General features: G+C 31.0%; 57 protein-coding genes (2 of these 57 cut by a window edge). 35 read left to right on the top strand and 22 right to left on the bottom strand.

Annotated elements, in window-relative coordinates; all coding sequences use genetic code 11:
- The 4 genes in view from ACIQ06_RS07250 to ACIQ06_RS07235 are tightly spaced (at most 43 nt apart) and all read right to left on the bottom strand, a layout consistent with a single transcriptional unit that may run on beyond the window.
- Positions 1-593: the start of a hypothetical protein gene (locus tag ACIQ06_RS07250; RefSeq protein WP_396144951.1), read on the bottom strand. 811 nt of this gene lie to the left of the window's left edge; 593 of the gene's 1,404 nt are visible here — the first part of the coding sequence; it begins with the start codon at positions 591-593; its stop codon lies off the left edge, out of view.
- Positions 594-611: 18 nt separating this feature from the next.
- Entirely contained in the window at positions 612-1,187 is a 576-nt protein-coding gene (locus ACIQ06_RS07245; RefSeq protein ID WP_396144949.1) for a PhnA domain-containing protein, read from the bottom strand.
- A 9-nt stretch (positions 1,188-1,196) separates the two neighbouring features.
- Complete coding sequence (locus ACIQ06_RS07240) at positions 1,197-1,688, bottom strand: DUF6646 family protein (RefSeq protein ID WP_396144947.1); 492 nt, start codon at positions 1,686-1,688, stop codon at positions 1,197-1,199.
- 43 nt (positions 1,689-1,731) lie between these two features.
- Positions 1,732-2,460, bottom strand: coding sequence for a metallophosphoesterase (locus ACIQ06_RS07235; RefSeq protein ID WP_396144945.1), 729 nt, complete (start codon positions 2,458-2,460; stop codon positions 1,732-1,734).
- Between the two features lie 205 nt (positions 2,461-2,665).
- On the opposite strand from ACIQ06_RS07235, the gene ACIQ06_RS07230 reads away from it, so the two are divergent.
- The 7 genes from ACIQ06_RS07230 to ACIQ06_RS07200 all read left to right on the top strand — a co-directional run bounded on the left by ACIQ06_RS07230 (position 2,666) and on the right by ACIQ06_RS07200 (position 9,373).
- Positions 2,666-2,908, top strand: a complete 243-nt coding sequence (locus ACIQ06_RS07230; RefSeq protein WP_396144943.1) for a hypothetical protein — start codon at positions 2,666-2,668, stop codon at positions 2,906-2,908.
- A 60-nt stretch (positions 2,909-2,968) separates the two neighbouring features.
- Complete coding sequence (locus ACIQ06_RS07225) at positions 2,969-4,972, top strand: sensor histidine kinase (protein ID WP_396144941.1); 2,004 nt, start codon at positions 2,969-2,971, stop codon at positions 4,970-4,972.
- Positions 4,973-5,005: 33 nt separating this feature from the next.
- On the top strand, positions 5,006-5,668 hold the full coding sequence (locus ACIQ06_RS07220) for a response regulator (protein WP_396144939.1): 663 nt from the start codon (positions 5,006-5,008) through the stop codon (positions 5,666-5,668).
- A 295-nt stretch (positions 5,669-5,963) separates the two neighbouring features.
- Entirely contained in the window at positions 5,964-6,557 is a 594-nt protein-coding gene (locus tag ACIQ06_RS07215; protein ID WP_396144937.1) for a hypothetical protein, read from the top strand.
- Between the two features lie 378 nt (positions 6,558-6,935).
- Positions 6,936-7,388: a hypothetical protein gene (locus tag ACIQ06_RS07210; RefSeq protein ID WP_396144935.1), complete on the top strand. Its 453-nt coding sequence runs from the start codon at positions 6,936-6,938 to the stop codon at positions 7,386-7,388.
- A gap of 35 nt (positions 7,389-7,423) precedes the next feature.
- Positions 7,424-8,560: a hypothetical protein gene (locus ACIQ06_RS07205; RefSeq protein WP_396144933.1), complete on the top strand. Its 1,137-nt coding sequence runs from the start codon at positions 7,424-7,426 to the stop codon at positions 8,558-8,560.
- A 234-nt stretch (positions 8,561-8,794) separates the two neighbouring features.
- The gene (locus tag ACIQ06_RS07200) at positions 8,795-9,373 is read left to right on the top strand and encodes a hypothetical protein (RefSeq protein WP_396144931.1); all 579 of its coding nucleotides are present in this window, start codon (positions 8,795-8,797) and stop codon (positions 9,371-9,373) included.
- Between the two features lie 248 nt (positions 9,374-9,621).
- On the opposite strand, the gene ACIQ06_RS07195 is transcribed toward ACIQ06_RS07200, so the two are convergent.
- The 3 genes from ACIQ06_RS07195 to ACIQ06_RS07185 all read right to left on the bottom strand — a co-directional run bounded on the left by ACIQ06_RS07195 (position 9,622) and on the right by ACIQ06_RS07185 (position 12,091).
- Positions 9,622-10,764 (bottom strand): ATP-binding protein, encoded by a 1,143-nt coding sequence (locus tag ACIQ06_RS07195; protein WP_396144929.1) that lies wholly within the window; start codon positions 10,762-10,764, stop codon positions 9,622-9,624.
- Positions 10,765-10,844: 80 nt separating this feature from the next.
- Complete coding sequence (locus tag ACIQ06_RS07190) at positions 10,845-11,747, bottom strand: aldo/keto reductase family oxidoreductase (RefSeq protein WP_396144927.1); 903 nt, start codon at positions 11,745-11,747, stop codon at positions 10,845-10,847.
- A 5-nt stretch (positions 11,748-11,752) separates the two neighbouring features.
- Positions 11,753-12,091 carry a four helix bundle protein gene (locus ACIQ06_RS07185; protein WP_396144968.1) on the bottom strand — a complete coding sequence of 113 codons (339 nt, stop codon included), beginning with the start codon at positions 12,089-12,091 and terminating at the stop codon, positions 11,753-11,755.
- Between the two features lie 323 nt (positions 12,092-12,414).
- On the opposite strand from ACIQ06_RS07185, the gene ACIQ06_RS07180 reads away from it, so the two are divergent.
- The 9 genes from ACIQ06_RS07180 to ACIQ06_RS07140 all read left to right on the top strand — a co-directional run bounded on the left by ACIQ06_RS07180 (position 12,415) and on the right by ACIQ06_RS07140 (position 21,804).
- Positions 12,415-13,419, top strand: coding sequence for a MoxR family ATPase (locus ACIQ06_RS07180; protein WP_298397302.1), 1,005 nt, complete (start codon positions 12,415-12,417; stop codon positions 13,417-13,419).
- Positions 13,420-13,489: 70 nt separating this feature from the next.
- Positions 13,490-14,359, top strand: a complete 870-nt coding sequence (locus tag ACIQ06_RS07175; RefSeq protein WP_396144924.1) for a DUF58 domain-containing protein — start codon at positions 13,490-13,492, stop codon at positions 14,357-14,359.
- Positions 14,360-15,988, top strand: coding sequence for a BatD family protein (locus ACIQ06_RS07170; protein ID WP_396144922.1), 1,629 nt, complete (start codon positions 14,360-14,362; stop codon positions 15,986-15,988).
- A 2-nt stretch (positions 15,989-15,990) separates the two neighbouring features.
- Positions 15,991-16,995, top strand: a complete 1,005-nt coding sequence (locus ACIQ06_RS07165) for a VWA domain-containing protein (protein WP_396144920.1) — start codon at positions 15,991-15,993, stop codon at positions 16,993-16,995.
- 69 nt (positions 16,996-17,064) lie between these two features.
- Positions 17,065-18,105: a VWA domain-containing protein gene (locus ACIQ06_RS07160; protein WP_396144918.1), complete on the top strand. Its 1,041-nt coding sequence runs from the start codon at positions 17,065-17,067 to the stop codon at positions 18,103-18,105.
- A gap of 28 nt (positions 18,106-18,133) precedes the next feature.
- Positions 18,134-18,862, top strand: coding sequence for a tetratricopeptide repeat protein (locus tag ACIQ06_RS07155; RefSeq protein ID WP_396144916.1), 729 nt, complete (start codon positions 18,134-18,136; stop codon positions 18,860-18,862).
- Positions 18,863-18,887: 25 nt separating this feature from the next.
- Positions 18,888-20,654, top strand: a complete 1,767-nt coding sequence (locus tag ACIQ06_RS07150) for a BatD family protein (protein ID WP_396144915.1) — start codon at positions 18,888-18,890, stop codon at positions 20,652-20,654.
- Positions 20,655-20,659: 5 nt separating this feature from the next.
- On the top strand, positions 20,660-21,412 hold the full coding sequence (locus tag ACIQ06_RS07145; RefSeq protein ID WP_396144913.1) for a tetratricopeptide repeat protein: 753 nt from the start codon (positions 20,660-20,662) through the stop codon (positions 21,410-21,412).
- 116 nt (positions 21,413-21,528) lie between these two features.
- Complete coding sequence (locus ACIQ06_RS07140; RefSeq protein WP_396144911.1) at positions 21,529-21,804, top strand: hypothetical protein; 276 nt, start codon at positions 21,529-21,531, stop codon at positions 21,802-21,804.
- 8 nt (positions 21,805-21,812) lie between these two features.
- On the opposite strand, the gene ACIQ06_RS07135 is transcribed toward ACIQ06_RS07140, so the two are convergent.
- Positions 21,813-22,304 (bottom strand): CvpA family protein, encoded by a 492-nt coding sequence (locus ACIQ06_RS07135; protein WP_396144909.1) that lies wholly within the window; start codon positions 22,302-22,304, stop codon positions 21,813-21,815.
- A gap of 153 nt (positions 22,305-22,457) precedes the next feature.
- Between ACIQ06_RS07135 and ACIQ06_RS07130 the strand changes: the two genes are divergently transcribed.
- The 3 genes from ACIQ06_RS07130 to ACIQ06_RS07120 all read left to right on the top strand — a co-directional run bounded on the left by ACIQ06_RS07130 (position 22,458) and on the right by ACIQ06_RS07120 (position 24,456).
- Positions 22,458-22,814: a hypothetical protein gene (locus tag ACIQ06_RS07130; RefSeq protein ID WP_396144907.1), complete on the top strand. Its 357-nt coding sequence runs from the start codon at positions 22,458-22,460 to the stop codon at positions 22,812-22,814.
- Positions 22,815-22,945: 131 nt separating this feature from the next.
- Positions 22,946-23,965 (top strand): phenylalanine--tRNA ligase subunit alpha, encoded by a 1,020-nt coding sequence (pheS, locus tag ACIQ06_RS07125; protein WP_298303417.1) that lies wholly within the window; start codon positions 22,946-22,948, stop codon positions 23,963-23,965.
- A gap of 83 nt (positions 23,966-24,048) precedes the next feature.
- Positions 24,049-24,456 (top strand): hypothetical protein, encoded by a 408-nt coding sequence (locus ACIQ06_RS07120; protein WP_396144905.1) that lies wholly within the window; start codon positions 24,049-24,051, stop codon positions 24,454-24,456.
- On the opposite strand, the gene ACIQ06_RS07115 is transcribed toward ACIQ06_RS07120, so the two are convergent.
- The 11 genes from ACIQ06_RS07115 to ACIQ06_RS07065 form a co-directional block, all read right to left on the bottom strand.
- On the bottom strand, positions 24,457-25,113 hold the full coding sequence (locus ACIQ06_RS07115) for a DUF4844 domain-containing protein (RefSeq protein ID WP_396144902.1): 657 nt from the start codon (positions 25,111-25,113) through the stop codon (positions 24,457-24,459). It lies immediately after the preceding gene.
- Between the two features lie 5 nt (positions 25,114-25,118).
- Positions 25,119-25,343, bottom strand: coding sequence for a hypothetical protein (locus ACIQ06_RS07110; protein ID WP_396144900.1), 225 nt, complete (start codon positions 25,341-25,343; stop codon positions 25,119-25,121).
- A gap of 1 nt (position 25,344) precedes the next feature.
- Complete coding sequence (locus ACIQ06_RS07105; RefSeq protein WP_344815729.1) at positions 25,345-26,340, bottom strand: NAD(P)H-dependent glycerol-3-phosphate dehydrogenase; 996 nt, start codon at positions 26,338-26,340, stop codon at positions 25,345-25,347.
- A gap of 318 nt (positions 26,341-26,658) precedes the next feature.
- Positions 26,659-27,825, bottom strand: a complete 1,167-nt coding sequence (locus ACIQ06_RS07100; RefSeq protein ID WP_396144898.1) for an iron-containing alcohol dehydrogenase — start codon at positions 27,823-27,825, stop codon at positions 26,659-26,661.
- 3 nt (positions 27,826-27,828) lie between these two features.
- Positions 27,829-28,617 carry a type 1 glutamine amidotransferase domain-containing protein gene (locus tag ACIQ06_RS07095; RefSeq protein WP_396144897.1) on the bottom strand — a complete coding sequence of 263 codons (789 nt, stop codon included), beginning with the start codon at positions 28,615-28,617 and terminating at the stop codon, positions 27,829-27,831.
- Positions 28,618-28,698: 81 nt separating this feature from the next.
- A complete protein-coding gene (locus ACIQ06_RS07090) occupies positions 28,699-29,274 on the bottom strand; it encodes a Crp/Fnr family transcriptional regulator (protein ID WP_396144895.1) in 576 nt (191 codons plus the stop codon).
- Positions 29,275-29,856 (bottom strand): nicotinate (nicotinamide) nucleotide adenylyltransferase, encoded by a 582-nt coding sequence (nadD, locus tag ACIQ06_RS07085; protein ID WP_396144893.1) that lies wholly within the window; start codon positions 29,854-29,856, stop codon positions 29,275-29,277.
- Positions 29,857-29,946: 90 nt separating this feature from the next.
- Positions 29,947-30,522 (bottom strand): guanylate kinase, encoded by a 576-nt coding sequence (gmk, locus tag ACIQ06_RS07080; RefSeq protein ID WP_396144891.1) that lies wholly within the window; start codon positions 30,520-30,522, stop codon positions 29,947-29,949.
- 44 nt (positions 30,523-30,566) lie between these two features.
- On the bottom strand, positions 30,567-31,427 hold the full coding sequence (locus ACIQ06_RS07075) for a YicC/YloC family endoribonuclease (protein WP_396144889.1): 861 nt from the start codon (positions 31,425-31,427) through the stop codon (positions 30,567-30,569).
- A gap of 96 nt (positions 31,428-31,523) precedes the next feature.
- Positions 31,524-32,414 (bottom strand): DMT family transporter, encoded by an 891-nt coding sequence (locus ACIQ06_RS07070; RefSeq protein WP_396144887.1) that lies wholly within the window; start codon positions 32,412-32,414, stop codon positions 31,524-31,526.
- Positions 32,407-32,766 carry an arsenate reductase family protein gene (locus ACIQ06_RS07065; RefSeq protein WP_396144885.1) on the bottom strand — a complete coding sequence of 120 codons (360 nt, stop codon included), beginning with the start codon at positions 32,764-32,766 and terminating at the stop codon, positions 32,407-32,409. Before ACIQ06_RS07065 ends, ACIQ06_RS07070 begins: the two co-directional genes overlap by 8 nt.
- A gap of 71 nt (positions 32,767-32,837) precedes the next feature.
- On the opposite strand from ACIQ06_RS07065, the gene ACIQ06_RS07060 reads away from it, so the two are divergent.
- The 3 genes from ACIQ06_RS07060 to ACIQ06_RS07050 are packed head-to-tail and all read left to right on the top strand — an operon-like array spanning position 32,838 to position 34,911.
- Positions 32,838-33,275: an acyl-CoA thioesterase gene (locus ACIQ06_RS07060; protein WP_396144883.1), complete on the top strand. Its 438-nt coding sequence runs from the start codon at positions 32,838-32,840 to the stop codon at positions 33,273-33,275.
- Positions 33,276-33,284: 9 nt separating this feature from the next.
- Positions 33,285-33,737 (top strand): DinB family protein, encoded by a 453-nt coding sequence (locus ACIQ06_RS07055; RefSeq protein WP_396144881.1) that lies wholly within the window; start codon positions 33,285-33,287, stop codon positions 33,735-33,737.
- 31 nt (positions 33,738-33,768) lie between these two features.
- Positions 33,769-34,911 (top strand): cystathionine gamma-synthase, encoded by a 1,143-nt coding sequence (locus ACIQ06_RS07050; RefSeq protein ID WP_396144879.1) that lies wholly within the window; start codon positions 33,769-33,771, stop codon positions 34,909-34,911.
- Positions 34,912-34,969: 58 nt separating this feature from the next.
- Here ACIQ06_RS07050 and ACIQ06_RS07045 read toward each other — a convergent pair whose 3' ends face one another.
- Positions 34,970-35,758, bottom strand: coding sequence for a THC0290_0291 family protein (locus tag ACIQ06_RS07045; RefSeq protein WP_396144877.1), 789 nt, complete (start codon positions 35,756-35,758; stop codon positions 34,970-34,972).
- Between the two features lie 261 nt (positions 35,759-36,019).
- Between ACIQ06_RS07045 and gdhA the strand changes: the two genes are divergently transcribed.
- From gdhA to recO, 3 genes are all read left to right on the top strand, one after another.
- Positions 36,020-37,363 carry an NADP-specific glutamate dehydrogenase gene (gene gdhA, locus ACIQ06_RS07040; RefSeq protein ID WP_396144873.1) on the top strand — a complete coding sequence of 448 codons (1,344 nt, stop codon included), beginning with the start codon at positions 36,020-36,022 and terminating at the stop codon, positions 37,361-37,363.
- A 128-nt stretch (positions 37,364-37,491) separates the two neighbouring features.
- A complete protein-coding gene (locus ACIQ06_RS07035; protein WP_396144871.1) occupies positions 37,492-39,789 on the top strand; it encodes a T9SS type A sorting domain-containing protein in 2,298 nt (765 codons plus the stop codon).
- The gene (recO, locus tag ACIQ06_RS07030; protein ID WP_396144868.1) at positions 39,789-40,502 is read left to right on the top strand and encodes a DNA repair protein RecO; all 714 of its coding nucleotides are present in this window, start codon (positions 39,789-39,791) and stop codon (positions 40,500-40,502) included. The genes ACIQ06_RS07035 and recO overlap by 1 nt, the downstream gene beginning before the upstream one ends.
- Here the strand turns inward: recO and ACIQ06_RS07025 are convergent.
- Positions 40,482-41,573: an acyltransferase family protein gene (locus ACIQ06_RS07025; RefSeq protein WP_396144865.1), complete on the bottom strand. Its 1,092-nt coding sequence runs from the start codon at positions 41,571-41,573 to the stop codon at positions 40,482-40,484. The genes recO and ACIQ06_RS07025 overlap by 21 nt on opposite strands.
- Positions 41,574-41,802: 229 nt before the next feature.
- Here ACIQ06_RS07025 and ileS point away from each other — a divergent pair, with 229 nt between their 5' ends.
- The 3 genes from ileS to ACIQ06_RS07010 all read left to right on the top strand — a co-directional run bounded on the left by ileS (position 41,803) and on the right by ACIQ06_RS07010 (position 46,327).
- Entirely contained in the window at positions 41,803-45,204 is a 3,402-nt protein-coding gene (ileS, locus tag ACIQ06_RS07020) for an isoleucine--tRNA ligase (protein ID WP_396144863.1), read from the top strand.
- A gap of 7 nt (positions 45,205-45,211) precedes the next feature.
- Complete coding sequence (locus tag ACIQ06_RS07015) at positions 45,212-45,592, top strand: TraR/DksA C4-type zinc finger protein (protein WP_298303451.1); 381 nt, start codon at positions 45,212-45,214, stop codon at positions 45,590-45,592.
- An 84-nt stretch (positions 45,593-45,676) separates the two neighbouring features.
- Positions 45,677-46,327 (top strand): lipoprotein signal peptidase, encoded by a 651-nt coding sequence (locus ACIQ06_RS07010; RefSeq protein ID WP_396144861.1) that lies wholly within the window; start codon positions 45,677-45,679, stop codon positions 46,325-46,327.
- Here ACIQ06_RS07010 and ACIQ06_RS07005 read toward each other — a convergent pair.
- Complete coding sequence (locus ACIQ06_RS07005) at positions 46,324-46,887, bottom strand: 5-formyltetrahydrofolate cyclo-ligase (RefSeq protein ID WP_396144859.1); 564 nt, start codon at positions 46,885-46,887, stop codon at positions 46,324-46,326. The two genes, ACIQ06_RS07010 and ACIQ06_RS07005, sit on opposite strands and share 4 nt — an antisense overlap.
- Before the next feature lie 113 nt (positions 46,888-47,000).
- On the opposite strand from ACIQ06_RS07005, the gene uvrC reads away from it, so the two are divergent.
- From uvrC to ACIQ06_RS06970, 7 genes are all read left to right on the top strand, one after another.
- The gene (gene uvrC, locus ACIQ06_RS07000) at positions 47,001-48,794 is read left to right on the top strand and encodes an excinuclease ABC subunit UvrC (RefSeq protein ID WP_396144857.1); all 1,794 of its coding nucleotides are present in this window, start codon (positions 47,001-47,003) and stop codon (positions 48,792-48,794) included.
- A gap of 37 nt (positions 48,795-48,831) precedes the next feature.
- Positions 48,832-51,045 (top strand): patatin-like phospholipase family protein, encoded by a 2,214-nt coding sequence (locus ACIQ06_RS06995; protein WP_396144855.1) that lies wholly within the window; start codon positions 48,832-48,834, stop codon positions 51,043-51,045.
- A gap of 78 nt (positions 51,046-51,123) precedes the next feature.
- Positions 51,124-52,593, top strand: coding sequence for an APC family permease (locus tag ACIQ06_RS06990; RefSeq protein ID WP_396144853.1), 1,470 nt, complete (start codon positions 51,124-51,126; stop codon positions 52,591-52,593).
- Between the two features lie 184 nt (positions 52,594-52,777).
- A complete protein-coding gene (locus ACIQ06_RS06985) occupies positions 52,778-53,938 on the top strand; it encodes a homogentisate 1,2-dioxygenase (RefSeq protein WP_396144851.1) in 1,161 nt (386 codons plus the stop codon).
- 78 nt (positions 53,939-54,016) lie between these two features.
- Positions 54,017-55,177, top strand: a complete 1,161-nt coding sequence (gene hppD / locus ACIQ06_RS06980) for a 4-hydroxyphenylpyruvate dioxygenase (RefSeq protein ID WP_396144849.1) — start codon at positions 54,017-54,019, stop codon at positions 55,175-55,177.
- 55 nt (positions 55,178-55,232) lie between these two features.
- Complete coding sequence (locus ACIQ06_RS06975; RefSeq protein ID WP_396144847.1) at positions 55,233-56,513, top strand: M48 family metallopeptidase; 1,281 nt, start codon at positions 55,233-55,235, stop codon at positions 56,511-56,513.
- On the top strand, positions 56,510-57,671 hold the 5' portion of the coding sequence (locus ACIQ06_RS06970; RefSeq protein ID WP_396144843.1) for a DUF6770 family protein. It continues 353 nt past the right edge of the window; 1,162 of the gene's 1,515 nt are visible here — the first part of the coding sequence; the start codon lies at positions 56,510-56,512; its stop codon lies beyond the right edge, outside the window. Before ACIQ06_RS06975 ends, ACIQ06_RS06970 begins: the two co-directional genes overlap by 4 nt.

Raw genomic sequence — 57,671 nt, 5'->3', positions numbered from 1 at the left:
CCATTTTTAACAAACTCACTTTGATTGATGCCTTCTATTGGCAAAGTTGCGTTTTTAATATCTTTATAGTCCTTAAGTATAGATTCTGGAATATTAAAAACTTTCTTTTGAGTAGATTTTGAATTTGTAATTATTTGTACATAAACATCATTTTTACCAAGATTTACTAAAAACGATTTATTCTTTTCTTTAAAATATAAGTCAGGTTTAAAATCATTTAAATTTTCAGAAGTACTTTTTCCTGATATCATATTGAAGTCAATGATGGTCAACATTTTCTTTTTTTCATCATAATTAGAAATTGTTAGCAAATCGCCATTGGTATGACTTGTATAAAAATTTGGTTCTACATCAAGAACTAAATCATCAAGCTGTTTTATTTTTTTTTCAGATGATAATAAGATCGCCTTAACTATATATTTTTTAGACTCGGTATTTTTAATAAACAAAAAATGACATGTTTCTTTATCATTTACAACTATTGAAAAATTGCCTTCGAGTTTTTCATTCTCATTTAATTTATATGAAAATAATTCTACGGCATTACTTAGTTGAGTAAAAACAAATAATATTAAAAGGAAGATTTTTTTCATTTTTTTGTTTGAATTTTATTACTTAGTCTTCTTTACATATTGTGTCAATATAAATATACTTTGGTTTTCAACACGTCCTTCAATAAGGTTAGCATCGTCCCAAACTAATTTAATATTATGTACAGCCGCACCACGTTTTGCAGTGAAAGTCGCTCCTTTTACATCTAAATCTTTTATTAAAACTACTGAATCACCATCCAAAAGTACATTTCCATTTGAATCTTTGTGAACAATTTTTCCTTCGTCATCATCGGCTTCACCAGTTGCTTTTGCCCATTCTAAGGCATCTTCATCAAGATACATCATTTCTAACATATCCATGTTTTTTAATCGTGCATGCATTCTCCAAGAAACAATTTGAACCGGAAGATTTTCATTCCACATACTATCACTTAAACCACGCCAATCATTTGCATTGGTAGTTTCAGGATTTTCAATTTGGTCTCTTAATGATTTTGTAATTAAAATACAGTTTTCTGGAGTAGCTTCTGTTTTTGGTTCTACCAAATAGACTACTAAATTTTCATCACTTCCACTAATTTCGCATAAAGAACCACTTCTGTCTTTTAATCTTTTTTCGGTAACTACACTCATTTTATAAGATTATAAGTTGAATGAAGCGCCAATTTGAAACACAAACTGATTATTGAATCTCTCATATCCAATAGTGTTTGAATCATATTTCGCCAAAGGAATTCCAGCTTCTGTGTAAATTCCAAAACCTTCTGTAAAAAAATATCTTGCACCAAGATGAGCACCAAAGTTTCTTAAACCTAAATCAAGTCCTGGGTAAATATCTAACTTGTCACTAATATTCAAAACATTTCCAATATTAGCATTGAAACGTGCTTTTGCATCGAATTTATCAACAAATTTAGGTGTTCCTGCTTTGGTTGTGGTATTCAATAAATAGGAAGTTGTAAATCCATAAGAAATATTTTCTCCTGCTCCAAAATCAATAGTCGCAGCAATTCCAGTTCCATATTCTTGCATCGTCGCTCCAACTTGAAATTTTTTATCTCCTTTTCCTTTAAACGCTTGCGAATTTGCAAAACTTGCAGTTAACACAAGTAATAATGTAATAACTCTTTTCATAATTTCTGTAAATTTTAGAGTGCAAATATAATAGTTTATTAATTTAATTACGTCCTTTTTCAGTGTGATACAAATGGTTCAAAGGTTCGCTTTGCCAAAATTCTTTAGAATCTACATCCATAATTGTCAAAGGTCCTTTAAAAGCAGCTCCAGTATCTACATTCCAAATGCAAGCTTTTTTGATTGGAATAGTTTCACCAATTCTTGTAACAGGTGTGTGGCCAATATAAATTTCATCATATAAACTCAATCTTCTTGGATAAAACCAACTTGTTTTTTCTAAGTTTTCATCCAACGATAACGCAGTTTCCCACAAGGTTCTATCCCAATAAAATAATTTCGGAAAATATTCATAAGCAATGCCATTCATATTGGTAAAACCAGCATGAATAAACAACCTGTTTTTATCATCTAAATAATAGTTTTCCAATGACTTTAAAAATGCAATATGCTTCAACTTTGTTGCTTCAGAAATTGTTGAATAGGCAATAACAGTAGCTTCTCCACCATGTTTATACCATTCTCTATTATCAGTGCTGTTTTCAAGCCAATCTAAAAGGAGTTCGTCGTGATTTCCTCTGATGAAGATGCATTTTTGTTTTTGACCTAAATCAATCAAATAATCTATAACCTGAGGCGATTGACTCCATCCATCAACATAATCACCAAGAAAAATTAAACTATCGTTTAGGGTAACATTAGCTCGCTCCATTATTTGATGCAACGCTCTTAAACCGCCGTGTATATCTCCAATTACTAATGTTCTATTCATTTTGTTTATCCATTATTTCACAAAGCTAAACATATTTTAACATTTTTTACACTTTTAACGTAAATCTACTCTTTTCAACAATAGTAATTTTACATCGTATTAATACAAGTACAAGGAATTCCTTAAAAATTTAACAAAAAAAGTAAAGCATTTTTAAAAATGTCTTACAAAGAAAACTATTGTCTTATTTTAATACTTACAAATTATGAAACCATCTACTATTCAAAAAAACAATTCAAAATCTCTTATTTTATCATTAGCAGGAATTGCGCTACTATCATTAATGACCTCGTGTACTGTTGATGAAATTGAAACAACGCCAAACAATAACAAAAATTCTATTACTGTAAAAGAACAATTTTTTCAAAAAGGAGATACAATTCCTGAAACTAATAAAGAAGTAGATATTGTTCCGCCGACTTCACAAATACCACCAAAAAAGCCATAAGTAATAATATTTTTGTATTTTTGATTAATCAAGAATTCCACTTTGAAAAATAATCTCTTTTTGATTTTAATATGTATTCTCTTTTTTAGTTGTAAAAAAGAGAATACGTTTTTACTTAAAGAAAAAAATATTGATAGTCTTTTAAACGAAGCCGAAAAATCCCAAGATTATAAATTTAAATTAAATGTTGCTGATAGTATTTATTCAATTTTAAAATTTGATAGTAATGATTCCGTTAGTCGGAAAAGACATCTAAATCTTTCTTATTTATATCAATCATTTAAAAACCCAAAATATGTAAATATTTGTTACGAATTATTAAAAAATAATAAACTTTTAAAAGTCAGAGAAATAGCATATTGTAATAACGCATTAGGAAACTATTATTATGATATATCAAATTACGAAAAAGCATATTACTTTCTTAAAATTGCAGAAAAAAACTATAAAAAGCTTGATGATGATTTATTAGTTTCTTATGTTTCTATAACTAAAGCTAATATTTTAACCTTTAAAAAAGATTTTGTTGAAGCAGAAAAATTAGCAATCAGATCTTTAAAAATTGCAAAATCTGAAAATGATGTATTATTAGAATACAATTGTTATATTACATTAGGAAATTCTCAGTCTGGATTACAATATTATGATAAGGCTTTCGAATATTACCAAAAGGCTTATGAAATCTGCGAAGATTTTAAATTAGATTCAAATTATTTACATAATAAAATACAAGCACTAAATTATACGGCATTAGTCAAACAAAAGCAAAAACAATTTAATGAGTCATTATTTTTTTCTAAAAAAGGATTGTCTTTTTTGATAGATAAAAATAGCCAAATATATATTTATTGCTATCTTAAAAATAATATTGCATATTCCAAATTCAAACAAGGCGACAAATCGGTTGTAAATCAGTTTTTAGAAACGCTTAAAATTGGTGATAGCTTGAAGTTTGCACCTATTCAAATTACTTCTAAAACCTATTTAGGAGAATATTATTTAGCTCAAAAAGATACAACTAAAGCAAACTTTTACTTCAAAGACGCTCAAAAGCAAGCACATCAAAACGATATTTTTGAAGATGAGCTAATTATTTTAAAACTTCTTGGTGAAGCCAATCCACAACAATATTCTTATTATAGTAATCGATTTATTCATTTGAATGATAGTCTTCAAATTGAGGAAAGAAAAACTCGAGACAAATTTGCAAGAATTGAATTTGAAACCGACCAAATTATTACAGAGAAAGAAGCCGTTGAAAAACAAAACGTTTTACTCAATAGTAGAATATGGATAATTATAGGTTTTAGTTTTTTGTTACTTTTAATTTTGTTTTTATGGTTTAAAAATAAATCGCAAAAGGCCAAAACACGTGAATTGCTCTTAAAACAAGAACAACAAAAAGCCAACGAAGAAATCTATCAATTAATAATAGACCAACAACAAAAAATTGAAGAAGGAAAAAATATTGAAAAGCAAAGAATTTCGCTAGATCTTCATGATAGTGTGATGGGAAAGTTAACAGCAGTAAGGATGAATTTATATGTTGCATTACTAAAAAATAATCTTGCAGATGATATAGATTTTTCAAAACAAATTGACGAAATTCAAGAAGTTGAAAAAGAAATAAGAGCAATAGCCCATAATTTAAATTCTGATTTGTTTTCAGATAATGCTAATTTTATTAGCGTAGTACAACAACTTTTTAATAAAATTGAAAATCATTCACAATTACAATTTAATCTTCATGTTAGTGATGCGCTTAATTGGGATTTGGTTTCAAATAATATTAAAATTAATCTTTACAGAATTCTTCAAGAAGCATTACAGAATATCGAAAAGTATGCTGAAGCTAAAAGCGTTGCTATTGTAATGACTTTGTCAGAAACAAATGAAATTGTAATTATAATTTCAGATGATGGAACTGGTTTTGATAATTCAAAAAAATCTTCAGGTATAGGTATTAAAAACATGAAACTAAGAATCGAAGAATTAAATGGTTCTTTTGATATTCAATCTGAAATTGGGAAAGGAACAAAAATAAATTTGACTATTCCAATGTAATTTTTTATCTTCACAATCAAAATTTCCATTTATATGATTGTGAAAATTTTAATGATTGATGATCATCAATTAATGATTGAAGGTTATAAAGCAATGTTAGCACTCAATAAAGAGCAACATACTGTCGAAGTTACAACTGCCAATACTTGTGAAGAAGCATATACTATTATTTCAGACGCTAAAAACACCAATTATTTTGACTTAGTTTTTTTAGACTACTCTATTCAAAGTTATCCCGAAAAAAAAATTCTTAACGGTGAAGATTTAGGTATTTTAATTAGAAAACAAATGCCTAATACCAAAATTATTATGCTTACGGCTCACTTTGATGCCATCAGATTATACAACGTTGTAAAGAAAATCAACCCAAATGGGTTATTGATTAAAAGTGATTTCAAACCACCTCAACTTTTAGAAGCCTTCGAATCAGTTCTTAGAGGAGAACTTTATATGACTTCTACTGCAAAAGAAAAGCTCAGAGAACCTTTATTTACCCAAGGGTTGTTGGATAGTGAAGACAGAAAGATTATTGAATTATTAGCAGAAGGTTTACAAATAAAGTCTATTGCAGATAAAATGAATGTTTCTGAAGATAAAATAAAAAAGAGAAAAAGTAAAATAAAAGACCTTCTTGGTATAGAAAAAGGAAGCGATGAAGACATTCTAAGAGAATGTAGAGCATTGGGATTGCTGTAGTTTCTTTTTCATTTTATCATTTCGACTTTGGAGAAATCACATACTTTACTAACAGTTATTATATAAGTTTACCAAAAGAGTAATATTTGAATAGTATAGTTAATAAAAGAAGAATTTTATATTTCATACATAAATAAAGTTTTAACGTTTTTTACACTTTTAGTGTAATGCCACCTTTGAGGGTTGTAGTAGTTTTGACATAACAAATTACTCGAGAATTATTTGTTATCAAAACAATTATTAAAAACAGGTCCGAAAAGGTTTTGGACTATTTAACACTAAAATTTTATTTATTATGAAAAAATTATTATTCGGCTTAATTGCCACAGTTATGTTTGGTTTTGTTGGGAATGCGCAAAGTAAATCAGATATTGAACAGTATTCAGTTGTTAAAAGTGAGAAAATAACAGTCGATAATCCAAAGATTAAAGATTTTTTAACTAAAACTAAGTTTTTTGAATTAAATCCAACAATAAAGTTTGATAATTTGAAATTAGAGTTGCAAACTTTTAAAAACTCATCGCAAGGATTATATATTCCATTAATAAACAGTGAATTTAATACTTTATATGTGTATATGTTTGAAGGTGTTGATGGTTATGCGTACAATTTTATCAGCACAAAAGATGAAAAGACATATACATTTTCAAATGACAAGGTTTTGCTTTACACAGGTTCAAATAATAAGGGAAATACACTAATTACTTATAATCCTCAAGCAAGAAGTGCATTTGGACAATGCATGGATGCTGTTGAAGATGATTTTACAGATGATTTAGTTGGATGGGTTGCTTGGAATACTCATCCAGGAATACAAGCTCTAGCCGCAGGTATGTGTTATTCTTGCGTGAAATGGGGAAGAGCTTGCCCTGCAGCATATCAACCTTAAAATACATATAACATGAAAAATCCAAAAAATTTATTCATTATTTATCTAGTAATTGGTCTGATTGGTGGTTATATATACCTTTCAACTAATGATTATAGATTGATTGCCAAAATTTTATTAGGCATCTCGACTGTTGCATTTTTTATGACTATTTATTATTTTGTCAAAATGAAAAATAAATAATTACTCTTAAAACGACAACTAACACTTGTCGTTTTTTTTATTCTTTACTCTTGAACTGAATTTATTTTAGTTTGTTTCTGAATCTCAAAAAATTAACGAATTTTTAAACTTTTAACTTTTTTTACACTTTTAGTGTAAAATCAACTTTTGTCATCATAGTAATTTTACACTTACAAATCAATATAAACAGAAATCATGATAAAAATTGTTATTACAATAGCCACTTTAATAATGTCTTTTTTTGCAACAGCACAAACAGAAGGCAAAACTGCACAAGCCAATTTCAACGGAAAACTTTGCGATATTGGAAGAGGTTTATGCAATCTGGATTCATTTTCAACATCAAATAGATCAACCATAATGAAAGCAATTAAAACCTATAAAAAATCAGAGAACACAATGGTTATCGAAATGGATGTTATGAATTTATCCAAAGAAGAACAAAACAAATTTTTTGGCAAAGAATATTCGCGAATAACTTCAGATGAAAAACTTTATTTTATCCAGGATGAAGATTATGTTTTCGATCTAGACACATTACTTTATTTGGATTTTGATTACCATTATAAATATTTAAAAAAAGGAAGTTATCCTTTAGAAATTAAAGATGATAAAATATACGTCACGCTAACGCTGACAAAGCAATAGTCTAAACATATAGTAACAACTAAAAATCAAGAAAAATGAAAACGATTAAATACATAGTGGTTCTTTTTCTACTTGTTGTAAAAGCCAATGCTTTTGCAAAAGTAGAATACAGCGATCCCAATGAGGTTGTTGCTGAATTGATAAACGAAATTAAAGCGGTAAACCATAAATATGAACTTCTTATTGACATTAAGGAGGACGAACTAAACGAAATTAATAAATCGCTTGCAGTCGCCTACGGTACTGATCAAAAAGTAGATTTATTAGTAAGAAAAGATTTGATTAAAACAGAAATCAAAGAATTGTTAGAGCAAAGTTCTGGTGAGATATCCAAAATCAGATACTTAAAGGGTTTACAAATCATTAAAATTCTATACGAAAAGGTTTTGGGTTTAGACCATCATTTTGCCTCTGTACGAACGCTTAATGAAATTAATAAAATATCCAATCCAAATCAATATCCAGAATATGAAAAACTTAAAGAACTTTTAGCTTCTAAAAAAGATAAAAAAGCAGGATTCGATTTAACATCCGTTTTAGGAACCAACACAATTGTTTCTGTAGTGCAAACGTTCTCCAATATGTTCAGTTCATCACTCACTAAAGAAGAAAAAGAAAAAGAATTAGCCAATGTAGATTGTATTTTAGATTTTACTTTGAGAATGCAAAACGACTTAAATACTATTTATTTTGAAACCGCTTTTTTGCAAACCAGTAACGATAAAATTAAGCAAGAAATCGAACTTTTGTTTAAAGATTATACCAAACCAATTGGGTATGTTGCATCTTTAGAAAACTGCAGAGCTAGTGACGATTGGGAAACAGTAAATCAGAAAATGGAGGAATATCTTTCTAAAATGAAATCTGCAACCGGCACAACACAGTTTAAGATGCAAGTTAATCTAGAATTTCCTATAGATAGATTGCTTCAATTTATTACGCAATACAATAATTTTATAGATCAAGGCGGAAAGTTTTATGAGAAGTTTAAAATCATTTTGAACAGCTATGAAAATGAAAAACAGTGCGAAACCAAATTACCACTAGAATACAAAAAACTTAAAGCTGATATTGATGTTGCCATAAACAAGTTTAACGTTGCCTACAAACCAGTAGAAATAAACGGAACCAAAATGAAGGAAATACTCTACGGATTGAACGAATTTGATTAAAATAGTTAGTAAGTTGAAAAATTGGGTTAATTTTTCTTTTAAAACGACAGTAGTAATGCTGTCGTTTTTTTTATGCTGAATTTATTTCAGCATCTTATCTTTTAAAATCTTAACTTTTTTTACACTTTTAGTGTAAAACCATCACAACTACTACAACTATTTTTGAAGTATCAAATTACTCGCGAATATTTGAAGTATAACAAATAAATTATTAATTTTATAAAACTATTAAAAATGAAAAAAATTCTATTCGGCTTAATCGCCACAGTAATGTTTGGGTTTGTTGGAAGTGCGCAAGATAAAAACTTTGTTTCGTTTTTTTCAAGTAAAGAGTTTAATCAACTATCAAATAAATTTTCAATTAAAAATACTGATATTGATACTAAAAATTACGCTTCATTGAGCCACGAATCTAAATTATATAAAATTTACAGGGTAAGTGTTACAGTGCAAGGCAACAAAAACTTTATTACTTTTTTTACCGATAATGACGGGAAAAATTATGCTCTAAGCTATGAAAATATTGATTTTTCAAAAAATATTTCACAGCATTTTGATGAATATGGAAATTTATATGCTATTTTTGATGTAATTAAATCAGATACAAATTATAATTTTAAGATAAGAGAAGCTTTCAATCCAACTACATTTGGAGGTCAAGCTAATTATAGAGTTGATTGTATTTCAAAAACTTATAGAACTTTGAAAAATGCTTGTCAAGCTGATGATTTTTGTGATATGATGTGTGATCTTAATCCATCTTGTCTGCCCATGTTAGCGGCTTGGGCAGCAACATATTGTGCAACTCGTTAAATAATTCAAATGGAAATTTTTATATTCTTTTTTTTAATCTATTTGTTATTGATAGTAATAACATTGTTAGATGTTTACTCAAAAAGAAAAGCATTATATTGGTATGTTGTTATTCTGGCCTTTCCGTATGTTGGATGTTTATTTTATTTTTTTGTAAATAAAAAGAAACGAAGTTAATTACAAACAAATTAAATAAAACGACAGTAGAAATATTGTCGTTTTTATTTATTTTAAACTTTTTTCAAAATCTATAAATTATATTTCACCTTCCTCAAAACCCGCATTACTTCCTTAAAATTTACATAAACAGCTGTAAACGGATGCATTTTCAATAAAGGTTTTGCTTCAATTAATTTCTGTTTGGCATCTTCAAATCCGTTGAGGTAACAAATCATTAAAGTAGATGGCAAATTAATCAAATCTTGATGTTCTCTATCAGATAATTCGATTCCTTTTTGCAATTTGTTCAACAAAGATAAATTAGAATTATAAATATGAAACAAAACTTTTCTATTGTATTGTGGTGGTTCAAAAAGCATTTCGGTTTCTATTTTATAATAACCATTGTCAAAAAATGACAACTTTTGCTGTTCCAAAGGATAATAACTTGTTTTATCATTCAATCCCAAAGGCACATATTCGGTTATCGTAAAAGTATTTTCGTCATAATCAATCGTCACATCATCTTGAGCCGAATAAAACAACTTAATTTGCTCGTTCACCAATTCGATATCAACTCGCGTAAAAAAAGTTTTATCTCTATTTTTTTTCGGAATTCCTGCCCAACAAATCACAAACAATTCCTTGAAAACCTTGTACTTTGATGGCATATCCTTGTGACGATTATTCACAAAATCAATTACGCCATCAAGTGTGTTAGAAATGCTGTTTCTAGAGCTATTTTCAATGCTTAAAACCGTTTCAATATTGAGTTTAGAATAGGGTATTTTTTCATCAGTAGGAATAGTATTGCTTCCTCTTCTAACAAAAGTGGCATTGGCCAAAATGGTATGAATGTTTTTCTTAAAATAGGAAGTTTTAGATTTTGGTTTTATCGTAACCAATCCAACGACTTTATCTCGTGGTAAATTCGGAAAAGGAACATTTTCATACTGAATTTTAGGAGGATTTTCCAAAAAAGCATTCACTAAATTCTGAATACGACTGTCGTCAAAAAAATCGTCGCCGGTTATTTCATTATTTTCATCTTCAACACCAACAACGATATAGGAATTATTAGAAGGATTAGAATTAGACAAAGCACAAATATGTTTCAAAAACTTCGCTTTTCCTTCTTTGGTATGCAAATTCAACTGCCGCTTTTTATCATAAAAACTGCACTCATCATTGTGAGCCAATAAGTTCTTGATAAGTAGGCGTTTGTTTATCATGTTCCAGTTTCGGGTTTCGGGTTTAAAGTTGCGTGTTGTTTAAATGCAAAATATTCAACTCGCAACTCGCAACTTTATAACTAATCAACCTTTTTTCCCATACTTTCTGTCCAAATAGCAAACCAATCTAGGTTGTCTAAAGGCAATTCTACCGCTTTCATTAATGCTTGAATTCTAGCAATATTTACAGTTCCGGCAACAGGAATAACTTTGGAAGGATGTTTTAAAATCCAGGAAAGTAAAATGGTATCTGAACCAACTCCATATTTTTCAACCAATTGTACCAAAAGTTTTTTTAATCGTCTTGTTTGCTCAATATCTTCTCTAAAAACGGTCCCTAACGGATTCCAACTCATCGGTCGAATATCGTGTGTTTGCATATAATCTAAACTTCCATCCAACATCGCTTCATAATGTGTTGCCGAAAATTGAATTTGATTATAACTAACTTCCGTTTTACTTCTAATTAGTTCGGTTTGAGAGGTTGTAAAATTTGATAATCCAAAATCGATAATTTTCCCATCCGATTTAAGTTTTTCAACCGCTTCAGCAATTTCGTCAGCAATCATCAATGGACTTGGACGATGCAAAAGCAAAACATCTAAATAATCCGTTTGAAGATTTTTCAACGAATTTTCAACAGACCAAATTATGTATTCTTTCGAGTAATCGTAGTGTTTGATTTTATTAGTTCTACTTCCTTCAAGTTGAATACCGCATTTAGAAATTAATTGCAATTTCTCTCTTGAAATTTTGCTTTCGCCATATGCTTTTCCAAATTGCTCTTCTGTAGTGTAACCACCATAAATATCGGCATGGTCAAAAGTGGTAATTTTATTTTCGATACAAATGTTTATCAAATGGTTCATTTCTTGTGTGTTGAGTTTTTTATCCCAAACACCCCAATTCATCGTTCCTACAATTATTTCTGAAAGTTTCGAGTTTCGAGTTTCGAGTTTCGGGTTTTTACCTTGAGGTTGCATATATTTTATTTATTAAATTTACTTCCATTATTTTCAGATTTTACAAGATAGGACATAAAAGAACCTATTTTCTTACTTTCAGTAATTGTTTTTTCTTTTAAAAATTCAAATTCTTCTTCCGTAATATGTTTTCTGTCAAAAGCACGATACAATTGAGAACGTAATTCACCACATGATCCTTTCGAATAACTCAAAAATTGAATAAATTCTTTTCTTCCATTTCGTTCAAAACCTTCGGCAATATTATCCATGATTGAACCTGAAGAGCGATTCATTTGATTTCTCAATTCAAAATCTTTTCCAAGTGCAGAATTTTCAAATTTATCCCAAACATCTTGACAAATTTCTCTTCCTAACTGTCAAATATCAAGTTCTTCAAATGTAGTTATTGTAGCCATAGCATTTGTTACTTAAAAGTTATTTCATTTCAAATTTAGCAAATTTTTACATTTTGCATTGCAATTTTAATTTCACATATAGTAACCCGAAACTTGCAACCCGAAACTCGCAACCTTTAATATTACTAAAACAAAATCATAAATCATCCTTAAAAACCAGAATTAGAGACAAGTTTTAACGCATTGTTAACATTGTATTCGTGCTAAAATATTCAATTTTGAAATGTTAAAATTTTATAGTTAATTGTGCCTCGAAAAAAATAGAATTTATGGAAGAAAATGTTGCCGCTTTAGATATTAGAGCCATCAATGAAAAGATAGAAAGAGAAAGTGCTTTTATTGACTTATTGACAATGGAAATGAACAAAGTCATTGTGGGTCAAAAGCACATGGTTGAACGATTGTTGATTGGACTTTTAGGTCAAGGACATATTCTTCTTGAAGGAGTTCCAGGATTGGCAAAAACGTTGGCAATTAACACCTTGTCTCAAGCAGTTCAGGGCAGTTTTAGTCGTATTCAGTTTACACCAGATTTGCTTCCAGCCGATGTTGTGGGAACAATGATTTACAACATTAAAGCCAATGAGTTTTCAATAAAAAAAGGACCAATTTTTGCAAATTTCGTTCTTGCAGATGAGATTAATCGTGCGCCAGCTAAAGTGCAATCGGCTTTGCTTGAAGCTATGCAAGAAAAACAAGTGACTATTGGTGATACTACTTTCAAGCTAGAAAAACCATTTTTAGTTCTTGCTACGCAAAACCCAATTGAGCAAGAAGGAACTTATCCTTTACCAGAAGCACAAGTCGATCGTTTTATGCTTAAAACAGTGATTGATTACCCTAAAATGGATGAAGAACGAATGGTAATTCGTCAAAATCTGAAAGGTTCTTACGAAAAAGTAAACGCTGTTGTTTCAGTAGAACAAATTTTGCGCGCTCAAGAAGCGGTTCGCGAAGTTTATATGGATGAAAAAATCGAGAAATATATTCTTGATATCATTTTCGCAACACGTTTTCCAGAAAAATATAAATTAGAATCGTTAAAACCATTAATCAGTTTTGGTTCATCACCTCGTGGAAGTATCAATTTAGCAACAGCTGCTAAATGTTATGCATTCATCAAACGTCGCGGTTATGTAATTCCAGAAGACGTTCGCGCCGTTGTTCACGATGTTTTACGTCACAGAATCGGAATTACTTATGAAGCCGAAGCTGAAAATGTAACTTCAGTTGACATCATCAACAAAATCGTTAACGAAATTGAAGTACCTTAAATTTAGTTGGCAGTGCTTAGTGTTCAGTTGGTAAACTGAATACTGAACACTGAATACTGAACACTAAAAAATGGAGACGAAAGACCTACTAAAAAAAGTTCGTAAAATAGAAATCAAAACCCGAAGATTGAGCGATCATATCTTTTCGGGAGAATACCATACGTCTTTTAAAGGACGCGGAATGACATTTTCTGAAGTGCGACCTTATCAATTTGGTGATGATGTGCGTGCTATCGATTGGAATGTGACTGCGCGTTACAATGAAGCACACGTAAAGGTTTTTGAAGAAGAACGCGAATTAACAATGATGTTAATGGTCGATATTTCGGGTTCAGAAAGTTTTGGAACTAAAAATCAGTTGAAAAGTGAAATTGTAACTGAAATTGCTGCGACAATGGCATTTTCAGCAACTCAAAATAACGATAAAATTGGATTGATTTTGTTTTCCGATGCCATCGAGTTGTATATTCCACCAAAAAAAGGAAAATCACACGTACTTCGAATCATACGAGAATTAATCGAATTCCAACCTAAAAGTAGAAAAACCGATTTATCTCAAGCTTTAAAATTTCTATCATCAACCCAAAAAAAGAAAGCCATTGTATTTCTAATTTCCGATTTTATGGTAGACGATGATTATGAAAAAACACTTAAAATAGCAGGAAAAAAACACGATATTACTGGAATTCGAGTTTATGATGTTCGCGAAGAAACAATGCCAAACATTGGTATAGTTGAAATGGAAGATGCCGAATCGGGCGAAATTATGGTTGTTGATACGAGTTCTAAAAATGTTCGATTAAATTACGAAAAAAACTATCAACAGAAAGTTGGTTATTTTAAAGATATTTTTTCAAAATGCGGTTCAGGAACCGTAAATACTCGTGTTGATGAGAGTTATGTAAAAAAATTATTGGGTTATTTTAAATCCAGAGGATAAATGAAATTCAAATTATATATATTATTTTTTCTACTTACAACGTCACTTTTTGCGCAAAAAGTCACGACTTCTATTGATTCTACTAAGAAAAAAATCGGAGCAGAATTCAAGTTGACTTTAAAAGCATCAGTGAATAAAACAGATAAAGTTGTTTTTCCAAAAGCTAAGAATTTTGGAGCTTTAGAAGTTATTGAATCCTATAAAATTGACACGATTAAATCAAATGACAAATACGAATTAATCAAAAAATATGGATTGACTCAGTTTGATTCAGGAAAATATACTATTCCAAGAATTCAAATTTTAATTAACGGAAAACCTTCTTTTTCAGATAGTTTAAAAGTTGAGGTTGCTGATGTAAAAGTCGATACCTTAAAACAGAAAATGTATGAAATAAAAGATGTTATTCCTGTTGAAAGCTCAAGCGATTGGTGGAAATATCTTTTAGGAATTTTACTTTTAGTTGGATTAGGATTTTTAGGATATTGGATATTCAAAAAGTATTATAAAAAACCAGAAAAAATTGAAGAAATCGTTTATAAAACTCCAATTGAAAAAGCAACATCGTTATTACAACAATTAGAACGAAAAGAACTTATTCAACGTGGTGAAATAAAATCGTATTATTCTGAATTAACCGATATTGCCAGAACCTATATCGAAGAAGAAATTCACATTCCAGCTATGGAAAGCACGACTTCAGAGCTAATTGTAAGTTTGAGAAACGTTGCCAAAAGCAAAAAATTAAAGCTTTCTAAAGAAATACTTGAAAATTTAGAGAAAGTATTGCAACAAGCCGATTTAGTAAAATTTGCTAAAGTAAAGCCACTAGATTTTGAAATCGAAGAAGATAAAAAGCGAATTACAAGTACTATTGTAACCATTCACAAAGCTATTCCTGAAATTGTAGAAGACAAAGATGAATTAGAAGTTTGGAATGAAGAGCAAAAGCAAAAGGCATTAGCCAAAAAAGCATCAGAACAAAAAATGAAACGCATCAAAAACGCGGTCTTTATTACAGTTTTGGTTCTTGCATTAGCTGTTGGAATAACGTCTGCAATAAAAGGATTCGACTTTGTCAAAGATTTTGTTTTAGGTAATGAGACCAAAGAGTTAGTAGAAGGCGAATGGGTTTTAAGTGAATATGGAAATCCGGGAGTGATTGTTGAAACTCCTCAGGTTTTAAAAAGAATTGATGCTAAAAAAGCACTTCCAAAAGAATCGTATGCCATACTGAAAGAAATGCAATTGTTTGAATATGGTGCATTAAATCAGAAGCTATTTATTGGCGTTTCAACTATTAAATTCAAAGATACAACCGATATTAAATTTGAAACAGTTTTAGACGGAATTACCAAAAATTGGGAAAAACTTGGAGCACAAAATATGCTTTTCAAACAAGAGGAATTCAATACAGGAAAAGGTGTAACAGGTGTGAAAGCTTATGGAACAATGACTGTTTTTGATAAAGAAGAGGATGAAAGCGAGAAAATGTACTATGAAATTTTATTGTTCAAACAAGATGGTGGTTTGCAACAAATAACAGTAGCTCATAGAGAGGGTGATGAATATGGCGAAAAAATTGGAAAGAGAATTATTAATTCTGCCGAATTAAAACAAGCACAATAACAATGGAAAAAATAAGTTTTTTAAATCCTGAATTTTTTTGGTTGTTTTTGCTAATTCCTTTAGCAATAGCTTGGCTTTGGTGGAAAAACAAAGAACAAACAGCCACTCTAAAAATAAGTTCCGTTAAAGGATTTAAAGGTTCAAAATCTATTTTGGCAAAATTAAAACCATATTTGTCAGGATTTCGAATTTTGTCTTTATGTTTTTTAATTATTGCTTTAGCTCGACCTAGAACCGTTGACATAAGCAATCAGACCAAAACTACTAAAGGAATCGATATTGTTATGGCAATTGACCTTTCCAGTAGTATGTTGGCAAAAGATTTGAAACCCAACAGAATGGAAGCTTTGAAAGAAGTAGCAACTAATTTCGTTGACGCTCGACCAAATGATAGAATTGGTGTTGTGGTTTATGCAGGCGAAGCTTATACAAAAACTCCAGTTACAAGCGATAAAGCTATCGTAAAACAAGCTATTTCAGACATTAAATTTGACAACGTTCTTCAAGACGGAACTGGTATTGGAATGGGATTGACCACAGCTGTAAATCGATTGAAAGAGAGTAAAGCCAAAAGCAAAATCATTATTCTTTTAACTGATGGTGTAAACAATTCAGGATTTATAGAACCAGAAACAGCATCAGAAATTGCAAAAGAATACGGAATAAAAGTGTATACAATTGGATTAGGAACTAATGGAATGGCCGAATTTCCTTATGCTTATGCTCCAAACGGAAGGGATTTTTTATATAGAATGTTGCCTGTAGAAATTGATCAAGAACTAATGAAAACAATCGCAAAAAATACAGGAGGAAAATATTTTAGAGCAAATAACAATAGTAAGTTAGAAAGTATATACAACGAAATCAATAAATTAGAAACAACAGAAATTGAAGAATTGAAATACTATGATTACGACGAAAAATACAGATTATTCGTTATTATCGCAGGAATATTATTATTGATAGAAATCGCATTAAGAAATACAATTTTTAAAAGTTTTATATAAAATCAGAACAAAATAAGGTTTAGAATTAGAGAGCAAATCTAATATCTAATATCAAAAATCTAATATTTAATGTACGAATTAGAAGAAAAAGGTTATTTATATTTATTATTCATCATCCCAATATTGGCTGTGCTTTTTCTTTATGTTCAATTTTGGAAAAGAAAAAAGCAGAAAGAATTTGGTGATTTAGATTTGATTCAAAAATTGAGTCCAGAGAAATCTACTTTTAAGCCGATTTTGAAAATGGTTTTGTTTTTATTAGGACTTACGTTTATTATTATCGGATTGGTTAATCCTAAAATGGGAACCAAAGTTGAAAAAGTAAAACGCCAAGGAATCGATATCGTTTTTGCGGTTGATGTTTCTAAAAGTATGCTTGCAGAAGATGTCGCGCCTAATAGATTAGAGAAAAGTAAACAATTGGTTTCACAATTAATCAATCAATTAGGAAGTGATAGAATTGGAATCATTGCCTATTCAGGAAGTGCTTTTCCGGTTTTACCAATGACTTCAGATTATGCTGTAGCCAAAATGTTTCTTCAAAGTATGAATCCGGCAATGATTTCTTCTCAAGGAACTTCTATAGACCAAGCTATTGACTTAGCCAATATTAAGTTTTTTGACAAAAAAGACAAAACCAATAAGTTGTTGATACTAATTTCTGATGGAGAAGACCACACAGATAATGCTGAAACAGCCGCAGAAGACGCTCAGAAGAATGGAATCAAAATCATAACCATTGGAGTAGGAACAGAAAAAGGTGGTCCAATTCCATTAAAAAGAAATGGAGTTGTTGAGAGTTTTCAACGTGACAAAGACGACCAAGTTGTTATCACTAAAAGAAATGCTGAAATTCTTTCTAAAATAGCTAACAGTTCAAAAGGCGGATATATTGATGGAAATTCAACCAAAGTTGTAGTTGATTACGTGAAAAAAGTGATTGATAATACTGAAAAAACTGAATTTGGTGCTACACAAATGGCCGATTTAAAATCACAGTTTCAATGGTTTTTAGGTTTTGGGTTTTTCTTATTGTTTTTAGACACATTTTTGTTGGAAAGAAGAACCAAATGGGTTAGAAAAATGAATTTATTTAACGAAACAAAGTAGAGATGCGATTTATCACGTCTAAATAAAAATGAAAAAATTAATTACATATTGTCTAATCCTAATCTCTTTTGCAATAAAGGCACAAGAGAAAGATAAGTTTTTGCCCAAAGGAAACGAAGAATTTGCAGAAAAAAAATATGCCGATGCTGAAGCAAATTATAGAATTTCACAATCTAAATTCAAGAAAAAAGCAGTTTCATCCTATAATTTAGGCACATCAATTTATAAGCAAAATCAACATTCTGAAGCAAAATACCAATTTGCAAAAGCCATTCAAGATGCTAAGACAAAACCCGAAAAACACAAAGCCTTTCATAATCTAGGAAATGTTTTGATGAAAGAAAAAGAATATCAAGGTGCCGTTGAAGCTTATAAAAACGCATTGAGAAACAATCCGAATGATGAAGAAACTCGATACAATTATGCTTTAGCAAAGAAAATGCTAAAAGACAATCCACCGCCAGAAAAACCTAAAGAGAATAAAAAAGACCAAGAAAAAGAGAAAAAAGAGGAAAAGAAAGAGCCTGAAAAAGATAACGATAAAAACAAGGACAAAAATAAAGATAAAAAAGACGGAAACGACGATAAAGATAAGGATAAAGGGAATCAACCTCAACAACCTAAACCGTCTGGTGCGTCAAAACAACGAATAGATAATTTGCTTGACGCAGTGAACAACGAAGAGAAAAAAGTTCAAGAAAAAGTAAATGCTCAAAAGGCATTAGCAAATCCTAAAAAACCTGAAAAAGATTGGTAGTTATTTTATAATTACAATGAAGAAGATGAGAAGAATAGTAATTTTAATTGTTTTATTTTTAGCTAATTCACTAGTTGCTCAAGTAAAATTTGAAGCAAATGTGAGCAAAAACACTTTGGGCTTAAATGAAAGAGTTCGAATTGAATTTTCAATGAATGAAGATGGTGATAATTTTGTTCCACCAAATTTTGAAGCCAGTGGTTTTAGGGTAGTTGGTGGACCAAGTCAGTCTATTAGTGAATCTTGGGTTAATGGAAGAGGTTCATTTCAAAAAACGTACTCTTATGTATTGTTGCCATTAAAAAAAGGGAACTTGGTTATCAAACAAGCTTTAATTGAAATTAATGGTCAGATATACAAAACGTTACCAATAAAAATTACGGTAACTAATGCAGTAAATCAACCAAATGATGCCAATGATCCTGCAACCGTTAGAGCAGATAATAATTTATATTTAGTTGCTGATATTTCTAAAACTAATCCTTATGTAAATGAACCTATAACAGTAGTTTATAAACTATATTTTAGTTATAACATTGGTATAACTAACTGGCAAGAACTGAATAAGCCAAAGTACAAAGATTTTTGGAGTCAAAATATAGATGTAAAACAGCTAGTTGCAGAAGAAGGAATGTTTAAAGGCGAGCGTTATCGCTATGTGGTTTTAAGGAAAACGGTACTTTATCCACAAAAAGCTGGAAAACTTGTCATAGAGCCATTGTCTTTAGATATTGATTGTCAAGTTCCAAGAGGAAGACCAAACTTTTTTGGACAAGTTCAGCTTGTAGACGATAGTAAAAGAGTTTCAGCAGGAAGTAAAGTAATTGACGTAAAACCACTACCAGAAGCCGGAAAACCCGCAAATTTTACAGGAGCAGTTGGTAAATTTAATTTCAGTGTTCTTCCATCCAAAACAACTTTAAAAAATGGAGAATCTCTTGACTTAGACATTAAAGTAACAGGAATTGGAAACTTAAAATTATTCAATTTACCAAAACCAGTAGTTCCTTCCGAACTTGAAATGTATGATCCAGAACATTCAGAAAATGTTTCTACGCCATTATCTGGAATGACAGGAAGTATTTCCGATAGATATACCATTATTCCACAATCTAAAGGAAATTTTCCGATTAAAGGTTTGGAATTTTCTTATTTTGATCTTTCAACAGGAAGCTATAAAACAATTGCTTCTCCAAACATTATGTTGAATGTTTTGGATGGACCAGGAGTTGTAAATTCTAATGTAAATTCTGCAGATGCTACCTCAAAAACTGTAGCAACACCTTCAAAATCATTCGCCTTTATCAAACAAAAAACGGAGTTAGAAAGTATAGAATCAGACGATTTCCTAGGTTCAGGATTATTTTATGGATTGCTATTTTTGCCGTTTTTACTAATTCCAGTTCTAGTTATTGTTAAAAAGCGAAAAGACACTCAAGATGCTGATATTATTGGGAATAAGACCAAAAGAGCTAATGCTTTAGCTAAGAAATATTTATCGGAAGCCAAAAAACAAATCAATAATAAAGAGCCGTTTTATATTGCATTAGAAAAGGCAATGCACAATTTCTTGAAAGCCAAATTAAACATTGAAACTTCAGAAATGAGTAAAGATAAAATCACAGAAATTCTGCTTTCGCGAAATGCAAATTCTGAAACGGTGAAAGAATTTATAACCTTGACAGAAAGTTGTGAATTAGCTCGATATGCGCCATCAACAAGTACTATAATTCATCAAGATTATGACAAAGCAGTTGAGATCATTTCAAGTTTAGAAAAACAAATTAAATAGTAATCATGAAGAAGTTTTTTTATTTATTTCTATTTATTTCTGCATCTGTTTTTGCAACCGATGTTTCTAATCCTTTTGTAGATGGAAATATCCAATACAACGACGGAAAATATGAAGCAGCAATTACAAGTTACGAAAGTGTTTTAGCTAATGGTCAACAATCGGCTGAGTTGTATTTCAATCTTGGAAATTGTTATTATAAATTGCATAAAGTTGCACCAGCCATTTACAATTACGAAAAGGCTTTACAACTAAATCCAAATGATCCTGAAATTCAAACCAACTTAGATTTTGCCCGAAAAATGGCAATTGACGACATCAAAATCATTCCAAAAGTAGGTTTCGATAAATTAATTTCCGATTTCACTTCATGTTATCGCTACGATACTTGGGCTTGGACTGCGGTTGCGTTAGCATTTATGTTTTTTGCATTTTTTATCGGATACTATTTCTCACCAACCGCTTTCAAAAAACGAATATATTTTACTGGAATGTTTGTGGTTTTGTTGTTGTTATTAACTTCTATCTTCTCAGCATTTTTCGAAAAAAACCGATTAGCAACTGAAAGACCAGCGATAGTTTTTGCCGAAACCGCATCTGTAAAAGGCGAACCAAAAGCATCAAGTCCTGAAACTATTTTACTTCACGAAGGAACAAAAGTTTACATTCTAGAAAGTATAGCCAACTGGAAAAAAGTACAACTTACAGATGAAACTACAGGTTGGATAAGTGATGAAGCTATTAAAGAATTGAATTAAAGTTGGCAGTGTTCAGTGCTCAGTTTTCAGTTTTATATAGTTTATCGAGACAGTTTGTCATTCCGTAGGAATATCATTTTTGATTTGAACCTATGAATTAAAATATATTATATCAAATGGAGAATAACAAGAAAGGAGTTTTTTTAATTTTATTTTTAGGTTTTTTAACTCCAATAATGATGCTATTTGTTCCTGTTGAAGGAGGAGGCGTTAGTTTAATATTCGTTTTAACTGTACCAATTTTAATAGGGATTTCAATACTATTTTCCATTATATATTTTTATCTTGATAAATGGGAATTTACATTAGAAAGAAAAAAGTTGATTTTATTATTTTTCTGTGCTACTTTAATTGCGTTAGCTCTAATGCTTTATCCATATAGACAATATTGAAAATTTAACTAAACCTTTTCCTTCAAATCCTTAAACCAATCCGTTAAAACCGGCAACATAAATTCAGAAGTTTTTAATATTGGATTGAAAAAAACAGAATTTTCTTGAGTTTCTTTACTTATCAAAGCATCATTAATATTCACTTTTTGAAATAAACTCAAAACAATGCCTAACAATAAAGTGGTTTTCAAGACGGCAAAAAATGCGCCACCCAATTTATTCAACCAACCTAAAAACACAAAATCTGCAATTTTTGAGAATACTTTTGCTAATAAGTGAATCGCAATTACAACAATAAGTAAAGTAATTATAAATGCTGCAACTTTCGCCGTTTTGCTGTCGCCAATAAAACTTCCAACAACGTAAGAGAATTTTACCGCAATATAAATTCCAACAAAAAACGAAATCAATGAAGCCAATTCAACAAACAATCCGTTTCGCAAACCTTTAAAAGCCGCAAAACCTAACAAAACCGCAAAAACAATATCGATAAATCCCATAAATTTAATAAAAGTGAGCGGTAAAGATATAAGAATATAGAAAATAGAACAAAGAGAAAAGATGGTAAATGTGATATATTTGCAAACTAATTGAAAATTGTAGTTGAAAAGTCTATTTTCTTTTCTCTATTTTCTTTTCTCAAAATAAAAAAAATGTCTCGAGATATACAACTAAAAGAACGATGGGAAAAAGTCGTTGAAATCCTTTCCAATCAATTTGCCGAAGGAGAACAACTTGACTTAGATGCAATAATATACTTAATTGGAGTTCAAGAACTTGGAAAATTCCAACAGTTATTTAAAAAAGACGAAAAAGTAAACCTAATGCACATTGCCATTTGTAGATTATTAGAACCTTATGGTTACTACGAATTCGAATTTTTCGATAAAGACGGATGGCCACATTACAAAGTAAAAGAAGAATTACCACCATTAAAAGCAGGAGAACAGACTATTTTAATGAAAGACGCAATTGTGAATTATTTCGTAGAAAAAGAACTTATAAAGTAATTAGTAAAAAGTGATAAGTAATTAGTCTATTGAAAGGATAAAATATTTTTCTGCTATTAACTATTTACTCTTCACTTTTTTATTCACAAATCACTAAAAAAACTTAAATTTGCACCTTCAAAGAACGAACGATGATAGACAAGATCAAACAACATATTGAAGAAGCTAAAGCATTTAACGATAAAAATAAAGAATCGTTAGAGCAATTTCGTATAAAATATTTAGGAAGCAAAGGATTATTGAAAGAACTTTTTAATGAGTTCAAAAACATTCCAAACGACCAAAAGAAAGACTTCGGACAAGTGATTAATACACTTAAAGCAGTTGCTGAAGAAAAAGTAAAAACTATTCAAGAAGAGCTAGAAAGCAAAGAAGAAGTAAAAGGTTTTTATGGCGATTTGTCTCGTCCAGGTGAACCTATTCAAATTGGTTCTCGTCATCCTATTTCCTTAGTAAAAAATCAAATTATTGATATCTTTTCAACCATCGGATTCAATGTTTCTGAAGGTCCAGAAATCGAAGACGATTGGCATAATTTTACAGCATTAAACTTGCCAGAATATCACCCAGCAAGAGATATGCAAGACACGTTTTTCATTCAAACCAATCCTGATGTTTTGTTGCGTACGCACACTTCATCGGTGCAAGTGCGTTACATGGAAAACAACAAACCACCAATTCGTACGATTTCTCCAGGAAGAGTGTTTCGTAATGAAGCGGTTTCGTCTCGTTCACACTGTATTTTCCATCAAGTGGAAGGTTTATATATTGACAAAGACGTTTCGTTTGCTGATTTAAAACAAACATTACTTTATTTCACTAAAGAAATGTTCGGAAAGTCTAAAATTCGTTTACGTCCAAGTTACTTTCCATTTACTGAACCAAGTGCCGAAATTGATATTTATTGGGGTTTAAAAACCGAAACCGATTATAGAATTACCAAAGGAACTGGTTGGTTAGAAATTGGAGGTTGCGGAATGGTTGATCCAAATGTTCTAAAAAACTGTGGCATCAATCCAGATGAATTCTCAGGTTTCGCCTTTGGAATGGGAATAGAACGTATTGCAATGCTTTTACACCAAATTGGCGACATCAGAATGTTTTTTGAAAATGATGTACGTTTCTTAGAGCAATTTAAATCAAGTATATAAAAGACGAACAGATAATAGACAGATAGATGATAGATTCATCTGCTTGTCTATTATCTTTTAGTCTATCATCTATTCTCTCAAAAATGAAAGCAGACATCACCATCCCAAAAGTAGAAAATGTATTCCTTGCTGCCGTTCAAGAATGGAGCGACGACTTTATGGAAAAGGTTTGGTACATCTATTTAGTAAACGATTCTGACTTCAATTTAGACGGCGTAATGGTTGTATCTAAAGCTTTTGGAACTATTGATGGCGAAATGAAAAAAACGTCGCTCTTGCGTCATGCTTTTCCAAGTGTGCCAGCTGTTTCTGTGGTGAAAGTAGAAATGGTAGAGAAAAGTGTGCTAGCACTAAACAACGAATTTATGGTTACCTATTTCATAGGAAACACATTGTATGACAAAAAATTCACTTTCAGAAAAAACACTATCAACGAAAGGGCTACCGAAGAAGTGCCGATTTTGTTCGTGAATGGTGTGATTGTAAGGTAGTTATTTTCTAAAATATTGGATTTGTTTTAACCTAATTTCAGCTTCCTCTTTATTAAATTCTTGTTTTTTTAATTGTTCAATTAGTTCATAGTTTTCAAAACGACAACGCTTAATTTTTGACCCCTTTTCAATTAAATTAAATTCTCCGCAAGATTTACATTTTACAATATCATAACAATAATCAGGAATGTTTTCTTGTTTCTCAAGAATTATTGTGTTGAGTTCTGTTTTGCATTTTGTACATTGTTGGGATAATGTTTCTATGACTTTTTCAGAACTTTTGAAGAGTGATGTAAATTTTATCAATTCATTCAATAAAGAACCGTAAAGCCAAGAGTTTAGTTCATTATTAAATTTTACATTAACTATTTTTGACAATTCTTCAAAATAATCACATATAAATTCTCTCTCTTCTGTGTCATATATTTTTTTGTCAAATTTTAATAAATAGTTTTTTAAAATTGACTTAATTACTTTAGGATTAAATTCTTTCTGAACTTCAATTATTAGTGATTTTGCACATTCATTGAAAATTGCATTCATTTTGTTACATAAATTATCATCACTTGGATTCAGCCCTCTTTTCAACCACTCAGAGTCAGAAAATTTATTTTTAGTGATGAAAAAATTCAGCTTTTCTACTAATTTTTCACCCATATTACCTATTCCTTGTCAATTTTTTCTCTTTTAGCCTTCTCTTTCCAGCTAAAATATCCTAAAACGAAGATGCCTATCACAATATAAGAAACTGCTCTTATGTAGAAATTATTTTCCGAAAGTTGTTGCGAAATAGTTTTTTCTTTAAGCTCAAATAAGGTCATAAAAACAACCATAAAAACACCCCAAAATCCACCCATTTTTAACTGATATTTCCAACGTTCGCTCATCTTAATCTAATTTATCGGTTAGTTTTTTGAAGGTGCTTTTTGCATCTTTTCCTTCGTACAAAATTTCGTAAACAGCATCAATAATAGGCGTTTTAGCTTTGTATTCTTGGTTTAATTTGTAAGCACTTTTTACGGCATAATAACCTTCAGCAACCATACTCATTTCCATCATTGCCGATTTCACTGTGTAGCCTTTTCCAATCATGTTTCCGAACATTCTATTTCTTGAAAAAACAGAATATCCTGTAACTAATAAATCGCCCAAATAAGCTGAGTTATTAATATTACGTTTCATTTTATGCACTTTTCTAATGAACTTCTTCATCTCACGAATGGCATTACTCATAATAACCGATTGAAAATTATCACCATAACCTAAACCATGAGCAATTCCTGCAGCAATAGCATAAATGTTTTTCAACATCGCTGCGTATTCCGTTCCGATAATGTCGTCAGAGATTTTAGTTTTAATGTAATTTCCTGCTAGAACTTTTGCAACAACTTTAGCTTTAGCCGAATCGCCACAGGCAATTGTCAAATACGAAAGTCGTTCAAGTGCCACTTCTTCTGCATGACATGGTCCAGTGATTACTCCAATATTTTCAAAAGGAATATCAAATTTTTTATTGAAATGTTCGCCAACAATCAAAAAGGTTTCAGGAACAATTCCTTTGATGGCAGAGAAGATTACTTTGCCTTGTAAACTAACAGTAAGTTTTTCTAATTCAGCACTTAAAAAAGCCGATGGAATAGCGAAAATGATATAATCTGCATAAGCAACAGCTTCATTAATATCGGAAGTTAATCGCAATTTATTGGTATCAAATTCTACCGAACTTAAATAATTTGGATTGTGTTTTTGAGATTTTATATGGTCAATTGCTGATTGATTTCTCATGTACCAAGCAATTTCGTCTAAATTGACGCACAACATTTTTGCAATTGCAGTAGCCCAACTTCCGCCACCAATTACTGCAAATTTTGGATATTGATTCATTATTAGTTTGTTTGATAATCCAAAAATACTGAAATTTATTTAAAGCAATGCGATTGCGTTAGTTTAAGATTATTAAGGAAAGATTTTGTTAAAAATAAATTTAACTTAAAATTATGATATTCAGTACAATAACAAGAAATAATGGGCGTTATTACTAAATATGATTTCTGTTAGGTGATTTCATTAGTTTAGTTAGTTAAAAATTTTGTTTTGGGGTTTGAGAAAGGCGTTCAGGAACTATATCTTGAACGCCTTTTGAATTTATGCTGAACTCGTTTCAGTATCTAATCACTATTTACTTTTCACTCTTCACTAAAATTAGTAGCTCATTTCCACAATTTTTCTAACTTTTTCTAAAGTGATATTTTGCTTTTCACCCATCGCTTTCCAGCCTCTTTCTTCAAATCTATTTACAATAAAATCGGCTGTTTTTTCGATGTTTTCTGCGTTTTCAGAGATTTTGGTTTTCATTCCCATGGTGTGGAAAAATTCAATAGTTTTTTCGATGGCTTTTTCAGCTTTTTCTTCTACAGAATTTCCTGTGATGTTCCAAACTCTTTCGCCATATTGTGCTAGTTTGTCCTTCTTAGTTTCAAACATTACTTTGTATAAGTTTGGACCAATAATCGCTAAAGTTCTTGCGTGATCAATTTCATACAAAGCGGTTAATTCGTGACCAATCATGTGCGTTGCCCAATCACTTGGAACTCCTTTTTGAATCAATCCGTTTAATGCCATAGTTGCGCTCCAAACAAAGTTAGATGCTAGTTTATAATCACTAGGATTTTCTACTATACTTGGACCAACTTCGATTAAAGTTTTCAAGATGCTTTCTGCAAATCTATCTTGTAATAAAGCATCGTGCTGAAACGTTAAATATTGTTCCATAACGTGTGTGAACGCATCAACAACACCATTTTGTAATTGTCTTTTTGGTAATGAATTAATTACAGTTGGATCAACAATTGAGAATTTTGGAAACAAAGCGCTTCCGCCAAGAGTCAGTTTTTCATGAGTTGCTTCAATAGTTACCACCGCACCAGAATTCATTTCGGAACCTGTTGCAGGCAATGTTAAAACAGTTCCAAATGGAATTACTTGAGATAAATCGGTAAATAAAATTCTCTTTCTTAAAATATCTGCTTCATCTCCTTCAAATTTAGAAGCTGCAGAAATGAATTTCACGCCATCAATAACGCTTCCGCCACCAACAGCTAAAATAAAATCGATTTTTTGCTCGCGGATAATTTGAACTGCTTTCATCAACGTTTCAAATCTTGGGTTGGGTTCGATTCCTCCAAATTCAATAATTTCAAATCCTTTTAAAGCTGAAGTAACTGCTTCGTGAACGCCATTTTTAAAGATACTTCCGCCACCATAAGCCAATAAAACTTTAGCATCTTTTGGAACTAACGTAGCTAATTTTTCTGTTTGTCCTTTGCCAAAAACATAATTGACAGGATTGTATAATTCGAAGTTTAACATGTTTTATTTTTTTAATTGATTCAATAATTTTTGAGCAACAAGTTTTGACGAAGCCGGATTTTGACCAGTAATTAATAAACCATCTTCTACAGCGTAAGGTTGCCAATTTTCTACTTTAGAATAGGTTGCGCCGTTTTGTTTTAAAGCATCTTCAAGCAAAAAAGGAACTACTTTTGTTAATCCAACCGCTTCTTCCTCTTCATTAGAAAAACCTGTTACTTTTTTTCCTTTTACAAGAAATTCACCATTTACTTTTACATCTTTCAAAACAGCAGGTGCGTGACACACAAATCCAACAGGTTTATTGTTGGTGTAAAATGATTCTATTAAAGCAATAGAGTTTTTGTCTGTAGCTAAATCCCATAATGGTCCATGTCCACCAGGATAAAATACTGCATCATAATCTGCTTGGTTTATATCCGCTAATTTTAGGGTGTTTTTTAATTTTGTTTGTAATTCGGTATCTTTATCAAAACGTTTTGTATCTTCAGTTGCAGTAGATGGATCTTCACTTTTTGGATCAATTGGAGGTTGTCCGCCTTTTGGAGTTGCAATTGTAATTTCAATTCCTTGATCTAGCAATTCGTAATATGGTGCAGCCAATTCTTCTGTCCAAAAACCTGTTTTTTCGCCTGTATTTCCTAGTTGATCGTGACTTGTAACCACGAATAATACTTTTTTCATAACTTTTTCTTTTTGATTTTTAATTTGTGATTTGTGGTTTTCTTCCGATTGATTTTTGCAACTAGAGAACAACAAAGGTAGTAATACCAAGAGTTTTATATATTTCATATCTTCTTTTATTTGTTACAAAATTACTCTATTTTGCAGTTTTTAGAAATGATGAAAATCACAAATTTGATGTGATGAAAATCACTTTTTTGAATTCGAATTAAATCTACTCAAGGTTTCACGCGACACACCAAGATATGAAGCAATTAGTTTTTTGGGTACTTTTTGAAAAAGTAATGGATTTAGAAGTAATAATTTGTCGTAACGTTCTTGCGGATTATTATTGAGCATTGATAAAATTCGTTGTTGCAATGCAACATAACCAGAATTGGATTTTTTTCTGAAGAAATGTTCAATTTTATGCATTTCTGAACATAGTTTTTCTCGGTTTTCTAAAGATAATGCCAGCAACTCACAATCTTCAATACAATCTATAAAAAGCGTTGCTTTGGTTTTATTAAAATGAGCTTGAAAATCAGTAATCCACCAATTTTGAGTAGCAAATTGAACAATATGTTCTTTACTATTTGAATCAACATGATAGGATTTTAAACATCCATTTAATACGAAATAATCATTTTTTACAATATCATTTTCCTGAACAAGAAATTGGTGTTTCTTGAGTTTTTTGGTTTCAAAATGAGATAAGACGTACTCAAACTCTTCATTGGTTAATGAAGTTATTTCTTCTATTTGCTGTCGGAGAATTTCGCTCATTTATTTCCTATAAAAATTATTATGATCCACATATTCCCAAACTTTTTCAGGCAATAACGGACGAATATTTTTTTTATTTTTGATGCTTTCACGAATGAAAGTTGAGGAAAGTTCAATAACTGGAGCGCCAACGCGATGAATTTTAGAATGATTTACAAATTGTTCATCAATTTCACCTGAATTCAATCGAGGATAGACATAAATATCGTGATTTTCTAAAATGTATTCGTAATTTTTCCATTTGTGAAGCGAATTCAAATTGTCTTCGCCCATAATCAAACAAAACTCATGTGGCGGAAATTTATCTTTTAAATGCGCTAAAGTATTTACCGTATAATTAGGCTGAGGTAATTTGAATTCAATATCTGAAGCTTTTATTTTAGGATAATCATCGGTTGCTAAATTCACCAAATGCAATCGTTGGTAATCATCCAATAAGGTATTCTTCTGTTTGTGCGGATTATGTGGCGTAACAACCATCCAAATTTGATCCAAATCGGAATGTTCTGCCATGTGATTGGCAATAATCATGTGCCCAACGTGAATTGGGTTGAAGGTTCCGAAATATAATCCTATTTTCATTTTTGTATCACAGAGATTCACAGAGTTTTTTCACAGAGATTCACAGAGTTTTGTGTTTCTCTGTGAATTCCTCTATGTAGCTCTGTGTAATTATTTTTTTTCAATAAATTCTTTTACTAATTCATAAGCTTCAGCTTTGGCTACATCCAAATCATAATTTTTAATGATTTTGTCGAATTGTGGAGCTGTTGCTAATTCAACGTGTGCTTTTGCGATGCGCATATTTATTTTTTCGTCGCTTTCTGTGGAACGCTGTTTTAATCTTCGTTTTAGTTCGTCTACACTTGGTGGTTTTACAAAAACAGCTAATGTTTCTTGAGGAAATTTCGATTTAATTCGCAATCCACCTGAAACATCAATGTCGAAAATTACATTTTTGCCTTTTGCCCAAATGCGTTCTACTTCGCTTTTTAAGGTTCCGTAATAGTTGTTGGTATAAACCTCTTCCCATTCCACAAACTCTTCGGCTTTGATGTGTTTTTTAAATTCTTCCCAACTGATGAAATAGTAGTCTTTTCCATCTACTTCTTGACCACGAGGTTCGCGTGTTGCACAAGATATTGAAAACTCTAAATTCAAATCTTCTTGAGCCAATAAATGCCTTACTATGGTGGTTTTTCCCGAACCAGATGGCGCTGAGAATACTAATAATTTTCCTTTATTCATTCTTAGTTGTGTTGTCTATTCTCTTTATTCTATTCTCTATCTTCTTAAAGAACATTCAAAACTTGTTCCTTAATCTTCTCCAATTCATCTTTCATCATAACTACCAACTTTTGCATTTCAGAATGGTTTGATTTAGAACCCATAGTATTGATTTCTCTTCCCATTTCTTGCGTGATGAAACCTAGTTTTCTTCCGTTTGCTTCTGTTCCTGCAAGGGTTTCTATGAAATAATTTAGGTGATTTTCTAAACGAACTTTCTCTTCTGTAATATCGTATTTTTCTAAATAAAAAATCAATTCTTGTTCGAAACGATTTTCATCAACATTCACTTGAAGTTCGTCTAAAGCGGTTCTCAATCTTGTTTTTACAGTTTCAACTCGCTCAGCATCATAAGCAACCGCATCGTTCATTAATTTCATGATATTGGCAATGCGATGTAGAAATTCTTTTTCTAATGAAACGCCTTCGTCTTTTCTGAAATTCGCGATATTTTCTAATGCTTCATCAATGACTTTTTGGATTTCTTTCCATTCGTTTTCGTCAATTTCGTCGCGTTCTGTTTTTAATGCATCAGGCATTCTTACAGCCATTTTCATCAATTCAGTTTCATCGGCATTTGGAATTACTGCTTTCATTTGATTAATGTAGCCTTTTACAATAGGCACATTAATTTTAGAAGATGTTTCTTCGCCAGTAACTTCGATGTATAGAGAAAAATCAATTTTTCCACGTTCTAATCGTTGCGAAATTTGATTACGTAAACCCAATTCCATTTCGCGGTAAACCGATGGCATTCTTGTATTCAAGTCTAAACCTTTACTGTTTAGTGATTTTAATTCTACGGTAATTTTTTTGGTTTGTAGTTGCAAAGATGCTTTTCCAAAACCAGTCATTGATTGTATCATTCTTATGTTTTATAGACTTCAAATATATGAAATAGTGATTAGTGATTAGTGAAAAGTGATTAGTAATTTATCGATTTCAAAGCTATTTACTAATTACTATTCACTTTTTACTCGTTTTTGTGTTACTAAATAAACTCCAGCGAAGATTAAAACCGCCGAAAGTAATTTCACCAAACTCAGTTCGTCTTTTCCTAAACCAACAGCAAAAATTGTTGCAAAAAGAGGTTGTAAATAGATGAACACTGCAACAGTTGTTGGTTTTAACTCACGCATCGAAATTAGATTTAATAAATAAGTTAGGAAGGTTGAAAACACTACTACAAATCCAATTTTCCAATAAATATCTGTTGGAATTGTTGTCCAATTTATTGCATGGAATTCGCTCCAGCCAAATGGTAAAACCATAATAAATCCAAAGGTGTAAATCCATTTTACGAAAGTGAATGCATTGTATTTGTCCATTAGTTTTTTAACCAAAATCAAGTAAAAACCATAAGAAATTGCATTTATGAAGACTAATAAATTTCCTAAAGTGGCATTTGGAGCATTAACCATCGATTTTCCGTAAAGAATCAGGGTTATTGTTCCTGCTAATCCTAAAATTATTCCAAATATTTTGCGTTTTTGCATTCGTTCTTTCATAATAATTGCTGAAAGAATTAAGACAATCATTGGCGTTGTAACCATTAAAACAGCACCCATAATTGGCGAAGTATAACTCAACCCTTTAAAGAACGTAAGCATATTTAAAGCTACGCCAAATAAAGCAGCAGCAGCAATTCGTGGAAAATCTTCTAAAGCAATTTTTTCTTTTGGTCCAAAAAAGGAAACCAACCAAAATAGTAAAACCGAACCGCCAACGCGCATGGTGATAAATCCGAACGGCTCGACGTATTTTGGCATAACATCTTTAGCAATAGTAAAGGTTACTCCATAAATTATTGAAACTAATGTTGCGGCAAATAATGCCCAAGTTCTTTTAGACATTTTCTAATGCTTTCATTACTTGCAACATATTTTGTTGTGTGTTTCCGATGTAAATTTTGTCTTGAATTATAAAAACAGGACGACTAATAAAGGTGTAATGTTCTAAAATATACTTGCGAAAATCATCTTCTGTTAAGTTTTTGTTCTTCAAATCCATCGATTTATACAACTGCGCTTTTTTGCTGAATAATGCTTCATAACTTCCAGAAAGTGAACGCATATATTCTAGTTCTTCAAGTGTAATTGGATCTTGTTTTATGTCGTGATATTTCAAATTTGCACTTTTCGGCAACGATTTTATAATTTTTCTACACGTATCGCAACTCGCTAAATAGTATATGGTATCAGTCATAATTTTTTCTTTTTGCAAAGAAAATTCATTTGAAACTTATAATCTGTATTTTTGTAAAAAAATTGCAATCAATGTCAACATTTATTAAAGAAATACACATTCGTTGGGCCGATTTAGACCCAAATTTTCACGTGCGTCACAGCGCATATTACGATTTTGGAGCACAACATCGTGTTGAAATTCTTGAACAATTAGGAATGTCAATGAGTATCATGCAAGAACAACATTTTGGACCAATATTGTTTCGTGAAGAATGTGTTTTTAGAAGAGAAATGCGAATGAATCAAAAGGTTTTTATCAGCACAAAAGTGGGTAAAATAAAAGAAGATGCTTCGCGATGGACGCTTATTCATGAATTTAAAAACGACAAAGACGAACTTCTAGCTACTATTACTGTAGATGGCGCTTGGATGGACACAAAACTAAGAAAAATTGCAAATCCAACACCTCAAATTGCAATTGATGTCATGAATTTAATACCAAAATCAGATAATTTTTTACAATTATAAAATCACAAAATGGAAGCAACATTTAAAATTTGGGAAACCAGCAGAAACATTTATTTAAAAATCATTGAGAATTATTCATTAGAACAATTGAATAAGATTCCAGAAGGTTTTAGTAATAATTTGGCTTGGAATTTAGGACATATTATTGTTTCGCAACAAGGTTTGGTATATCGACTTTCGGGTTTGCCAATGAATATTTCACCCGAAATGATGGAAAAATATAAAAATGGGTCAAAACCAACTGCTACAACCCAAGAAGAAATAGAAGAATTGAAAGTGTTATTGTTTTCATTATTAGAAAAAACCAAAGAAGATTATTCTAATGGAAAATTCACTTCTTATAACGAATTCACAACAGGAACAGGATTTCATTTAGCAAACATAAAAGATGCCATGGAGTTTAATAATTATCATGAAGGAATTCATTTGGGTTTTATGATGAATATTAGAAAATTTATTTAATTTAAAATACCTTTGTAAAAATATTATTATAATGAAATTCAATACTAAAGTAATACACGGTGGTCAACACCACGAAAAAGTAACTGGAGCTGTAATGACTCCAGTTTTTCAAACCTCAACTTATGCACAAACAAGTCCAGGAATTCCTGTAGGTGATTATGAATATAGTCGTGCAGCAAATCCAACGCGTCAAGCTTTAGAAGACGCTTTGGCTTCAATTGAAAATGGTGCAAGAGGTTTAGCATTTGCATCAGGATTAGCGGCAACAGATTGTTTGTTGAGAATGTTTAAAGCTGGAGACGAAATCATTGCAATGGATGATTTATATGGTGGAACTTATAGATTATTTACACGTTTATATAAAGATAGTGGTATCAAGTTTCACTTCGTTGATATGAATGATTTTGATAAATTTCAATCATTAATTAATGAAAACACGAAGCTAGTTTGGGTTGAAACACCAACAAATCCATTAATGAAATTAGCTGATATTGCAGAAATTGCAAAAATCACTAAAAAGCATAATATCCTTTTTGCAGTTGATAATACTTTTGCAACGCCTTATTTGCAAAAACCTCTAGATTTAGGAGCAGATATTGTAATGCACTCAGCCACAAAATATCTTGGTGGACATTCGGATGTTATTGCAGGCGCTTTGATTATTAAGGATAAAGCATTAGGTGACGAATTACACTTTAAGCAATTTGCAACCGGAGGAACGCTTGGGCCAATGGATAGTTATTTGGTTTTAAGAGGAATTAAAACATTACACTTAAGAGTTCAAAGACATTGTGAAAACGGAATGAAAGTGGCCGAATTTTTAAGTAATCATCCAGAAGTAGCGAAGGTTTATTATCCAGGATTGCCAGATCATCCATTCCATGACATTGCTAAAAAACAAATGAGCGGTTTTGGCGGAATGGTTTCATTCACATTCACATCAGGAAGAAAAGAAGATGCAATTTCCTTTTTAGAAAAACTAAAAGTATTCACTTTAGCAGAATCTTTAGGTGGAGTAGAAAGTTTAGCGAATCATCCAGCATTAATGACGCATGCATCAATTCCAGAAGATAAACGTCTTGAAGTTGGAATCACTGATGACTTAGTAAGATTAAGCACTGGTGTTGAAGATATAGATGATTTACTTGCCGATTTAGAACAAGCATTCAGATAAAAATAAAAAACCCGATTCATTAATTTGAATCGGGTTTTTTATTTATGTTTAAATTATATTAATTTAAATAATAGATGTATCCAAAGTTTAACCAAACATTCCAGTCGTTTGCTCTATTTTCTAAATAAACTTTAGGATCAGGACTTAAACCGTCAACCCAGTTTGAAAAGTAGTATTGAAATCTCAAATCTACCATTAAATCTGAAAGTTCAGTTAATTTATATCTTGTTCCTACACTTGAAACAACAGACCATGTTGTTCCACCTTTTACATCAAAAGCATCAATATATTTTATTGGAGTAACTGTTGGTAATTGACCTAAACCAGGACCTAAACTCGATTCCGCAGTTGGTTTAAAGAAACTAAATTGACCACCAAGACTTACAAAAGGAGCCCAACTTCCAATATTTGCGGTAAAATCTCTAATACTAAAAGGGAAGAATTCTAATTGCATTCCAATATTTGTTACTGCAGTACTTCCTTGCATTGCTCTAAGTTGTCTCGCAGTCAATGACGTTTTTTTGTCTGCAACCCATTCTCCAAAATGTTGAAGATTGGTTTTGTTGTAAGACAATTCACTTCTTAATTTAAAGTGATCATTAAAATAAGTCTCAGGAGTGTAACAATTACATTCTGCTTTGTATGAAAAATTTAGATAATGGATTAATCCAATACCAAAACCAGTATTTCCTGCATTTGTAGAAATATCGTTTCGCTCTCCGTAGTCAGACTGAAATGCTACAGGCCCCATAATACCACCAATTTCATGGGAAAAACCAAACTGAGCTTGTGCCTTGTTGGTTACACCAAACAAAAGCAATAAAGTGACAATAAAATACTTGGTCATTTTCATACAGATTAATTCAATTCTCGACAAATATATAAAAACATCATTCACTAATAAAATAAAATAAAAAAATACTTGTATATCTACGAAAAAAAGCAGAAATAGTTTTAAAACAAGTCATTAATTTCACATATCATTAAAAAATCTTAACAAAAAGATAAAAATTATGAGAATTTAAAAAAAATTGTGCCATTATTTTTATAAAATGTATATTTGTCGAATATTACGAAAACGTTTTCTTAAACATTAATATTATATTTTATGTCACAAAGTATCAACAACTTTATTGAAGCGGTTGCTAAAAGAAACCCTAACGAGCCTGAATTTATGCAAGCTGTTAAGGAAGTTGCCGAAACAGTAATTCCTTTTATTGAAGAGAATAAAAAATACGAAGGCAAAATGCTTTTGGAAAGAATGGTTGAACCAGAAAGAGTAATCATGTTCAGAGTAACTTGGATTGACGACGCTGGTAAAACTCAAGTAAACAGAGGTTACAGAATTCAGATGAACTCTGCAATTGGACCTTACAAAGGAGGAATTCGTTTTCATCCATCTGTAAATTTAAGTATTTTGAAATTTTTAGCTTTTGAGCAAACTTTCAAAAATAGTTTAACAACTTTACCAATGGGTGGAGGAAAAGGTGGAGCAGATTTTGATCCAAAAGGAAAATCTGATATTGAAATCATGAAATTCTGTCAAGCATTTATGACGGAATTATCTAAACATATTGGTGCAGACACTGACGTTCCTGCTGGAGATATTGGTGTTGGTGGAAGAGAAGTTGGCTACATGTTTGGTCAATATAAAAGATTAAGAAATGAATTTACTGGAGTTTTAACTGGTAAAGGAATTTCTTTCGGAGGTTCATTAATCCGTCCAGAAGCTACAGGATATGGTGATGTGTATTTTGCACAAAGTATGCTTGCAACTAAAGGTGATAGTTTCGCTGGAAAGACAGTTGTAGTTTCAGGTTCTGGAAATGTAGCTCAATATGCTACAGAAAAAGCTACTCAATTAGGTGGAAAAGTTGTAACAATGTCAGATTCATCAGGTTATATCTATGATGGAGACGGAATTACAGCAGAAAAATTAGCTTATGTAATGGAAATTAAAAACGTAAACTACGGAAGAATTTCTGATTATGTAACTAAATATCCAAACGCAACTTTCGTAGCAGGAAAACGTCCTTGGGAAGTAAAATGTGATGTAGCTTTGCCATGTGCTACTCAAAACGAGTTGAACGAAGAAGAAGCTAAAACATTAGTAGCAAACGGATGTATTTGTGTTGCTGAAGGTGCAAACATGCCTTCAACTCCAGAAGCAATGCATGTTTTCCAAAATGCTAAAATATTATTTGCTCCAGGAAAAGCTTCAAACGCAGGTGGTGTTGCAACTTCTGGTCTTGAAATGTCTCAAAACTCTTTACGTTTAAGTTGGACTTCAGAAGAAGTTGATGAAAGACTTAAAGGAATTATGGCGAATATTCACGCTGCTTGTGTGAAATATGGTTCAGATTCTAATGGTTATATCGACTACGTAAAAGGTGCAAATATTGCAGGATTCGTAAAAGTTGCAGACGCAATGTTAGCGCAAGGAATTGTGTAATTAAAACACTTACAAATTTATATAAACCTTCTCTCTTAAATGGGAGAAGGTTTTTTTATTGAAGTATATGAAATTACAATTAAATACGTTTATAGTATATTTGTATTTATAAATTGCAATTTACCAAAATGATAAAGAAATTTGTTCAAATATTATTTTTAGTACTATTCGTAAATGGCTTTGCTCAAACTAATCCGCAATGGCAAGGTTATTTCTCCTACAACAAAATAACAGATATTAGTCAAGGACAAGATAAAATTTACGCATCTTCAGAGATTGCTGTTTTTTCTAAAAATTTAGCTACTAACGATTTAGCTACAACCACATCTGTTGATGGACTGAAAGCAGAAACAATTACAGCAATTCATCATAGCGAAAGTTTTAATAAAACACTTGTTGGAAACCAAAACGGATTACTTTTAATATTGAATTCCGATGGCAAAATTGTTTTCAAAAATGGAATAGTAGTCGAAGTACCAGTTTCACCATTTCTTAAAAAAATTAATCATTTCTTAGAACATAATGGTAAGGTTTATATTTCATGTGATTATGGAATTTCAGTTTTTGATTTAACTTCAATGGAGTTTGGAGATACTTATTACATCGGGAATAATGGGCAACAAGTTAAAGTATACCAAACAACAATTTTAAACGGAGAAATTTTTGCCGTGACCGATATACATGGTATAAAAAAAGCATCTCTTTCAAATCCTAATTTGGTAGATTATAATCAATGGCAACTATTCGATGGTGGTTTTTGGAACGGAATTACAACCATTCAAAACAAACTTATTGGAATGAATACCAATGCTAGGCTCTACAAGCATAATGGAACTTTCTTTGAAGAATTTTTTATCATGAATCAAAGTGGGTTAGATATAAGAACTATTGAGGATTTTCTAATTGTAACAAATCAAAATTATATTTATATTTTCAATGCTGCTTTGCAACAAACAGTAACTATTAATAGTAATCAATATACTTTAGCACCTGTTTCCTTTAGTTGCGCGACAGTAGCTGATAATCAAATTTTCATCGGAACAAATGAAAAAGGATTACTAGTGTCCTCTTTATCTGCACCAACAACTTTTCAAGTGATAAAGCCAGATGGACCAGACAGAAATAACATTTTTAGATTAAAACAAACATCAACAACTCTTTGGGCAACCTATGGTGGTTACTCAATAACCTACGATCCAACATTACTTGAGGAAGGAATAAGCAAATATTCAAGACAAACAGGTTGGAGCAAAATACCTTTTAACGAATTGTTTGGAGCAACATCATTGTGTGATATTATGACTAACCCAAAAAATGAAAATGAAGTTTATGTATGTTCTTTTCATAATGGTTTACTTAAAATAAAAGACGATGTAATCACCTTTTATAATCAAAATAGTGCACCACCAAATGGTCCCGAGAACCAACAACTAATTACACCACTATACGTTTCTGTTAGAATAAACGGAGGCGCATTTGATAGTAAAGGCAGTCTTTGGATGTCAAACTCATTAGTTTTTAAAGGATTAAAGGCATTGAAAAGCGATGGAACTTGGATATCAGCCAGTGATTGGCAAAATCAATTAGCATCAGTAACTGAAGAAAGATATTCCAAATTAGCTATAGATAAAAACGACACCAAATGGGTGCCTTCCTACAGAGGAAACGGATTGATTGCATTTAATGAAAATTATGCAAATAAATTTATTAGAATAAGAACAGGAACCGATGGTAATTTACCGATAAATGATGTTAGAGCTGTTGCAATAGATAATAGAAATCAAGTTTGGATAGGAACAGCAAGAGGATTAAGATATATTCCTTCTGCAGATTCTTTTATTAGTGAAACTGAAATCGAATCAAAACCAATTATTATTTTAGAAGATGATTTGGCTCAAGAATTGTTTTATGAGCAATTTATTATGGATATTGCTGTTGATGGCGCGAATAGAAAATGGATTTCGATAGCTGAGTCTGGAGTATATTTAGTTTCGCCTAATGGTCAGGAAACTATTTATAAATTCACAAAAGAAAATTCGCCACTTCCAAGTAATAATGTAAACGATATTGAAATTGATAGTTTTACAGGAGAAGTCTTTTTTGCAACAGATAAAGGATTAGTTTCTTTTAAAGGAACAGCCACAAGACCTAGTGATGATTTAAGTAATGTGTATGCTTATCCAAACCCAGTGAGACCAGGTTTTTCAGGAACAGTTAAGATATCAGGTTTAACTAATAAAGCAGTTGTTAAAATCACAGACATTGAAGGAAATTTAGTCTATGAAACTACTTCAGAAGGAGGTACAATAGAATGGGATACCACAGCTTTCGGAAAACACAAAGTAGCTTCAGGTGTGTATATGATTTTAGTTTCTGCAGAAGATGGAATAGATACAATCGTTAAAAAAGTAATGATTATCAGGTAATGTTAGTCAAAACTAAAGCAATCGTTCTTTCATCCGTAAAATATCAAGAAAAAAGCTTGATTGTAAAATGTTTTACACAAAGCGACGGATTAAAAAGTTACTTCGTGCAAAGTGCTTATTCTGGAAAAAAATCAAATCAAAAAATCGCTTATTTTCAACCTTTAACTATTCTTGAAATTGAAGCCAATCATAAGAATAAAGGTACTTTAGAGCATTTTAAAGAAATAAAACTAGCCACAGCTTATCAAACCATAAATACCGATATTGTAAAAAGTACTATTGTAATTTTCTTGTCAGAGATGTTACACCATAGCATTCACGAAGAAGAAAAAAATGAAGATTTGTTTACTTTTCTTGAAACGGCTTTAATTTGGTTAGATACACACGAAGAAACATCCAATTTTCATCTAATTTTACTTTTAGAAACAACAAAATTTTTAGGTTTTTACCCGGATAATTCCGAAACGGATTTTAATTTCTTTGAAATGGTTGATGGCATTTTTTCACCTTTTCAAGGAACAAATTGCCTTAACGAACATGAAACATTTCTTTTCAAAAAATTAATCAACTTAAAATTTGATTCCGACCAAAAGGTTTTCGCAGGAATTGAACGTCAAATACTTCTAAAAATCTTATTAGATTACTATTCCATTCACCTTGATGGATTTAAAAAACCAAAATCTTTAGACGTATTAAAGGAAGTTTTTTCTTGATACAGATTTATTTCGATAAAAATTCATAAAAAACTTCTCAAAATATTGATAAGAAAAATGTGAAATGAAAATAGTTGTCATTAAAACAATAGCATTATAAAACACAATTATAAGATAATTATTGAGACCAAGATTGGAAAAAAGTTTGATATAAATCAAGCCAATCAATTGGATAACAATTGCATGGTAAACATAAATTCCATAAGAAATTTTACCCAAATATGTTGTAACACGATGGTTTAAAATGAAATAAGGTTTATTGCTCAATACTCCAATTACTAAACAAAACAGCAACATACTGAAAAGATTATAGTTGCTAGATGAAAATAAATTTACAAAATAATTAGTTGTAAAATAGAGGATAAAACTAAGTAAAGATATATATATAACTAATTTATTATTAAATAGTTGTGGCTTTTTTAATAATAGAATCGAAATGATACCACTAGAAGTAAAATAAAAAAACAGCATAGTGTATTTATATAAAATATTTCCTTCAATAGTAAAATATATCGTAAAGAAAACAATGGTGGAAACCAATAAAAAGGCAATTATTTTTCTTACAGGCAAAAACAATAATACTGGAGCAATAAACAAATAAAATTGTTCCTCAACACCTATAGACCAAAGAATTTCTATAATTCCACCAGGATTGTATAAAGCGGCAAAAACATTTGGCATAAAGAATATTGAAAGCAACAATCCTTCATATAAATTATAATTAGTATTGAATCCACCAGTGAAACCAAATTTTGGAAGAATATAATTGTAATAAGTCAATCCAAAAAGTAAAATCAAAAAGTAAAGCGGAAAAATTCGTAAAGCTCTTCTAATGTAAAAGTTTTTTAGCGAAATGGTGTTTGTTGTTTCTTTTTCAAGATAAAGTTGCCTTATAATTAAAAATCCACTTAAAGAAAAAAAGACACAAACAGCTTCATAACCTTTGTGAAATAGTGGTATTGAATTGTAAAACGGAATGTCATGTTTACTACAAAATTCAGAAATATGGAAAATCATTACAAAAACTGCTAAAAAGAAACGTAGTCCTGTAATATTTGGTATTCTTTCCATTTGGAATTCAATTAAAAATTTAAATAGTTCACAAATGTGCAATTAATAAATTAATGATGCAAAGTCAATTCAAGCAAAATCCACAATCTACAAACATTTTTAAAGGAAGTTTTTGCATAAAAGATAAATTTAGACATTCTTTCTTGTACAATCGCAAAAACTCATAACTCATAACTCATAACTCACAACTATTTATTACTTTCGCAAACTGATTTAAGATTACGACAAAATGAGCACAAAATTTACTGAATACAAAGGACTTGACTTGCCAACAGTAGCATCAGAAGTTCTTGATTTTTGGAAGAAAAACAACGTTTTTGAACAAAGTGTAACTTCGCGTGAAGGAGCAACTCCGTATGTGTTTTTTGAAGGTCCACCTTCGGCAAATGGATTACCTGGAATTCACCACGTGATGGCTCGTGCTATTAAAGATATTTTTTGTCGTTATAAAACTCAAAAAGGTTTTCAAGTAAAACGTAAAGCAGGTTGGGATACACATGGTTTGCCTGTAGAATTGGGAACTGAAAAAGAATTAGGAATCACCAAAGAAGACATCGGAAAAACCATTTCGGTAGAAGAATACAACGAAGCGTGTAAACGAACAGTTATGCGTTATACAGACGTGTGGAACGATTTGACTGAAAAAATGGGTTATTGGGTTGATATGGAAGATCCATATGTGACTTACAAATCCAAATATATGGAAACTGTTTGGTGGTTGTTGAAACAAATTTACAACAAAGATTTACTATACAAAGGCTACACAATTCAACCTTATTCTCCAAAAGCTGGAACTGGATTATCTTCACACGAAGTAAACCAACCAGGAAGTTACAGAGATGTTACGGATACCACGGTAGTAGCACAATTCAAAACTAAAACAGAAACTTTACCAAGCTTTTTACAAGGTTTTGGTGATATTCACATCTTGGCTTGGACGACAACTCCTTGGACTTTACCATCAAACACCGCTTTGACCGTTGGTCCAAAAATTGATTATGTTTTGGTGGAAACTTTCAATCAATATACATATCGTCCTGTTAAAGTAATTTTGGCTAAAAACCTTGTCGGAAAACAATTTGGAAAAGGATTTTTTGCTTCAAATGAACCATCCGATTTTGAAAATTTCAAAGAAGGTGATAAAAACATTCCATACCAAATCTTGGCTGAATGCAAAGGTGCTGATTTAGTGGGAATTCGTTATGAACAATTGATGCCATTGGCTTTGCCTTATCAAAATCCTGAAAATGCTTTTAGAGTAATTTCGGGTGATTTCGTAACTACAGAAGATGGAACTGGAATTGTACACACGGCTCCAACTTTTGGTGCAGATGATGCTAAAGTGGCTAAAGAAGCAACGCCTGAAGTGCCGCCAATGTTGGTTTTAGACGAAAACGGAAATCCTGTTCCTTTAGTTGATTTACAAGGTAAATTCATTCAAGGTTTAGGAAATTATTCTGGAAAATACGTTAAAAACGAATATTACAATGATGGTGAAGCTCCAGAACGCTCTGCCGATGTGGAAATTGCTATCCAATTAAAAGAAGAAAATAAGGCATTTAAAGTTGAAAAGTACGTGCACAGTTACCCACATTGTTGGAGAACTGACAAACCAATTTTATATTATCCGTTAGATTCTTGGTTCATTAAAGTAACCGAAATCAAAGACAGAATGTTCGATTTGAACGAAACCATCAACTGGAAACCAAAAGCAACTGGTGAAGGTCGTTTCGGAAATTGGTTGAAAAATGCCAACGATTGGAACTTGTCGCGTTCAAGATATTGGGGAATTCCATTGCCAATATGGAGAACCGAAGACGGAACCGAAGAAGTACTAATTGGTTCGGTAGAAGAATTGTATGCTGAAATTGAAAAATCAATCGCTGCAGGTTTCCAAAAAGAAAATCCATTCAAAGGTTTTGTGGTTGGAAATATGAGTGAAGAAAACTACGATTTAGTCGATTTACACAAAAATGTGGTTGATAACATCGTTTTGGTTTCACCATCAGGAAAATTAATGAAACGTGAAAGTGATTTAATTGACGTTTGGTTCGATTCAGGTGCGATGCCTTATGCACAATGGCATTATCCATTTGAAAACAAAGATTTAATTGACGAAAACAAAGCATTTCCAGCTGATTTTATCGCAGAAGGAGTTGACCAAACTCGTGGTTGGTTTTATACTTTACACGCCATCGGAACTTTAGTTTTTGATAAAATTGCGTATAAAAATGTAGTTTCAAACGGATTAGTTCTAGACAAAAACGGACAAAAAATGTCGAAACGTCTAGGAAATGCCGTTGATCCATTCACAACTTTGGCTGAATATGGTCCAGATGCTACACGTTGGTACATGATTTCGAATGCCAATCCTTGGGACAACTTGAAATTTGATATCGAAGGTGTTGCAGAAGTTCGTAGAAAATTCTTCGGAACTTTATATAACACGTACTCGTTCTTTAGTTTATATGCTAATATCGATGGTTTCAAATATGCAGAAGCTGAAATTCCATTAAACGAAAGACCTGAAATCGATCGTTGGATTTTATCTGAATTGCATACATTGATAAAAGTTGTTGATGAAGCTTACGCAGATTACGAACCAACAAAAGCAGCAAGAGCTATTTCTGACTTTGTTCAGGAAAATTTAAGTAACTGGTACGTTCGTCTGTGCAGAAGAAGATTCTGGAAAGGCGAATACGGAACAGATAAAATCGCGGCTTATCAAACGCTTTACACTTGTTTGTTGAATGTGGCTAAACTTTCGGCTCCGATAGCGCCATTTTTTATGGACAAATTATATACCGATTTAGTTAATGCAACTGGAAGCGAGAGTTTTACTAGTGTTCACTTGGCAAATTTCCCTGTTTCGGTTGAAAACTTTGTTGATAAATCGTTAGAGAGCAAAATGATGAAAGCACAAACGGTTTCTTCGTTAGTTTTATCACTTCGTAAAAAGGAAATGATAAAAGTACGTCAACCGTTGCAAAAGGTTATGGTTCCTATACTTGACGAGACGCAGCGTGCTGAAATCGAGGCAGTTTCTGACCTAATAAAAGCCGAAGTAAACGTCAAAGAAATCGAACTTTTAGACGATGCATCAGGTGTTTTAGTGAAGCAAATTAAACCAAATTTCAAAGCATTGGGACCTCGTTTTGGTAAGGATATGGGATTGATTTCTAGTGAGATACAAAAATTTTCACAAGAACAAATCAACGAAATTGATGCTAAAGGTGAGCTATCGCTTGTTATTTCAGGAAAAAGTATAATTTTAACATCCCAAGATGTAGAAATATCTTCACAAGATATTCCAGGTTGGTTGGTTGCAAATTCTAACGGAATTACAGTAGCTTTAGATATCACAATTTCTGAAGAACTAAAACAAGAAGGAATAGCAAGAGAATTGGTAAACAGAATTCAAAACATTAGAAAAGATTCTGGTTTTGAAGTAACAGATAAAATTAAAGTTCAAATTCAACGTAATGGAGAATTAGAACAAGCAATAAAGAATAACGAAAGCTATATCAAAGACGAAACATTAACAGAAGAATTAAATTTTACTGATAATTTAGAAAGTGGTATAGAAATTGAGTTTGATGACATAAAAACAAAAATATTAATTTCAAAATAGTATACAGATGGTTGAAGAAATGATGCGATACTCTGATGCTGATTTAGCAGAGTTCAAAGAAATTATCCTTGCAAAAATTGAAAAAGCACAAACAGATTTAGAATTAATCAAAAGTGCTTACATGAATGATTTGAATAATGGTACAGACGACACGTCACCAACATTCAAAGCATTTGAAGAAGGAAGCGAAACCATGAGTAAAGAAGCGAATTCACAATTAGCAATTCGCCAAGAAAAGTTTATTCGTGACCTTAAAAATGCACTTTTCCGTGTTGAAAACAAAACCTATGGTGTTTGTAAAGTAACAGGAAAATTAATCGGAAAAGAAAGATTAAAAATCGTTCCTCATGCAACAATGAGTATTGAGGCTAAGAATTTACAACGATAATATGCATGGCATTTAATATTTAACGCTCCTTTTGGGGCGTTTTTTTTAGAAATAATACTATTTTTGCACCACAAAAACCAAAAAATGAAACTTAGGCACGCAGCACTTATCATTATCCTAATATTAATTGTAGATCAATTCTCAAAAGTATATGTAAAAACCAATTTCTATTATGGTGAATCATATCCTGTTTTAAGTTGGTTTAATATTACTTTTATTGAAAATGAAGGTATGGCTTGGGGTACAAAAATACCAGGTGAATATGGCAAATTATTCTTAACTTTATTTAGAATTTTAGCTGTTGGTGGTATTGCATATTGGTTGTGGGATTCAATTGAAAAAGAAAAATCTAAATTTTTAATCACCTCAATCGCTTTAATATTTGCAGGCGCTTTGGGTAATATAATTGATTCTGTTTTATATGGAGTTATGTTTGAAGAAAGTACTAGATATCATCTTGCGACGTATTTTTCAGAAGAACATTATGGAGATTGGTTTCATGGAAGAGTAGTAGATATGTTTGAATTTCCTATTTGGGAAGGAAAATTACCTAATTGGATTCCTGTATGGGGTGGAAATGATTTTAGATTTTTTAATGCAATTTTCAACGTTGCAGATTTTGCAATTTCTGTTGGAGTTGGAATTTTAATATTCTTTAATAAAAGAGCATTTGCACCTGTAAAACTTCCGCCTAACGTTAAGTTTTCTAATAAATTAGATGAAGATGCAATCTAAAAAAAATATAGTTTATTTGGAGTAACACAAAAATCTAATTGAATATCATTGTCTGAAATGTATTCAATTTTATCTTCCGCTTCAAAGAAAGACAATCCTATTTTAATAGTATCTGGCTTGCATTGAGATAAAAATTTATCGTAAAATCCTTTGCCATAACCAACTCGATTTCCTTTTAAATCAAAAGCTAAAAGTGGAACAAAAACCACATCAATTTTAGTTACAGGAACTTCTAAACCATCAACTGGTTCTGGAATGTTGTATTCGTTTTTCTTCAATTTGGTGTTGTCCGTAAGAAGATAATGTGTCATTCCTAAAGTAGCAAAATCACTTTTAGAAACTACAATTTCTTTATCTTTTCCAGCTAAAATTTGAAGAATGAATTCCGTATCAATTTCTTTTTGTTCTTCAATTGACAAGAATAAATGGTAATAGGTTTTATCCCAAATATCCAACTGTAATAATCGATTAGCAATAGCCAAACTTTTATCTTCAATTGCTTCTGGAGTCAAACCTTGTCTTAATTCTTTATATTTTTGTCTTAATTCTTTTTTTAACATGAGGTAAAAGTAAAAAAATACAATTTGCTTTGTGAAGAATTTAAAGTTAAATTTGTTTGAAGAAAAATTTCAGAAATCTATTTTCTTTATTCTTTTCTCTATTTTCTTAAAAAATGAACAATCCATCTTTAGAACTTCAAATACAAACACTACCCGATAATCCCGGAGTATATCAGTATTATGATAAAGAAGATAAAATTCTATATGTAGGAAAAGCTAAAAATCTCAAAAAACGTGTTTCTTCCTATTTCAACAAAGTTCACGATAACGGAAAAACGAATGTGTTGGTTCGCAAAATTGTTACTATAAAACATATTGTAGTTTCGTCTGAACAAGATGCACTTTTGTTGGAAAACAATTTAATAAAAAAACTCCAACCGAGATACAATGTCTTATTGCGTGATGATAAAACCTATCCATGGATTTGTATCAAAAAAGAACCATTTCCAAGAATTTTTCCAACTAGAAGAATGATAAAAGACGGTTCGGAATATTTTGGCCCTTATACCAATTTCAAAACGGTAAATACGATTTTGGATTTGGTAAAAGAGTTGTATCCATTGCGAACTTGTAACTATGACTTAACCGAAAACAATATCGATAAAGGAAAATATAAAGTTTGTTTAGAATTTCATATTGGTAATTGCAAAGGCGGATGTGAAGGATACGAAACAGCGGAACATTATCAAATTCAAGTCAACGCCATTCGTGAAATATTGAAAGGAAACTTCAAAGAAAGTCTGAAAGATTTCAAATCCAAAATGCAGGAATTTGCAGCTAATATGCAATTTGAAGAAGCGCAACAAATCAAAGAAAAAATAGAAGTTCTCGAAAATTATCAATCGCGTTCAACGGTTCTAAATCCGAAGATTTCCAATATCGATGTGTTTTCCATTATTTCTGATGAAACTATGGCTTATGTCAACTTTTTGCAAATTGCTCATGGCGCAATCATTCGTTCGCATACTTTAGAATTAAAGAAAAAATTAGACGAAACCGACGAAGAACTTTTAGAATTAGCTGTTGTCGAACTTCGTGAGCGTTTTCATTTGACTTCAAAAGAAATTGTTTTGCCTTTTCCATTGAATTTAGGCGAAAATGTAAAGATTACCGTTCCACAACTCGGCGACAAAAAGCATATTTTAGAATTATCCGAAAGAAATGCCAAATATTACCGTTTAGATCAATTAAAACAAATTCAAATTGTAGATCCAGAACGTCATACGAACCGAATAATGGCGCAAATGCAAAAAGATTTACGTCTTTCTGTTGAGCCACGACATATCGAATGTTTTGATAATTCCAATATTCAAGGAACCAATCCTGTAGCTGCTTGCGTAGTTTTTAAAGATGGAAAACCATCCAAAAAAGATTATCGTCATTTCAATATAAAAACCGTAGAAGGACCAAACGATTTCGCATCAATGGAAGAAGTCGTTTACCGAAGATACAAACGATTATTAGACGAAAATCAACCTTTGCCACAACTAATCATCATTGATGGAGGAAAAGGACAACTTTCGTCAGCCTTAAAAAGTATTGATGATTTAGGTTTACGAGGAAAAATTGCCATCATCGGAATTGCAAAACGATTGGAAGAACTCTTTTATCCAGGCGATTCAGTTCCTCTATACTTAGACAAAAAATCGGAAACGCTCAAAGTTATTCAGTTTTTACGTAACGAAGCACACCGATTCGGAATCACATTTCACCGCGACAAACGAAGCAAATCGGCATTAAATTCATCCATAGAAACCATTCCTGGAATAGGTGAAAAAACTATGCTCACATTAATAAAACATTTCAAAAGTGTTAAAAGATTGAAATTAGCTTCAGAAAAAGAAATTTCTGACGTTGTTGGTGTATCTAAATCCAAAAAAATTATCGAATTTTACAAAAAAGAATAATCATATGTGTCTAAGATTAAAATTTGGAAGACAAAAAGTGAAATTTAAAATTTTTATTTATTTTTTACTGACGATTCTTTTACCTCTACACTCATTTTCGCAAGACACCATTCAAAGAAAAAAAATCGGATTAGTTTTAACCGGCGGTGGAGCAAAAGGATTTGCCCATATCGGAGTTTTAAAAGTGCTAGAAAAAGCTGGTGTCAAAATAGATTATATTGGTGGAACTAGCATGGGCGCTGTAGTTGGAGGATTATATGCTACAGGATATAGTGCCATGCAAATAGATTCAATATTTCACGATACAAATTTTGATCAACTTTTAAAAGATTACATACCAAGGTCTTCAAAAAGTTTTTATGAAAAGCGTAATGATGAGCTTTACGCAATTTCATTACCATTCAATAAATTCAGTGTGGGAGTTCCAATAGCGCTTTCAAAAGGAATGTATAATTATAATTTACTCACAAAACTTACTCATTCAGTAAGACATATAAGAGAATTTAACAAACTTCCAATTCCTTTTTTATGTATTGCAACCGATATTGAAACTGGAGAACAATTAATTTTAAATAAAGGATATTTAGCTCAAGCACTTTTAGCCAGTTCGGCTTTTCCAACATTGTTTTCTCCAATTGAAATTGATGGAAAAATGTTAATTGATGGAGGTGTAACTAATAATTACCCAATAGATGAGGTGAAAAAAATGGGAGCTGATATCATCATTGGTGTTGACGTTCAAGACGGATTAAAAGGAAGAAATTCACTGAAAGAAGCTACAAAGATTTTGGTTCAAATTTCAAATCTTCAGATGATTGAAGGTATGAAAGAGAAGATAAAAAAAACAGATATCTACATAAAGCCTGATATTAAAGACTATACAGTTATTACCTTTGATAAAGGCCAAGAAATTATTCAAAAAGGAGAAGATGCAGCGTTAAAGGTATTTGATGAATTAAAAAAGTTGAGTTCAGAAACAAGAAATTATAAAACTCAGAAACTAAATGTTACTAGAGATAGTTTAGATGTTAAAAGAATAACAATCAATACTCTTAAAGATTACACCCATGCTTATGTAATCGGTAAGCTTGGTTTTAAAAGAGGAAATGTAATTAGTTATGATCAGTTAAAAACAGGAATTAATACTCTTGATGCAACAGGAAATTTTAGTGCTATTAACTATCAAATCAATGAATTAACAAATGGGGATGACATTAATTTAAATTTAATTGAGAACAAGAATAAAACGTTTTTAAAATTCGGATTACATTATGATGACTTATATAAAAGTGCAGTTTTAGTTAATCTAACACAGAAAAAACTCTTTTTAAGAAACGACGTTTTAGCAATAGATTTAGGACTTGGAGATAATTTCAGATACAACCTTAATTATTATATCGATAACGGGTTTTATTTTAGTTTTGGTTTTAAATCTCAATTTAATCAATTCAATAAAAATGTTTCAACAGACTTTAATGATGGTAATCTTTTTTCTCAATACGGAATTAATTCCTTAAATGTAGATTTTTCTGACATTACAAATCAAGCCTATGTCCAAACAATATTTGCACAAAAATTTTTAATAGGAGCTGGATTAGAATTAAAACATTTAAAAATTAGATCAAAAACATTAGAAAGTAATAACACAATTTTTGAAAACAGCAATTATGCAAGTGCATTCGGATATTTAAAATATGATTCTTTTGACAATAAATTTTTCCCTAAAAAAGGATGGTTTTTTGAAGGAGATTTGCAAACCTATATGTATTCTAGTAATTACACAAATCAATTCAATAAATTCTCAATTTTAAAAGGAGAAGCCGGAATTACCAGAACTTTTTATAAAATATTTAATTTAAGACTCCAATCTGAGGCTGGTTTCTCTTTTGGAGAAGATAGTGTTCATTTCTTAGATTTTGTTTTAGGTGGTTATGGATTTAATACAATAAATAATTTCAAACATTTTTATGGTTACGATTTTTTAAGTATCGCAGCAGATAGCTATATAAAATCATTAGCTACAATTGATGTGGAGTTCTTAAAGAAAAATCACATTAATTTTTCAGCAAACTATGCCAATGTTGAAAATAAATTATTCAGTTCAGGTAATTGGCTTTCAACACCAAGATACTCTGGATATGCAGTTGGATACGGACTTGAAACCGTTTTAGGACCAATTGAAATTAAATATTCTTGGTCACCAGAATTACCCAAAGGATTTACTTGGATTAATGTAGGATTTTGGTTTTAAACCTATAAATTTTCTATATTCGTAAAATTATTAAACAAAAAAAGTATATTTGAACACAATAAACTAAAAAACTACATTATGTCTATTTGGAGAGTTAAACCCGTATCTGCCTTTGAGGCCGATATGAAAAAGAGTGAATTAAAGAAAGTTTTAGGGAAATGGAGTCTTACGGCAATAGGTGTAGGAGCTATCATTGGTGGTGGAATCTTTGTTTTAACAGGAACAGGAGCTTATTATCATGCAGGTCCAGCTTTAGCATTATCTTTTATTATTGCAGGAGTTGCCTGTGTTTTTGCTGCACTTTGTTATTCTGAATTTGCCTCTATTTTACCAGTTGAAGGTTCAGCCTATGCTTATGCTTATGGAACAATTGGTGAAATTTTCGCATGGATTATAGGATGGGGTTTAATACTAGAATACGCAATGGGATCTATGACTGTAGCTGTATCTTGGTCAGGTTATTTCAATAAATTATTAAAAATGTTTGGAATAAAGCTTCCCGAGTGGTTAACCACTGACCCAAGTAGTTATACAGGAGAAGGTTTTTCAATGAATTTACCAGCTTTTTTAATAGTACTTTTTGTTATTTCAATTTTAATTAAAGGAACACAAAGCGCTGCCAAAGCGAATAACTTGATTGTTATCATGAAGGTATCTGCAATCATATTCGTTATAATTGCAGGAGCTTTTTTTATCAATCCAGAAAATTGGTCTCCATTTATTCCAGATGCTACTCAAATTATAGATAAGAATACCACCCATGAAGCATATGGATTTGGAGGTATTGTATCAGGTGCTGCAGCAATTTTCTTTGCTTACGTAGGTTTTGATGCTGTTTCGACACAAGCAGGTGAAGCAAAGAATCCAAAGAAAGATGTCCCTTTTGCAATTATAGCTTCTTTATTAATTTGTACATTGTTATATATTTTAGTTTCACTTGTACTAACTGGAATGATGAATTATAAAGATTTTAATCCACTTGGAAAATATCCAGATGCAATAAAAGCTCCTGTAGCTTATGCTTTTGATATAGCTGGACAAGCTTGGGCTGGTTACATTATAACAATTGCAGCAACAGTTGGTTTGATATCGGTGTTAATGGTAATGATTATGGGACAATCAAGAATTTTTCTTGGAATGTCAAAAGATGGTCTAATTCCTCAAGTATTTTCTAAAGTTAATCCTATTTCAGGAACACCTAAAACAAATCTTATGATTTTAGGCGCGGTTATAGCGACAGTTGCTGCTTTTACGCCAATAAACAAGTTGGCTGATATGACGAGTTTCGGAACCTTGTTTGCCTTTACAATGGTATGTGTAGCTGTTTGGATGTTAAGAATTAAGCAACCTAATATAGAAAGAACTTTTAAGGTTCCTGCATTGCCTGTGATAGCAATATGTGGTATTTGTATTAATACTTATTTAATGATTAATCTTAGTAAGGATGCGCAATTATTATCTTTAGGATGGTTATTAATAGGTGTAATTGTTTATTTCCTATATGGTAAAAGAAATGCAAAACTTGGAAAACAAGAAAATGTAGAATAAAAAAAAAGCCACTTTTTAGTGGCTTTTTTTTATTTTTTCCGATATTTGTTAAATGAAAAAATGGGACAACTTATTAATCCATTTAAAATTCCTCATCAAGAGAAATCCTGAGTGAGAGAAATTCTTTTTGAGTGTTAACGAAAGTTATAAACTTTCCTACTTTAAACTTTAAAACAAAAAGAAAATGCCATTTTATCACAAACTTGGAAATATCCCACCAAAACGTCATACACAATTCCGAAAACCAAACGGCGATTTGTATTACGAACAGCTTTTTGGAACCGTTGGTTTTGACGGAATGTCAACCAATTCTTATCACGTGCAACGACCTACACAAGTAAAAGAAATTCGTTCTCAATATAGTGTTGCGCCAACTATTGCTAAGTCAAACAATATCCAATCTTATAAATTAAGAGGTTTTGAAGTTGCGCCACAAGATGACTTTTTAGAAAGCCGCAAAATTGTATTAACCAATTCCGATTGTCATATTGTTTTAGCAGCTCCAAGGAAATCAACAACCGATTATTTTTATAAAAATACCGATTCTGATGAAATGATTTTCATCCATCAAGGATCAGGAAAACTAAGAACCATTTATGGTAATTTAGATTTTAAATATGGTGATTACCTTATTATTCCAAGAGGGATAATCTACAAAATCGATTTTGATACTGAAGATAATAGATTGTTTATTGTGGAATCACACTCTCCAATTTATACACCAAAACAATATAGAAATTGGTTTGGACAATTATTAGAACATTCACCATATTGCGAAAGAGATATTCGTCGTCCTTATGAATTAGAAACCAATAATGAAGTTGGAGATTTCATAATCAAAGTTAAAAAGAAAGACGAAATTTTCGAAATGGTATATGCAACTCACCCATTTGATGTAGTTGGTTACGATGGTTTTAATTATCCTTATGCACTTTCTATTCATGATTTTGAACCAATAACTGGACGAATTCATCTTCCGCCACCAGTTCATCAAACATTTGAAACATCTGCTTTTGTAATATGTTCTTTCGTTCCAAGGCTATACGATTATCATCCTTTATCAATTCCAGCGCCATATAATCATAGTAATATTGATGCAGATGAGGTTTTGTATTATGTAGATGGCGATTTTATGAGTAGAAATGATGTAAAACCAGGAAACATTTCGCTACATCCAGCAGGAATTCCGCACGGACCACACCCAGGAGCAGCAGAAAGAAGTATCGGAAAAAAAGAAACACTAGAGTTAGCCGTTATGGTCGACACTTTCAAACCTTTAATGGTTACTGAAGAGGCTATGAAAATTGCTGATGAAACCTACTTTCTATCTTGGTTAGATAAATAATTATAAATTTTAGAAAGTATCTTTTGAATAAAGTTGAATCTTAAATTCACATTACTTTCATCTTAATACAAAACAAAAATGAGTAAAGAAGTAAAATCCGTAGAATACGGACTAGAAAAAATATTCAGTGGAGCACAAGATTTTCTTCCACTTTTAGGAACAGATTATGTTGAATTTTACGTTGGAAACGCAAAACAATCAGCACATTATTACAAAACAGCCTTCGGATTTCAATCGCACGCTTACCGAGGATTGGAAACAGGTTCTAAGGATTCTGTTAGTTACGTTTTGAAACAAGACAAAATTCGTTTGGTTCTAACAACTCCATTAAACAGTAGCTCACCAATTAATGATCATTTGCGCAAGCATGGTGATGGAGTAAAAGTAATTGCACTTTGGGTTGAAGACGCAAAATCAGCTTGGGAAGAAACAACAAAACGTGGTGCTGTTTCTTTCATGGAACCAACTGTTGAAAAAGACGAACATGGAGAAGTGGTTCGTTCAGGAATTTACACTTATGGAGAAACGGTTCACATATTTGTAGAAAGAAAAAACTATAATGGTGCATTTTTACCAGGTTTCGTAGAATGGAAATCTGAATATAATCCAGAACCACTTGGACTAAAATATATTGACCATATGGTTGGAAATGTGGGATGGAATCAAATGAACCAATGGGTAAAATGGTATGAAGATGTTATGGGATTTGAAAATTTCTTATCTTTTGATGATACTCAAATCCACACCGAATATTCAGCTTTAATGAGCAAAGTAATGAGTAATGGTAATGGAAGAATTAAATTTCCAATAAACGAGCCGGCAAAAGGAAACAAAAAATCACAAATTGAAGAATATTTGGACTTTTATGAAGATTCTGGTGTTCAGCATCTAGCAGTGGCAACGGATGATATTATAAAAACGGTTGCTGGATTAAAAGCTCGAGGAGTAGAATTTCTACCTCCACCTCCACAAGCATATTATGACGATATTCCAAATCGATTGGGTGTTCATAGAGACATGATGAAAGAAGATATCAAAGAATTGCAAAGACTTTCGATTTTAGTTGATGCGGATGAAGATGGTTATCTTTTACAAATATTTACCAAACCAGTTGAAGACAGACCAACCTTATTTTTCGAAATCATTCAAAGAATGGGTGCAACCGGATTTGGAGCAGGTAACTTCAAAGCTCTTTTTGAGTCAATAGAAAGAGAACAAGCTTTGAGAGGAACCCTATAAAAGTTTAAACAATATTTGTTCAAACAGAAAAACTATTGTTTTTAAATGGATTTTTATGAAATTTTTTAAAATTCTTTTTTTATTCATTTTTTTATTCAATAGCTATGCACAAGATAAAGCTATGTTGTTGGATACCATAAATTCAACTATTTTTAAGGATGAGTTGCTAAATTTTTACACAGAAAAATATAATTTTTTTAACTCAACTTTAGAGGATAATTTAAAAGATCAATCTAAAAAAAATTCTAAAATTATTTATTTAGAGCATCAGAAGGAGTTTTTACAAAAAATCAAAAAAGGGAACTTTATCTCAGATAAAAGGATAAATAATTACATCCAAAAATTATTATTTGAGATTTTAGATAAAAATAATATTAATAAAAAAGAATACAGAATATTAATCTCTAATGATTCTGAAATTAATGCTTACAATACTGGTGATGGAACTATAGTAGTTAATTATGGGTTGTTTACTATTTTAGATAGTGAGGACGAATTAGTTTTTGTTCTATGTCATGAAATAAGTCATCAAGAACTCCAGCATGTAAAAAAAGAAGTCGAGAAATTCGTCAACTTAAATAATTCAGAGGAAATTGTTAATAAAACTAAAGAAATAAAGAGTTTAAAATATAATCGTTCAAAAGCAGCTGCAACATTTTTACATAAATTAAATTATACAAATTATTCTCAAAGGAGAAAAAAAGAAATTGAAGCAGACTCTCTGGGATGTTATTATTATTCATATACAAATAGAGATTTTAAAAGTCCAATAAGCATATTAAGGAAACTAAATGATTCAAATAAAGAGATAGATTCTTTATCTATTCAGGATTATAAGACTTTATTTGAAACGGAATCTTATAAGATTAAAAATAAATATTTTGAAGTTGAAAAATCATTATTTAATAGATATGATTACAAACCAGTTTATCAAATAGATTCATTAAAAACACATCCTGATTGTTTAGCAAGAATAAAAAATATTCAAAAAATTCTTAAAGATCAAACCCTAAAAGAAATTAAATCAGATGAATTTAATAATTTAAAAAAACACACTTATTATCAAAACTTATATAATTTGTATTTAAAAGGTGATTTTGGAATTTGTTTGTATGAATCTCTAAAAAGATATAAAATGGACAAAAGTTTATTTTATAAGGATTTAATTTTTTTAAATTTGATTGCGATACAAAACGCAAAAAAAGAATTAACATTATCAAAACACATTCCACAAGTTGACTATGTTTATAATTCTTCAAGTTTAAATAGATTCATTAGTATGATAAGTAATTTTAAAAATACGGATTTAGAAATAATAATTCAAAAATTTAAATGAGAGTAATAAAAACAATATTGTGTTTTTTAATTTGTATTCAATCAATAAAAGCTCAGGTGGTTGAGTTAAACAAGTTGTCTTCAGGCTTATTTTATGATTCTGAAATAATAAAAGACAATAAAAACAATATAAAAGGGTATTTCCTTCTTTTCGAATCTGATAAGATTCAAAAAGAAACATATGTATTAGAATATGTTGTTTTGGATGAAAATTTAACTAAAGTCACAAATGGTTATATTGAAGAGATGAGGTTTAATTCATTGTTAATGAGTTCTAAGAAAATTACAGTTGATGTTACGTTGTTTAATAACAAATTACTAATTGAATTAAATGATGATTTTGAAGGAGAACAATTCTTCAGAAGATATAGAACACTTGACTTGAAGAATAATAAAATGAGTGACATATTCATTTTTAGAAATGGAAAAACGGAAGTAAAGCCTGATTTTGATAGAAAACTTAAGAACTTTAACGTAAACCAAACTGATAAAATAATTGCTGTAGACGAAGTTGGATTATTAGCTGTAAAAGAGGAGAAAGACCAAACAGGTAAAGAAAAATATTTAGTTTGTTTAGATGATGGTTTAAATGAAAAATGGAAAACAATTTATGAAATTTCAAAAAACGATTATGGCTTTAAAAAACTTGATTTTTTAAAGTCTTCCAAGGATTATATTGTGTTTTCAAACCATTACACTAAAGGCGGGTATTACAAACCTTATAATTCAATAATAGCCTTTGATGTTGTTTCTGGCAAATTAAATTTTGAGTTTTTATTCTCAAATCAAGATAAATACTCTCACAAAGTTGTTGATTCCTATATTCAAAATGAAGAGTTAGTATTGTTAGGGAATTACTCTAAGAAATCAGATTTTGGATTTATTAATGATGAAGAAAATTTTGGGCTCTTTAAAATCAAATTAAATTTAAAAACAGGAAAGAAATTAGAAGAAAAGTTTTTACCATGGACAGACTTATCCTCTAAAATAGAAATAAATAAATATGGTGAGATTAAAAAAGAAGGGTTTATTTTTGTTCATGAACTTATCCAATTAAGTGATGAAAAAATAATTGCAGTTTGTGAGGCTTTTAAAGGAAGTCCAGTAACGACAAATAATATTTACTTTATAGAGATTTCAACTAAATTCACTTTCAATA

Origin of the sequence: Flavobacterium sp. (assembly GCF_044341265.1) — a bacterium.
Taxonomy (GTDB): Bacteria; Bacteroidota; Bacteroidia; order Flavobacteriales; family Flavobacteriaceae; genus Flavobacterium.
This window is presented reverse-complemented; position numbering and strand designations above follow the sequence as displayed.

Excerpts from the sequence above, each read along its gene's own strand:
- ACIQ06_RS07245 (WP_396144949.1), bottom strand. The coding sequence starts at position 1,187 with ATGAGTGTAGTTACCGAAAAAAGATTAAAAGACAGAAGTGGTTCTTTA.
- ACIQ06_RS07240 (WP_396144947.1), bottom strand. The coding sequence starts at position 1,688 with ATGAAAAGAGTTATTACATTATTACTTGTGTTAACTGCAAGTTTTGCA.
- ACIQ06_RS07235 (WP_396144945.1), bottom strand. The coding sequence starts at position 2,460 with ATGAATAGAACATTAGTAATTGGAGATATACACGGCGGTTTAAGAGCG.
- ACIQ06_RS07230 (WP_396144943.1), top strand. The coding sequence starts at position 2,666 with ATGAAACCATCTACTATTCAAAAAAACAATTCAAAATCTCTTATTTTA.
- ACIQ06_RS07220 (WP_396144939.1), top strand. The coding sequence starts at position 5,006 with ATGATTGTGAAAATTTTAATGATTGATGATCATCAATTAATGATTGAA.
- ACIQ06_RS07215 (WP_396144937.1), top strand. The coding sequence starts at position 5,964 with ATGAAAAAATTATTATTCGGCTTAATTGCCACAGTTATGTTTGGTTTT.
- ACIQ06_RS07210 (WP_396144935.1), top strand. The coding sequence starts at position 6,936 with ATGATAAAAATTGTTATTACAATAGCCACTTTAATAATGTCTTTTTTT.
- ACIQ06_RS07205 (WP_396144933.1), top strand. The coding sequence starts at position 7,424 with ATGAAAACGATTAAATACATAGTGGTTCTTTTTCTACTTGTTGTAAAA.
- ACIQ06_RS07200 (WP_396144931.1), top strand. The coding sequence starts at position 8,795 with ATGAAAAAAATTCTATTCGGCTTAATCGCCACAGTAATGTTTGGGTTT.
- ACIQ06_RS07195 (WP_396144929.1), bottom strand. The coding sequence starts at position 10,764 with ATGATAAACAAACGCCTACTTATCAAGAACTTATTGGCTCACAATGAT.
- ACIQ06_RS07190 (WP_396144927.1), bottom strand. The coding sequence starts at position 11,747 with ATGCAACCTCAAGGTAAAAACCCGAAACTCGAAACTCGAAACTCGAAA.
- ACIQ06_RS07180 (WP_298397302.1), top strand. The coding sequence starts at position 12,415 with ATGGAAGAAAATGTTGCCGCTTTAGATATTAGAGCCATCAATGAAAAG.
- ACIQ06_RS07175 (WP_396144924.1), top strand. The coding sequence starts at position 13,490 with ATGGAGACGAAAGACCTACTAAAAAAAGTTCGTAAAATAGAAATCAAA.
- ACIQ06_RS07170 (WP_396144922.1), top strand. The coding sequence starts at position 14,360 with ATGAAATTCAAATTATATATATTATTTTTTCTACTTACAACGTCACTT.
- ACIQ06_RS07165 (WP_396144920.1), top strand. The coding sequence starts at position 15,991 with ATGGAAAAAATAAGTTTTTTAAATCCTGAATTTTTTTGGTTGTTTTTG.
- ACIQ06_RS07160 (WP_396144918.1), top strand. The coding sequence starts at position 17,065 with ATGTACGAATTAGAAGAAAAAGGTTATTTATATTTATTATTCATCATC.
- ACIQ06_RS07155 (WP_396144916.1), top strand. The coding sequence starts at position 18,134 with ATGAAAAAATTAATTACATATTGTCTAATCCTAATCTCTTTTGCAATA.
- ACIQ06_RS07150 (WP_396144915.1), top strand. The coding sequence starts at position 18,888 with ATGAGAAGAATAGTAATTTTAATTGTTTTATTTTTAGCTAATTCACTA.
- ACIQ06_RS07145 (WP_396144913.1), top strand. The coding sequence starts at position 20,660 with ATGAAGAAGTTTTTTTATTTATTTCTATTTATTTCTGCATCTGTTTTT.
- ACIQ06_RS07140 (WP_396144911.1), top strand. The coding sequence starts at position 21,529 with ATGGAGAATAACAAGAAAGGAGTTTTTTTAATTTTATTTTTAGGTTTT.
- ACIQ06_RS07135 (WP_396144909.1), bottom strand. The coding sequence starts at position 22,304 with ATGGGATTTATCGATATTGTTTTTGCGGTTTTGTTAGGTTTTGCGGCT.
- ACIQ06_RS07130 (WP_396144907.1), top strand. The coding sequence starts at position 22,458 with ATGTCTCGAGATATACAACTAAAAGAACGATGGGAAAAAGTCGTTGAA.
- pheS (WP_298303417.1), top strand. The coding sequence starts at position 22,946 with ATGATAGACAAGATCAAACAACATATTGAAGAAGCTAAAGCATTTAAC.
- ACIQ06_RS07120 (WP_396144905.1), top strand. The coding sequence starts at position 24,049 with ATGAAAGCAGACATCACCATCCCAAAAGTAGAAAATGTATTCCTTGCT.
- ACIQ06_RS07115 (WP_396144902.1), bottom strand. The coding sequence starts at position 25,113 with ATGGGTGAAAAATTAGTAGAAAAGCTGAATTTTTTCATCACTAAAAAT.
- ACIQ06_RS07110 (WP_396144900.1), bottom strand. The coding sequence starts at position 25,343 with ATGAGCGAACGTTGGAAATATCAGTTAAAAATGGGTGGATTTTGGGGT.
- ACIQ06_RS07105 (WP_344815729.1), bottom strand. The coding sequence starts at position 26,340 with ATGAATCAATATCCAAAATTTGCAGTAATTGGTGGCGGAAGTTGGGCT.
- ACIQ06_RS07100 (WP_396144898.1), bottom strand. The coding sequence starts at position 27,825 with ATGTTAAACTTCGAATTATACAATCCTGTCAATTATGTTTTTGGCAAA.
- ACIQ06_RS07095 (WP_396144897.1), bottom strand. The coding sequence starts at position 28,617 with ATGAAATATATAAAACTCTTGGTATTACTACCTTTGTTGTTCTCTAGT.
- ACIQ06_RS07090 (WP_396144895.1), bottom strand. The coding sequence starts at position 29,274 with ATGAGCGAAATTCTCCGACAGCAAATAGAAGAAATAACTTCATTAACC.
- nadD (WP_396144893.1), bottom strand. The coding sequence starts at position 29,856 with ATGAAAATAGGATTATATTTCGGAACCTTCAACCCAATTCACGTTGGG.
- gmk (WP_396144891.1), bottom strand. The coding sequence starts at position 30,522 with ATGAATAAAGGAAAATTATTAGTATTCTCAGCGCCATCTGGTTCGGGA.
- ACIQ06_RS07075 (WP_396144889.1), bottom strand. The coding sequence starts at position 31,427 with ATGATACAATCAATGACTGGTTTTGGAAAAGCATCTTTGCAACTACAA.
- ACIQ06_RS07070 (WP_396144887.1), bottom strand. The coding sequence starts at position 32,414 with ATGTCTAAAAGAACTTGGGCATTATTTGCCGCAACATTAGTTTCAATA.
- ACIQ06_RS07065 (WP_396144885.1), bottom strand. The coding sequence starts at position 32,766 with ATGACTGATACCATATACTATTTAGCGAGTTGCGATACGTGTAGAAAA.
- ACIQ06_RS07060 (WP_396144883.1), top strand. The coding sequence starts at position 32,838 with ATGTCAACATTTATTAAAGAAATACACATTCGTTGGGCCGATTTAGAC.
- ACIQ06_RS07055 (WP_396144881.1), top strand. The coding sequence starts at position 33,285 with ATGGAAGCAACATTTAAAATTTGGGAAACCAGCAGAAACATTTATTTA.
- ACIQ06_RS07050 (WP_396144879.1), top strand. The coding sequence starts at position 33,769 with ATGAAATTCAATACTAAAGTAATACACGGTGGTCAACACCACGAAAAA.
- ACIQ06_RS07045 (WP_396144877.1), bottom strand. The coding sequence starts at position 35,758 with ATGACCAAGTATTTTATTGTCACTTTATTGCTTTTGTTTGGTGTAACC.
- gdhA (WP_396144873.1), top strand. The coding sequence starts at position 36,020 with ATGTCACAAAGTATCAACAACTTTATTGAAGCGGTTGCTAAAAGAAAC.
- ACIQ06_RS07035 (WP_396144871.1), top strand. The coding sequence starts at position 37,492 with ATGATAAAGAAATTTGTTCAAATATTATTTTTAGTACTATTCGTAAAT.
- recO (WP_396144868.1), top strand. The coding sequence starts at position 39,789 with ATGTTAGTCAAAACTAAAGCAATCGTTCTTTCATCCGTAAAATATCAA.
- ACIQ06_RS07025 (WP_396144865.1), bottom strand. The coding sequence starts at position 41,573 with ATGGAAAGAATACCAAATATTACAGGACTACGTTTCTTTTTAGCAGTT.
- ileS (WP_396144863.1), top strand. The coding sequence starts at position 41,803 with ATGAGCACAAAATTTACTGAATACAAAGGACTTGACTTGCCAACAGTA.
- ACIQ06_RS07015 (WP_298303451.1), top strand. The coding sequence starts at position 45,212 with ATGGTTGAAGAAATGATGCGATACTCTGATGCTGATTTAGCAGAGTTC.
- ACIQ06_RS07010 (WP_396144861.1), top strand. The coding sequence starts at position 45,677 with ATGAAACTTAGGCACGCAGCACTTATCATTATCCTAATATTAATTGTA.
- ACIQ06_RS07005 (WP_396144859.1), bottom strand. The coding sequence starts at position 46,887 with ATGTTAAAAAAAGAATTAAGACAAAAATATAAAGAATTAAGACAAGGT.
- uvrC (WP_396144857.1), top strand. The coding sequence starts at position 47,001 with ATGAACAATCCATCTTTAGAACTTCAAATACAAACACTACCCGATAAT.
- ACIQ06_RS06990 (WP_396144853.1), top strand. The coding sequence starts at position 51,124 with ATGTCTATTTGGAGAGTTAAACCCGTATCTGCCTTTGAGGCCGATATG.
- ACIQ06_RS06985 (WP_396144851.1), top strand. The coding sequence starts at position 52,778 with ATGCCATTTTATCACAAACTTGGAAATATCCCACCAAAACGTCATACA.
- hppD (WP_396144849.1), top strand. The coding sequence starts at position 54,017 with ATGAGTAAAGAAGTAAAATCCGTAGAATACGGACTAGAAAAAATATTC.
- ACIQ06_RS06975 (WP_396144847.1), top strand. The coding sequence starts at position 55,233 with ATGAAATTTTTTAAAATTCTTTTTTTATTCATTTTTTTATTCAATAGC.